The 54,864-nt window shown below is 72.5% G+C and carries 44 protein-coding genes; 15 read left to right on the top strand and 29 right to left on the bottom strand.

Going from position 1 to position 54,864, the window contains the following annotated elements; genetic code table 11:
- Positions 1–316 precede the first annotated feature (316 nt).
- The 3 genes from ACN6LM_RS20505 to thyX all read right to left on the bottom strand — a co-directional run bounded on the left by ACN6LM_RS20505 (position 317) and on the right by thyX (position 3,953).
- Positions 317–2,002, bottom strand: a complete 1,686-nt coding sequence (locus ACN6LM_RS20505; RefSeq protein ID WP_445066832.1) for a ribonuclease J — start codon at positions 2,000–2,002, stop codon at positions 317–319.
- 157 nt (positions 2,003–2,159) lie between these two features.
- Positions 2,160–3,059 carry a 4-hydroxy-tetrahydrodipicolinate synthase gene (gene dapA, locus ACN6LM_RS20500; protein ID WP_445066831.1) on the bottom strand — a complete coding sequence of 300 codons (900 nt, stop codon included), beginning with the start codon at positions 3,057–3,059 and terminating at the stop codon, positions 2,160–2,162.
- 153 nt (positions 3,060–3,212) lie between these two features.
- The gene (gene thyX / locus ACN6LM_RS20495) at positions 3,213–3,953 is read right to left on the bottom strand and encodes an FAD-dependent thymidylate synthase (protein ID WP_445066830.1); all 741 of its coding nucleotides are present in this window, start codon (positions 3,951–3,953) and stop codon (positions 3,213–3,215) included.
- Between the two features lie 196 nt (positions 3,954–4,149).
- Here thyX and ACN6LM_RS20490 point away from each other — a divergent pair, with 196 nt between their 5' ends.
- On the top strand, positions 4,150–4,389 hold the full coding sequence (locus ACN6LM_RS20490; protein ID WP_445066829.1) for a hypothetical protein: 240 nt from the start codon (positions 4,150–4,152) through the stop codon (positions 4,387–4,389).
- Positions 4,390–4,483: 94 nt separating this feature from the next.
- Positions 4,484–5,035 (top strand): hypothetical protein, encoded by a 552-nt coding sequence (locus ACN6LM_RS20485; RefSeq protein ID WP_445066828.1) that lies wholly within the window; start codon positions 4,484–4,486, stop codon positions 5,033–5,035.
- A gap of 70 nt (positions 5,036–5,105) precedes the next feature.
- Here the strand turns inward: ACN6LM_RS20485 and ACN6LM_RS20480 are convergent, their stop codons facing one another.
- The 6 genes from ACN6LM_RS20480 to eccD form a co-directional block, all read right to left on the bottom strand.
- Positions 5,106–5,630, bottom strand: a complete 525-nt coding sequence (locus tag ACN6LM_RS20480; protein ID WP_445066827.1) for a hypothetical protein — start codon at positions 5,628–5,630, stop codon at positions 5,106–5,108.
- An 11-nt stretch (positions 5,631–5,641) separates the two neighbouring features.
- Positions 5,642–6,394, bottom strand: coding sequence for a 4-hydroxy-tetrahydrodipicolinate reductase (gene dapB / locus ACN6LM_RS20475; protein WP_445066826.1), 753 nt, complete (start codon positions 6,392–6,394; stop codon positions 5,642–5,644).
- Positions 6,395–6,433: 39 nt separating this feature from the next.
- Positions 6,434–7,813, bottom strand: coding sequence for a M16 family metallopeptidase (locus ACN6LM_RS20470; RefSeq protein ID WP_445066825.1), 1,380 nt, complete (start codon positions 7,811–7,813; stop codon positions 6,434–6,436).
- Positions 7,810–10,023: a polyribonucleotide nucleotidyltransferase gene (locus ACN6LM_RS20465; protein WP_445066833.1), complete on the bottom strand. Its 2,214-nt coding sequence runs from the start codon at positions 10,021–10,023 to the stop codon at positions 7,810–7,812. The genes ACN6LM_RS20470 and ACN6LM_RS20465 overlap by 4 nt, the downstream gene beginning before the upstream one ends.
- Before the next feature lie 270 nt (positions 10,024–10,293).
- The gene (rpsO, locus tag ACN6LM_RS20460) at positions 10,294–10,584 is read right to left on the bottom strand and encodes a 30S ribosomal protein S15 (protein ID WP_018102307.1); all 291 of its coding nucleotides are present in this window, start codon (positions 10,582–10,584) and stop codon (positions 10,294–10,296) included.
- Between the two features lie 176 nt (positions 10,585–10,760).
- Positions 10,761–12,203, bottom strand: a complete 1,443-nt coding sequence (gene eccD / locus ACN6LM_RS20455) for a type VII secretion integral membrane protein EccD (protein WP_445066824.1) — start codon at positions 12,201–12,203, stop codon at positions 10,761–10,763.
- Between the two features lie 209 nt (positions 12,204–12,412).
- Here eccD and eccCa point away from each other — a divergent pair, with 209 nt between their 5' ends.
- Both eccCa and ACN6LM_RS20445 read left to right on the top strand, forming a co-directional pair.
- Positions 12,413–16,357: a type VII secretion protein EccCa gene (gene eccCa / locus ACN6LM_RS20450; protein WP_445066823.1), complete on the top strand. Its 3,945-nt coding sequence runs from the start codon at positions 12,413–12,415 to the stop codon at positions 16,355–16,357.
- A 99-nt stretch (positions 16,358–16,456) separates the two neighbouring features.
- Positions 16,457–16,690, top strand: a complete 234-nt coding sequence (locus ACN6LM_RS20445) for a DUF397 domain-containing protein (RefSeq protein WP_361029265.1) — start codon at positions 16,457–16,459, stop codon at positions 16,688–16,690.
- Between the two features lie 91 nt (positions 16,691–16,781).
- Here ACN6LM_RS20445 and ACN6LM_RS20440 read toward each other — a convergent pair whose 3' ends face one another.
- The 4 genes from ACN6LM_RS20440 to eccB form a co-directional block, all read right to left on the bottom strand.
- Positions 16,782–17,087: a WXG100 family type VII secretion target gene (locus ACN6LM_RS20440; RefSeq protein ID WP_445066822.1), complete on the bottom strand. Its 306-nt coding sequence runs from the start codon at positions 17,085–17,087 to the stop codon at positions 16,782–16,784.
- Positions 17,088–17,125: 38 nt separating this feature from the next.
- Positions 17,126–17,476 carry a hypothetical protein gene (locus ACN6LM_RS20435; RefSeq protein WP_445066821.1) on the bottom strand — a complete coding sequence of 117 codons (351 nt, stop codon included), beginning with the start codon at positions 17,474–17,476 and terminating at the stop codon, positions 17,126–17,128.
- Positions 17,477–17,594: 118 nt separating this feature from the next.
- Positions 17,595–18,779, bottom strand: coding sequence for a type VII secretion-associated serine protease mycosin (mycP, locus tag ACN6LM_RS20430; protein ID WP_445066820.1), 1,185 nt, complete (start codon positions 18,777–18,779; stop codon positions 17,595–17,597).
- Position 18,780: 1 nt separating this feature from the next.
- Positions 18,781–20,307 carry a type VII secretion protein EccB gene (eccB, locus tag ACN6LM_RS20425; protein ID WP_445066819.1) on the bottom strand — a complete coding sequence of 509 codons (1,527 nt, stop codon included), beginning with the start codon at positions 20,305–20,307 and terminating at the stop codon, positions 18,781–18,783.
- Positions 20,308–20,574: 267 nt separating this feature from the next.
- Here eccB and eccE point away from each other — a divergent pair, with 267 nt between their 5' ends.
- The 8 genes from eccE to ACN6LM_RS20385 all read left to right on the top strand — a co-directional run bounded on the left by eccE (position 20,575) and on the right by ACN6LM_RS20385 (position 31,898).
- On the top strand, positions 20,575–21,744 hold the full coding sequence (gene eccE / locus ACN6LM_RS20420; RefSeq protein ID WP_445066818.1) for a type VII secretion protein EccE: 1,170 nt from the start codon (positions 20,575–20,577) through the stop codon (positions 21,742–21,744).
- Positions 21,744–22,466, top strand: coding sequence for a hypothetical protein (locus tag ACN6LM_RS20415; RefSeq protein WP_445066817.1), 723 nt, complete (start codon positions 21,744–21,746; stop codon positions 22,464–22,466). Before eccE ends, ACN6LM_RS20415 begins: the two co-directional genes overlap by 1 nt.
- A 325-nt stretch (positions 22,467–22,791) precedes the next feature.
- Positions 22,792–25,680: an SCO5717 family growth-regulating ATPase gene (locus ACN6LM_RS20410; RefSeq protein WP_445066816.1), complete on the top strand. Its 2,889-nt coding sequence runs from the start codon at positions 22,792–22,794 to the stop codon at positions 25,678–25,680.
- A gap of 196 nt (positions 25,681–25,876) precedes the next feature.
- A complete protein-coding gene (locus ACN6LM_RS20405; RefSeq protein ID WP_445066815.1) occupies positions 25,877–27,751 on the top strand; it encodes an ABC transporter substrate-binding protein in 1,875 nt (624 codons plus the stop codon).
- Positions 27,752–27,848: 97 nt separating this feature from the next.
- The gene (locus ACN6LM_RS20400) at positions 27,849–28,928 is read left to right on the top strand and encodes an ABC transporter permease (protein ID WP_365685690.1); all 1,080 of its coding nucleotides are present in this window, start codon (positions 27,849–27,851) and stop codon (positions 28,926–28,928) included.
- Positions 28,925–29,875, top strand: a complete 951-nt coding sequence (locus ACN6LM_RS20395) for an ABC transporter permease (RefSeq protein ID WP_445066814.1) — start codon at positions 28,925–28,927, stop codon at positions 29,873–29,875. Before ACN6LM_RS20400 ends, ACN6LM_RS20395 begins: the two co-directional genes overlap by 4 nt.
- Positions 29,872–30,900 carry an ABC transporter ATP-binding protein gene (locus ACN6LM_RS20390; protein WP_445066813.1) on the top strand — a complete coding sequence of 343 codons (1,029 nt, stop codon included), beginning with the start codon at positions 29,872–29,874 and terminating at the stop codon, positions 30,898–30,900. Before ACN6LM_RS20395 ends, ACN6LM_RS20390 begins: the two co-directional genes overlap by 4 nt.
- Complete coding sequence (locus ACN6LM_RS20385) at positions 30,897–31,898, top strand: oligopeptide/dipeptide ABC transporter ATP-binding protein (protein WP_445066812.1); 1,002 nt, start codon at positions 30,897–30,899, stop codon at positions 31,896–31,898. The genes ACN6LM_RS20390 and ACN6LM_RS20385 overlap by 4 nt, the downstream gene beginning before the upstream one ends.
- Positions 31,899–31,946: 48 nt before the next feature.
- Here the strand turns inward: ACN6LM_RS20385 and ACN6LM_RS20380 are convergent, their stop codons facing one another.
- The 9 genes from ACN6LM_RS20380 to rimP form a co-directional block, all read right to left on the bottom strand.
- Positions 31,947–32,900, bottom strand: a complete 954-nt coding sequence (locus ACN6LM_RS20380; RefSeq protein ID WP_445066811.1) for a bifunctional riboflavin kinase/FAD synthetase — start codon at positions 32,898–32,900, stop codon at positions 31,947–31,949.
- A 43-nt stretch (positions 32,901–32,943) separates the two neighbouring features.
- Positions 32,944–36,606, bottom strand: a complete 3,663-nt coding sequence (locus ACN6LM_RS20375) for a trypsin-like peptidase domain-containing protein (protein WP_445066810.1) — start codon at positions 36,604–36,606, stop codon at positions 32,944–32,946.
- A 206-nt stretch (positions 36,607–36,812) separates the two neighbouring features.
- Positions 36,813–37,715, bottom strand: a complete 903-nt coding sequence (gene truB, locus ACN6LM_RS20370) for a tRNA pseudouridine(55) synthase TruB (protein ID WP_445066809.1) — start codon at positions 37,713–37,715, stop codon at positions 36,813–36,815.
- Entirely contained in the window at positions 37,712–38,155 is a 444-nt protein-coding gene (rbfA, locus tag ACN6LM_RS20365; RefSeq protein WP_445066808.1) for a 30S ribosome-binding factor RbfA, read from the bottom strand. The genes truB and rbfA overlap by 4 nt, the downstream gene beginning before the upstream one ends.
- Positions 38,156–38,179: 24 nt before the next feature.
- Positions 38,180–38,476 (bottom strand): DUF503 domain-containing protein, encoded by a 297-nt coding sequence (locus tag ACN6LM_RS20360; protein WP_018521454.1) that lies wholly within the window; start codon positions 38,474–38,476, stop codon positions 38,180–38,182.
- Positions 38,477–38,613: 137 nt separating this feature from the next.
- Complete coding sequence (gene infB / locus ACN6LM_RS20355) at positions 38,614–41,697, bottom strand: translation initiation factor IF-2 (protein ID WP_445066807.1); 3,084 nt, start codon at positions 41,695–41,697, stop codon at positions 38,614–38,616.
- Positions 41,698–41,844: 147 nt separating this feature from the next.
- Complete coding sequence (locus ACN6LM_RS20350) at positions 41,845–42,123, bottom strand: YlxR family protein (RefSeq protein ID WP_328902681.1); 279 nt, start codon at positions 42,121–42,123, stop codon at positions 41,845–41,847.
- Between the two features lie 119 nt (positions 42,124–42,242).
- The gene (gene nusA, locus ACN6LM_RS20345) at positions 42,243–43,283 is read right to left on the bottom strand and encodes a transcription termination factor NusA (RefSeq protein WP_018102330.1); all 1,041 of its coding nucleotides are present in this window, start codon (positions 43,281–43,283) and stop codon (positions 42,243–42,245) included.
- Between the two features lie 2 nt (positions 43,284–43,285).
- Entirely contained in the window at positions 43,286–43,783 is a 498-nt protein-coding gene (gene rimP / locus ACN6LM_RS20340; protein ID WP_445066806.1) for a ribosome maturation factor RimP, read from the bottom strand.
- A gap of 175 nt (positions 43,784–43,958) precedes the next feature.
- Between rimP and ACN6LM_RS20335 the strand changes: the two genes are divergently transcribed.
- Genes ACN6LM_RS20335 through ACN6LM_RS20325 form a run of 3 tightly spaced genes read left to right on the top strand, consistent with a single transcriptional unit; the run spans position 43,959 to position 45,940 of the window.
- Positions 43,959–44,495, top strand: coding sequence for a hypothetical protein (locus ACN6LM_RS20335; RefSeq protein ID WP_445066805.1), 537 nt, complete (start codon positions 43,959–43,961; stop codon positions 44,493–44,495).
- The gene (locus ACN6LM_RS20330) at positions 44,492–44,974 is read left to right on the top strand and encodes a ferritin-like domain-containing protein (protein WP_445066804.1); all 483 of its coding nucleotides are present in this window, start codon (positions 44,492–44,494) and stop codon (positions 44,972–44,974) included. Before ACN6LM_RS20335 ends, ACN6LM_RS20330 begins: the two co-directional genes overlap by 4 nt.
- A gap of 42 nt (positions 44,975–45,016) precedes the next feature.
- Positions 45,017–45,940: an aminoglycoside phosphotransferase family protein gene (locus ACN6LM_RS20325; RefSeq protein ID WP_445066803.1), complete on the top strand. Its 924-nt coding sequence runs from the start codon at positions 45,017–45,019 to the stop codon at positions 45,938–45,940.
- 57 nt (positions 45,941–45,997) lie between these two features.
- Here ACN6LM_RS20325 and ACN6LM_RS20320 read toward each other — a convergent pair whose 3' ends face one another.
- The 7 genes from ACN6LM_RS20320 to aroA all read right to left on the bottom strand — a co-directional run bounded on the left by ACN6LM_RS20320 (position 45,998) and on the right by aroA (position 54,794).
- Positions 45,998–47,701, bottom strand: coding sequence for a proline--tRNA ligase (locus ACN6LM_RS20320; RefSeq protein ID WP_445066802.1), 1,704 nt, complete (start codon positions 47,699–47,701; stop codon positions 45,998–46,000).
- 69 nt (positions 47,702–47,770) lie between these two features.
- The gene (locus tag ACN6LM_RS20315) at positions 47,771–48,340 is read right to left on the bottom strand and encodes a GNAT family N-acetyltransferase (protein ID WP_445066801.1); all 570 of its coding nucleotides are present in this window, start codon (positions 48,338–48,340) and stop codon (positions 47,771–47,773) included.
- A gap of 217 nt (positions 48,341–48,557) precedes the next feature.
- Positions 48,558–49,403, bottom strand: coding sequence for a GNAT family N-acetyltransferase (locus tag ACN6LM_RS20310; protein ID WP_445066800.1), 846 nt, complete (start codon positions 49,401–49,403; stop codon positions 48,558–48,560).
- A 167-nt stretch (positions 49,404–49,570) separates the two neighbouring features.
- Positions 49,571–50,725, bottom strand: a complete 1,155-nt coding sequence (gene ispG, locus ACN6LM_RS20305; protein ID WP_164399522.1) for a flavodoxin-dependent (E)-4-hydroxy-3-methylbut-2-enyl-diphosphate synthase — start codon at positions 50,723–50,725, stop codon at positions 49,571–49,573.
- A gap of 186 nt (positions 50,726–50,911) precedes the next feature.
- Positions 50,912–52,222, bottom strand: a complete 1,311-nt coding sequence (locus ACN6LM_RS20300) for a M50 family metallopeptidase (protein WP_445066799.1) — start codon at positions 52,220–52,222, stop codon at positions 50,912–50,914.
- On the bottom strand, positions 52,219–53,481 hold the full coding sequence (gene dxr, locus ACN6LM_RS20295; protein WP_445066798.1) for a 1-deoxy-D-xylulose-5-phosphate reductoisomerase: 1,263 nt from the start codon (positions 53,479–53,481) through the stop codon (positions 52,219–52,221). Before dxr ends, ACN6LM_RS20300 begins: the two co-directional genes overlap by 4 nt.
- Before the next feature lie 77 nt (positions 53,482–53,558).
- Positions 53,559–54,794 (bottom strand): 3-phosphoshikimate 1-carboxyvinyltransferase, encoded by a 1,236-nt coding sequence (gene aroA / locus ACN6LM_RS20290; RefSeq protein ID WP_445066797.1) that lies wholly within the window; start codon positions 54,792–54,794, stop codon positions 53,559–53,561.
- Positions 54,795–54,864 lie beyond the last annotated feature (70 nt).

Genomic DNA, 54,864 nt, shown 5'->3' with positions numbered 1-54,864 from the left:
CACCCTCGCGGGCTTTCCTCCGGGCGCTTCCCTTCGGTCTTGCGTTTCCGACTCTATCAGACTCTTTCGTGTCCGATTCCCGGTCGAAGCGGGTCAAGCGGTTTTCGCTTTCCAGTTCTTCGCTTTCGCGTTTCCCTTTCCGGCGGCTCCGACTTTATCAGAAGTTCTGAGTCGGAATTTCCGCCCCCTCTCGGAAGCTTCGGGGCGCACACGTGCGCTCGCTGCTTCCCGGTGAGGTGGAGACGTAAACGTACTGGAGCGGGGCGCCCCGATGCAAATCGGGGGCCCCGCTCCGGAGTTCGCGCCTGTCGGAGGGTCAGACCTCGACGACGACGGGGAGGATCATCGGGCGCCGGCGGTAGGTGTCCGAGACCCACTTGCCCACCGTGCGACGGATCAGCTGCTGGAGCTGGTGGGGCTCCATGACGCCGTCCTGGGCCGACTTGTTGAGCGCGTCCTCGATCTTCGGAACGACCGCGGTGAACGCGGCGTCGTCGATACCGGAGCCGCGGGCCTGGATGTGCGGGCCGCCCACGATCTTGCCCGACGAGCTGTCGACCACCAGGAACACCGAGATGATGCCCTCGTCGCCGAGGATGCGGCGGTCCTTGAGCGAGGTCTCCGTGACATCGCCGACGGAAAGGCCGTCGACGTACACGTAACCGGCCTGGACCTTGCCGACGATCTTCGCCTTGCCGTCGATGAGGTCCACGACCACGCCGTCCTCGGCGATGACGATGTGGTCCTTCGGCACGCCGGTCAGGGCGCCCAGCTCGGCGTTGGCCCGCAGATGGCGCCATTCACCATGGACCGGCATCAGGTTCTTCGGGCGGCAGATGTTGTAGAAGTACAGCAGCTCGCCGGCCGACGCGTGGCCCGAGACGTGGACCTTCGCGTTGCCCTTGTGGACGACGTTGGCACCCCAGCGCGAGAGGCCGTTGATCACTCGGTAGACCGCGTTCTCGTTCCCCGGGATCAGGGAAGAGGCCAGGATGACCGTGTCGCCCTGGACGATGCGGATCTGGTGGTCGCGGTTGGCCATCCGGGAGAGGGCCGCCATCGGCTCGCCCTGCGAACCGGTGCAGACGAGCACGACCTCGTCGTCAGGCAGGTCGTCCAGGGTCTTGACGTCCACGACGAGCCCGGCGGGGACCTTCAGATAGCCCAGGTCACGGGCGATGCCCATGTTGCGGACCATCGAACGCCCGACGAAGGCGACCCGGCGGCCGTACTCGTGCGCAGTGTCCAGGATCTGCTGGATGCGGTGCACATGGCTGGCGAAGCTGGCCACGATGATGCGCTTCTGCGCATTGGCGAAGACGTTGCGCAGAACGTTCTGGATGTCCCGCTCGGGCGGTACGAAGCCCGGGACCTCGGCGTTCGTGGAGTCGGAGAGCAGAAGGTCGATGCCCTCCTCGCTCAGCCGGGCGAAGGCGTGCAGGTCGGTGAGGCGGCCGTCCAGCGGGAGCTGGTCCATCTTGAAGTCACCGGTGGCCACGGCCATGCCCGCGGGGGTCCGGATCGCGACCGCGAGGGCGTCCGGGATGGAGTGGTTGACGGCGACGAACTCGCAGTCGAAGACTCCGATGCGCTCGCGCTGCCCCTCCACCACCTCCAGGGTGTACGGACGGATGCGGTGCTCCTGGAGCTTGGCCTCGATCAGCGCGAGGGTCAGCTTGGAGCCGATGAGCGGGATGTCCGGCTTCAGGCGGAGGAGGTACGGGACACCGCCGATGTGGTCCTCGTGGCCGTGCGTGAGGACGATGCCCTCGACGTCGTCCAGGCGGTCCCGGATGGTGGTGAAGTCCGGCAGGATCAGGTCGATGCCGGGCTGCTCCTCCTCGGGGAAGAGAACACCGCAGTCGACGATGAGCAGGCGGCCGCCGTACTCGAAGACTGTCATGTTCCGGCCGATCTCACCGAGGCCGCCGAGCGGGGTGACCCGGAGGGCGCCCTTCGCGAGCTTCGGCGGGGTGCCGAGTTCAGGATGCGGATGACTCAAAAGACTCTCCTTACCACGCGCGCCACGTACCGCTTGGGCACGTGGCGCGCATGTCATTCGTGCACTTGCTGTTGTCTTGGATGGTGCTGTGGTGCTGTGGTGCGGGTTTTCCCACGTGTGCAGCTGTGTTTCGCGTATTCAGTTGTGAAGTCCGTTGTCAGAGCTCTACCCCGCCGGCGGCGAGATCGATCTTGAGCTGGGCCGTCTCCTGCGCGGTCAGTTCGACCATGGGCAGCCGGAGCGGGCCCGCCGGCAGGCCCTGGAGCGTCAGCGCGGCCTTGGTGGTGATCACACCCTGGGTGCGGAACATGCCGGTGAAGACCGGCAGCAGCTTCTGGTGGATCTCGGTGGCCTTCTGCACGTCTCCGCCGAGGTGGGCCTCGATGAGCGCCCGCAGGTCCGGGGTGACGACATGGCCGACGACGGAGACCACCCCGACCGCGCCGACGGACAGCAGGGGGAGGTTCAGCATGTCGTCGCCGGAGTACCAGGCGAGGCCCGAGCGGGCGATGGCCCAGCTCGCGCGGCCCAGGTCGCCCTTGGCGTCCTTGTTGGCGACGATCCGGGGGTGCTCGGAGAGCCGTACGAGCGTCTCCGTGTCGATCGGCACACCGCTGCGGCCCGGAATGTCGTAGAGCATCACCGGCAGGCCGGTGGCGTCCGCGATGGCGGTGAAGTGCCGCAGCAAACCCTCCTGCGGCGGCTTGTTGTAGTACGGGGTCACGGCGAGGAGGCCGTGGACGCCGCTGCGCTCGGCGGCTCGGGCCAGCTCGACGCTGTGCCGGGTGTCGTTGGTCCCGATGCCGGCGACGATGTGTGCCCGGTCGCCCACCGCTTCGAGAACGGCCCTGACGAGCTGGTCTTTCTCCGCGTCGCTGGTGGTCGGGGACTCGCCGGTGGTGCCGTTGATGATCAGGCCGTCGTTGCCTGCGTCCACCAGGTGGGTGGCGAGCCGCTGCGCGCCCTCGATGTCGAGAGCGCCGTCCGCCGTGAACGGCGTGACCATAGCGGTGAGGACCCGCCCGAAGGGGGTCTGCGGAGTGGAGATCGGAGCCATGGGTAACACGCTACTCGCTGCTCGACGCACGGTGCCCCCTCGGGGGGACAAGCAAGAGGAGCCCGGCACTGCCTGCTCGGGGGTTCAAGCAGTGCCGGGTCCGTTTGATCAGCCTAGATGAACTTCTCGAAACGCCGCAATACGGACACCGCCCTATGGGGCGACGCGTCCATTTTTGTTGAAGGCTGCATGGGTGAGCGGCATGAGCCGGGCCCAGTGGGCCTCCATCTGCTCGCCCACCATCTCGATCTCCCGCTGCGGGAACGAGGGCACCTTCGCCATCTCGTGCTGCGTGCGCAGGCCGAGGAAGTGCATCAGGGAGCGCGCGTTGCACGTGGCGTACATCGTGGAGAACAGGCCGACCGGGAGGACCGCGCGGGCGACCTCGCGGGCCACGCCGGCTGCCAGCATCTCCTGGTACGCCTCGTACGACTGCCGGTACGAGTCCTCCATGGCCCGGCTGGTGACCGCGTGCTGCTCCGGCGTCCCCTCGACGAACTCGTACTTGCCGGGGCGTCCCTGCTGGATGAGCTTGCGGGACGTGTCGGGAACGTAGAAGACCGGCTGCAGCTCCCTGTAGCGGCCCGACTCCTCGTTGTACGACCAGCCGACGCGGTGCCGCATGAACTCGCGGAACACGAAGATCGGGGCGCTGATGAAGAAGGTCATCGAGTTGTGCTCGAACGGGCTGCCGTGCCGGTCCCGCATCAGGTAGTTGATGAGGCCCTTCGAGCGCTCGGGGTCCTTGGCGATCTCCTCCAGGGACTGCTCACCGGCCGTGGAGACACGGGCGGCGAACAGCACGTCGGCGTCGCCCGCAGCGGATTTCACCAGGTCGACGGTGACATCGCTGCGGAAATGGGCCTTCGTGGGCTCGGGGGTGTCGTCGGTCACCGGCAGGGTCCTTTCAACGGCGTCGCTCGGGCGGCGACAACTCTACGGGCTGGGGAGGGACGTGCTCACCAGCGGCTCCGCGCCGGAAATTTTCATGATTTCGTCGGGTGAATCGGCGATTCGGGGCACCGAATGGGGTAGGCGCGCGTCTGACTCTGTAGCACCACCCGAAAGAGACTCCAAGGAGAGCCACCCCATGTTCCGCCGGCGTGAATCCGTCCCGTTCTCGTTCGTAGCCGAGTCCGAGCGGTTCCGCAGTAACGTCACACCGCCTCCGCGCCCCCGCAGTACGGTCTCCGAGCGGGCGGGAAGCGTCCTCATCGGCCTCGTCGTCGTCGGCGGCATCGCAGGGTCGCTGCTCCTCGGTCTGCCGGCGCTGGGGCCCGGGCAGGCACCGGCGCACACGCAGCAGACCGAGGCCGCGCACGGACGCTGACCCGGACGGACCCCCTGGGGTGGTCGGCCCGGGCATGTCCTCGGTAGCCTCACCGGGCACAGCAATCGAGCGTGCTTGTGAGTGAGGATCAGTCGTGCCCCTGCCCTTCCTGACGGCCGACCGCGCGTTTGACACGAACGCGGAGGACGTGGCGCTGCCGTTCGACGACCACGACAGCTGGCGGCGGCCCTACCGTCCCGGTCCGTGGCGGGTCGCCGCCGCGGCCGGTCTGCTGCTGCTCGCCTCGTTCATCCTGTTCGCGGGGATGATCATCGCGTTCGCCGGAGCGCTGCCGGGGGCGGGGGCGTGTCTCGCGCTCGCCCTCGCGCTCATCCTGTGCGCCCTGCGGATGCTGCGCATCGGTGCCTGGGTGAGCCGGCACGGTGTGCGCCGGGTGGGCTTCTTCCGTACGACGACCGTTCCGTGGAGCCGGGCCACTGCCGTACGGACGGTGCAGCAGCCGGTGAAGTGGCTCGGGTTGCCCCGTACCGTGCAGGGCCAGGCGCTGATCGTCGTCCGTAAGGGCGGGGACGCGGTGCCGCCGTTGCTCACCGACTCCAACGCGGATTTCCTTGCACGGGGGGAGGCGTTCGATCGGGCGGCGGACACGATTGAGGCGTGGGGGGACGAGTATCGGCCGCGGTAGCGGTTTCGCGGCGCGGAGCCGTCCGGTGACTGAGGTGTCCTCAATCGCCGGACGGCTCTTTATTTTGTCCTCAAGCGCCGGACGGGCTGGATTGTCCGCCCGACGGGCTGGATTGTCCGCCGGCCGGGCTGGTTTGTTCGCCGGCCGGGTCGGGAACGCCGGAGCGGTGCAAGGCGATCGCTCGTTGCATGGCCTTGCGGGCCCGGGGGGTGTCCCGGGCGTCCTGGTAGGCGACTGCCAGGCGGAACCAGCAGCGCCAGTCGTCCGGGGTGTCCTCCGTCTCCTCGCGGCGGCGTTCGAACACCGCGTCGGCGGAGGCCCGGTCGATGCGGCCGCTGGGGGTGCGCAGCAGTTCGTCGACGGGAAGGCCGCCCTCCGCGTCCAGTTCGGCGGCCAGGGCGTTGGCCCTGCGGACGAACTGGGTGTTCTTCCACAGGAACCACACGCCGATCGCCGGCAGGACCAGCACGGCGATCCCGAAGGTCACCGTGATGAGGGTGCCGTGCTTGATGAGCAGGACGCCACGGCTGCCGACCAGGACGAAGTAGAAGACCAGGACGGCAGCGGTGACGACGTAAGTGATCTTTGCGCGCATGGCGGGGCCAGTCAGTTCAGGTCGAGGAAGTGTTCCAGGCCGAACGTGAGGCCGGGAGTGGTCACCACGCGGCGGGCACCGAGCAGGATGCCGGGCATGAAGCTGCTGTGGTGCAGCGAGTCGTGCCGGATGGTGAGGGTCTCGCCCTCGCCGCCGAGCAGCACCTCCTGGTGGGCCAGGAGGCCGCGGAGACGGACCGAGTGGACCGGGATGCCGTCGACGTCGGCGCCGCGCGCCCCGTCCAGCGCGGTGCTGGTGGCGTCCGGCTGCGGGGCGCGGTCCGCCTCGCGGCGGGCGGCGGCGATGAGCTGGGCGGTGCGGGCGGCGGTGCCCGAGGGGGCGTCGGCCTTGTTGGGATGGTGGAGCTCGATGACCTCGACGGACTCGAAGTAGCGGGCCGCCTGCTGGGCGAACTTCATGGTGAGGACCGCGCCGATGGAGAAGTTCGGTGCGATGAGCACACCGGTCTCCGGGGAGGCGGAGAGCCAGGTGTCGAGCTGCGCGAGGCGTTCGTCGGACCAGCCGGTGGTGCCTACCACCGCGTGGATGCCGTGGCCGACGCAGTACTCGAGGTTCTCCATCACCGAAGCGGGGGTGGTCAGCTCGACGGCGACCTGGGCGCCCGTCTCGGCGAGGGTCTCCAGCCTGTCGCCCCGGCCGAGTGCGGCCACGAGCTCCAGGTCGTCGGCGGCCTCGACGGCTCGTACCGCCTCGGAGCCGATGCGGCCCTTGGCGCCGAGAACGGCCACGCGCAGCTTGCTCATTGCTCTGCTTCCTTACGGGAGGATCGGGGCACGGAGGTTTTAGGCGACCGCTTCGTGGAGACGGGCGGCCTGCTTGTCCTTGAGCGGTCCGATGACGGACAGCGAGGGGCGGTGTCCGAGGAGTTCCCCCGCGACGGAGCGGATGTCGTCCGGTGTCACCTCGCTGATGCGGGACAGCATCTCGTCCACCGACATCTGCTCGCCCCAGCACAGCTCGCTCTTGCCGATGCGGTTCATCAGCGCGCCGGTGTCCTCCAGGCCGAGGACGGTGGATCCGGAGAGCTGGCCGATCGCGCGGCTGATCTCCTCGTCGCTCAGCCCGTCCGAGGCGACCCGGTCGAGCTCGTCGCGGCAGATCTTGAGGACGTCGTGCACCTGGCTGGGGCGGCAGCCCGCGTACACGCCGAACAGGCCGCAGTCCGCGAAGCCCGAGGTGTACGAGTAGACGCTGTAGGCGAGGCCGCGCTTCTCCCGTACCTCCTGGAAGAGGCGGGAGCTCATACCGCCGCCGAGGGCGGTGTTGAGGACGCCCAGGGCCCAGCGGCGTTCGTCGGTGCGGGCCAGGCCGGGCATGCCGAGGACCACATGCGCCTGCTCGGTCTTGCGGCCCAGGACCTCGACCCGGCCGGCGGTGCGCAGCGCGCGGGAGCCCTCGCGGGGCGCGCTGGGGACCGCGTCCGTACGGGAGAGGGCGCCGGCCCTGTCGAACGCCTTGCGGACCTGGCGTACGACGGTGGCGTGGTCGACGTTGCCCGCGGCGGCGACGACGAGGCGGGTCGGGTCGTAGTGCTTCTTGTAGAAGCGGGCGATCTGGCCGCGGTTCAGGGCGTTGATCGTGTCGACGGTGCCGAGGACGGGACGGCCGAGCGGGGTGTCGCCGAGCATGGTGTGCGCGAACAGGTCGTGCACGCAGTCGCCCGGGTCGTCCTCCGTCATCGCGATCTCTTCGAGGATGACCCCGCGCTCGGCGTCGACGTCCTCGGAGGCGATCAGCGAGCCGGTCAGCATGTCGCAGACGACGTCGATGGCGAGCGGCAGGTCCGTGTCGAGGACCCGCGCGTAGTAGCAGGTGTACTCCTTCGCCGTGAAGGCGTTCATCTCGCCGCCGACCGCGTCGATGGCGGAGGAGATGTCGAGGGCGCTGCGCTTGGCGGTGCCCTTGAAGAGGAGGTGTTCGAGGTAGTGCGTCGCGCCGTTCAGGGCGGGCGTCTCGTCGCGTGAGCCGACGTTCGCCCAGATACCGAAGGTGGCGGAGCGTACGGAGGGCAGGGTCTCGGTGACGACGCGGAGGCCGCCGGGGAGGACCGTACGGCGGACCGTGCCGATGCCGTTGCTGCCCTTGAGAAGCGTTTGGGTACGGGCGACGGCCCGCCCCTCCGAGGAGGGGCGGGCCGTCGTCGCGGAACTACGGGACGTCACTTGTCGGCGTCGTCCTTCTTCTCGTCCTCTTCGCCCTCGATGACGGGGATGAGGGAGAGCTTGCCGCGGGAGTCGATCTCGGCGATCTCGACCTGGACCTTGGCGCCGACGCCGAGCACGTCCTCGACGTTCTCCACGCGCTTGCCACCGGCCAGCTTGCGGATCTGCGAGATGTGCAGCAGGCCGTCCTTGCCCGGCATGAGCGACACGAACGCACCGAAGGTGGTGGTCTTGACGACCGTACCCAGGTAGCGCTCGCCGACCTCCGGCATGGTCGGGTTGGCGATCGCGTTGATCGTGGCGCGGGCGGCCTCGGCCTGCGAGCCCTGCTGGGCACCGATGTAGATGGTGCCGTCGTCCTCGATCGTGATGTCGGCGCCGGTGTCCTCCTGGATCTGGTTGATCATCTTGCCCTTGGGGCCGATGACCTCACCGATCTTGTCCACCGGGATCTTGACGGTGATGATCCGCGGGGCGTTCGGGGACATCTCGTCCGGGACGTCGATGGCCTCGTTCATCACGTCGAGGATGTGGAGGCGGGCGTCGCGGGCCTGCTTCAGCGCGGCGGCCAGGACCGAGGCGGGGATGCCGTCGAGCTTGGTGTCGAGCTGGAGCGCGGTGACGAACTGCTTCGTACCGGCGACCTTGAAGTCCATGTCACCGAACGCGTCCTCGGCACCGAGGATGTCGGTGAGGGCGACGTAGTGGGTCTTGCCGTCGATCTCCTGGGAGATCAGGCCCATGGCGATGCCGGCGACGGCGGCCTTGAGGGGCACACCCGCGTTCAGCAGGGACATGGTGGAGGCGCAGACCGAACCCATGGACGTCGAGCCGTTGGAGCCCAGGGCCTCGGAGACCTGGCGGATCGCGTAGGGGAACTCCTCGCGGGACGGGAGGACCGGCACGATCGCGCGCTCGGCGAGCGCGCCGTGGCCGATCTCGCGGCGCTTGGGCGAGCCCACGCGGCCGGTCTCGCCGACGGAGTACGGCGGGAAGTTGTAGTTGTGCATGTAGCGCTTGCGGGTCACCGGGGAGAGGGTGTCCAGCTGCTGCTCCATGCGGAGCATGTTGAGGGTGGTGACGCCCAGGATCTGGGTCTCGCCACGCTCGAAGAGGGCCGAGCCGTGCACGCGCGGGATGGCCTCGACCTCGGCGGCGAGCGTACGGATGTCCGTGACGCCGCGGCCGTCGATGCGGACCTTGTCCTTGATGACGCGCTCGCGGACCAGCTTCTTGGTCAGCGCGCGGTAGGCGCCGGAGATCTCCTTCTCGCGGCCCTCGAACTCGGGGAGGAGCTTCTCGCCCGCGATCTCCTTGATGCGGTCGAGCTCCGCCTCGCGCTCCTGCTTGCCGGCGATGGTGAGCGCCTTGGCGAGCTCGGTGCGGACGGCCTTGGTGAGGGCCTCCAGGACGTCGTCCTGGTAGTCGAGGAAGACCGGGAACTCGCCGGTGGGCTTGGCGGCCTTGGCGGCGAGGTCGGACTGCGCCTTGCAGAGCACCTTGATGAAGGGCTTGGCGGCTTCCAGACCGGCGGCGACGACCTCTTCGGTCGGGGCCTCGGCGCCGTCCTTGACGAGCTGGATGGTCTTCTCGGTGGCCTCGGCCTCGACCATCATGATCGCGACGTCGCCGTCCTCCAGGACGCGACCCGCGACGACCATGTCGAAGACGGCGTCCTCGAGCTCGGTGTGCGTCGGGAAGGCGACCCACTGGCCCTTGATCAGGGCGACGCGGGTGGCGCCGATCGGACCGGAGAAGGGCAGGCCCGCCAGGATCGTGGAGGCGGACGCCGCGTTGATCGCGACCACGTCGTACAGGTGGTCGGGGTTGAGCGCCATGATCGTCTCGACGATCTGGATCTCGTTGCGCAGGCCCTTCTTGAAGGACGGGCGCAGCGGGCGGTCGATCAGGCGGCAGGTGAGGATCGCGTCCTCGGAGGGGCGGCCCTCGCGGCGGAAGAACGAACCGGGGATCTTGCCCGCGGCGTACTGCCGCTCCTCGACGTCCACCGTGAGGGGGAAGAAGTCGAGGTTGTCCTTGGGCCGCTTGGAAGCGGTGGTGGCCGACAGCACCATGGTGTCGTCGTCCAGGTACGCGACGGCGGAGCCGGCGGCCTGCTTGGCCAGGCGGCCCGTCTCGAAGCGGATGGTGCGGGTGCCGAAGGTGCCGTTGTCGATGACGGCCTCGGCGTAGTGGGTCTCGTTCTCCACTAGTGAATTCTCCATACTCGTCGTCTTTCGTCCGGGCGCCCGTGTGGCGCCGGACGGAGCGGAGAGGCGTGCCGTCTGTGCGGGGCCGGTCTTCGATCGAAGCTCCCGGGCGTTGTCCCGGGGGCCACTACCGAGGACCGGCGGCGGCCGTGCGGCGCCTCTCCTCGTCTGTTGTTGTACGTCCAGGTTACTGAGGTTGCCCCCGGTCCCGCACGTACGGCAAAGGGAGCGGCTCCCAGAGTGAGGGAACCGCTCCCTTGCGCAGCGGTCTTACTTGGCGCCGCCGGCCGCACCGCGGCGGATGCCGAGGCGGTCGACGAGCGCACGGAAGCGCTGGATGTCCTTCTTGGCCAGGTACTGCAGGAGGCGGCGACGCTGGCCGACCAGGATCAGCAGACCACGACGGGAGTGGTGGTCGTGCTTGTGCGTCTTGAGGTGCTCCGTCAGGTCCGAGATGCGGCGCGAGAGCATGGCGACCTGGACCTCGGGGGAACCGGTGTCGCCCTCCTTCGTCGCGAACTCGGTCATGATCTGCTTCTTCGTAGCGGCGTCGAGCGGCACGCGGTACTCCTCTTGGTGTTCGATGCGCCCACGAGTGCCCCTGGTCTGGTTCTCAGGGGAGCTTGGGTGACTCGGGAGCGAGGGTCCGATGAGCGCAGCTCCCAGAGCGAACCGGGAACGCGTACACAAACGGCCACAGCCAGACTACCAGCCGCCCGGACCGGCCCCTCCGGTCGTCAGCCGGTGAGCGCCCTCGCGCGCGTGTAGAGGTCCAGGACCCCGAGGCAGAGGGGGACGAGGGAGAGCAGGAGCGCGCTCTCGGCCAGGTCCAGGAATCGGCCCCAGAACGGGGAGAGGCCCTTGCGCGGGACGGTCGCCCCGGCGGCGGCGAGCAGTACGGCGCCGACGACGAGCGCCGCGCACAGTCCGGTCGTACGGGGATACAGGGCCGGGTCGTCTCCCCGGGCGGTGAGGGCGAGGCCGGTGACCGGGGCGGCGAGCGCGCCGATGCCCGCGGCCAGCAGGCAGGCGACCTGGGCGGTGTAGCGGAAGAGGCGGGCGCGGAGCAGCAGCGCGAGCGCGGCCGCGAGTGCGAGGAGCCGGGCCCAGGTGTTGGCCGAGGCGCCGAGGACGACTGCCGCGGAGGCGGCCAGGCCCGCGCAGCCCCCGGCCAGGCCGAGCAGCAGTTCGTGGCCGCGCCGGGCCCGGTCCGCGACGAGGCGGGTGTCGACGGGGGCGACGCGAGGGGGCTCCTCCGGGTCCTCGTCCTCGTCGCCGAAGGGGCCCGTCGGCGACGGCGCGGCGTACCCCATCGGGAGCCGGGCGAAACGGGCCGAGAGGCCGGGCAGGAACGCGATGAGTCCGAGGGCGGCGGGGACGCAGACGGCGGCCGTGGCGGTCGCGGACGCCTCGGTGAGGATCGCGGCGAACGCGGCCAGCGCACCGGCGCCGGCGAGGAAGGCGGCGCCGGCGAAGGGGGCGTCGCCGCACGGGGCGAGCGCGGTGAGGGCGGCCGAGACGACGAGGACGGCGGCGCAGCCGAGCAGGAACTGCAGCCGTCCGGCTCCCGTGCCCGGATGCGGGGCGATGAGGCCGGATCCGGCGAGGAGGACGAGCGGCAGGGCGCCCAGGCCGAGCGCGGCGGCGGTCACGCGGTCGGAGTGGACCCGGGCGCGTACGGCGGCGACGGTGGCCGACAGGAGTCCGGCGACGCCCGCGACGGCTCCGGGCGGTCCGTGCATGTCGTGGCGCACCGGGTCGGCCCGCCACAGGACGAGGGCCGCCAGGAGGAGGAGCAGCGCGCCCGCGGCCGGGGCCGCGCCGCGCAGCAGCTCGTCGCTCCACAGGTGGCGGTCGCGGCCGGTGGCCGACGCGATGGCATCGGCGACGTCGTCGAAGACGGGCGGGGGGAGCGAGGCGGCGAAGGGGCGCAGGGTGAGGATGTCGCCGTCGAGGACGCGTTGCGCGGCGAGGGTGCGGGCGCCGTCCAGGACCGTTCCGTCGAGCCGCACGAGGTGGTGGCCGGGGGGTGCGGTGGCGGGCCCTGCCGGTCCGGTGAGGCGCAGGATCTCGGGCCAGATGTCGGCGGCGGCGATGTCCTCGGGCAGGGCGACGTCGATGCGGCTGTCGGGCGTGACGACGGTGACGCGGCGGAAGCCGGTCGTTGCGGTCGGACTCACGTGTCGGGGGCCCCTGTTCGTCGCTGGTCGGCGGTGTCCGCACGATGGGCGGGCCACCCTATCGGGCGGATCGGGGCGAAGGCTGACAGTGCGTAGGATCACGGGCGCTTCGGGGCAGGGGATGTCCCTCCGGCGCGCGCACGCGCCGGTCGGCTCTTCCCCTTTCCGTCCCGTCCCACACGCCTCCGCACCCAAGGATCGATGCACCGGTGAGTCAGATCGTCGTGAAGCGTCCGCCCCGCCTGCTGCCGCCGGAAGTTCCCACGAACGAGGTGTTGTTGGAGCCCCCTCCGGTGCTGCCGCGCGGGCAGCGCGAGGGGGTGCTGATGCAGCTTCTTCCGGTGCTGGGCATGGCGTCGTCGGTGGTGTTCTTCTTCTCGCCGCAGGCGCCGCCGTTCATGCGGATCATGGGTGTGCTGATGCTGGTGTCGACGCTGGCGATGGTGGTGGCCCAGGTGGTGCGGTACCGGCGCGGTACGCAGGGGCGGACGGCGGACGCGCGGGGCGACCACCTCGCCCGGCTGGCGCGGGTCCGCCGTGCGGTGCGGCGGACGGCGCGGCTCCAGCGCGACGGTCTGCTGTTCACCCATCCCGCCCCCGACCAGCTGTGGGCGGTGGTCGCGGGCGGCAGCCGGGTGTGGGAACGGCGGCCCGGCGACGCGGACTTCGGGGTGGTTCGGATCGGGCTCGGCAGGCAGCGGCTCGCGACCCCGTTGGCCGTGCCGGAGCACGCTCCGGGTGAGCCGGAGCCGGTGTGCGCGGACGCGGTGCGGCGGTTCGTGGCGGTGCACGGCTCCCTGGACGGCCTGCCGTTGTGCGTTCCGCTGCGGGAGGCGTACCGGGTGCGGCTGAGTGGGCCGGCGGAGCCGGTCAGGGCGGTGGCGCGGGCGCTGGTGGCGCAGTTGGCGGTGTTGCACTCGCCCCGGGACCTGGTGGTGGCGGTGGTGGTCGCGCGGGACGCTGCGGTGTGCTGGGAGTGGGTGAAGTGGCTGCCGCATGTCCAGGTGCCCGGTGAGGTGGACGGTGCCGGTGCGAAGCGGCTGTTCGCCCGGGAGCCGGGCGGGCTGGAACCGCTGCTCGGCCCTCTGCTGGAGGGGCGCGGGCGCTTCGCGCCGGAGGGGATGCCGCTGCCGGACCGGCCGCACGTCGTCGTGGTGCTGGACGGGGCGGGGGTGGCCCGGGGTTCGGTGCTGGGTGCGGCGGGGGGCGTGGAGGGGGTGACGCTGGTCGAGGTGGTTCCGGGTGACGCGGAGGGACCGCGCGGTGCTCTGTGTGTTCGGGTGCGTCCGGGTGTGCTGGAGGCGGAGTGCGGGGTGGGTGTGCCGGACGGGCTGTCGCTGCCGGCGGCGGAGGCGCTGGCCCGGCGGCTCGCTCCGTTACGGGCCGGTGGGCGGGACGGGGACGAGCCGCTGCTGGCCGCGCTGGACTTCACGGATCTGCTGGACCTGGGCGACGCGGGGGCGGTGGAGGTGGAGCGGACCTGGCGGCCCCGGCCGGTGGCGGAGCGGCTGCGGGTGCCGATCGGGGTGGGCGAGGACGGTGTCCCGGTGGTGCTCGACCTGAAGGAGTCGGCGCTCGACGGGATGGGGCCGCACGGGCTGTGTGTGGGCGCGACCGGTTCGGGGAAGTCCGAGCTGCTGCGGACGCTGGTGCTCGGTCTTGCCGTCACTCATTCCTCCGAAACGCTGAACTTCGTACTCGCCGACTTCAAGGGCGGGGCGACGTTCGCGGGGATGGCTGGGATGCCGCATGTGGCCGCCGTCATCACGAATCTGGCCGACGACCTGGCGCTGGTCGACCGGATGGGCGACGCGCTGCGCGGGGAGCTCCAGCGTCGTCAGGAACTGCTGCGGGCGGCGGGCAACTTCGCCGGCATCCATGACTACGAGCGGGCCCGGGCGGCGGGCGCCGCGCTGGAACCGCTGGCGACGCTGGTGCTGGTCATCGACGAGTTCTCCGAACTTCTGACCGCCCAACCCGACTTCATCGAGACGTTCATCCGGATCGGGCGCATCGGCCGTTCGCTGGGTGTGCATCTGCTGCTGGCGTCCCAGCGCCTTGAGGAGGGGAGGCTGCGGGGTCTGGAGACCTATCTCTCGTACCGGATCGGGTTGCGCACGTTCTCGGCGGAGGAGTCGCGGGCCGCGCTGGGTGTACCGGACGCGTACGACCTGCCGCCGGTGCCCGGTTCGGGGTTTCTGAAGACCGGTACGCGGGAGCTGACCCGCTTCAGAGCGGCGTACGTCTCGGGGCCGTACCGGCAGGGTGGGCCCGGGCGGGCTGCCGGGGAGGGGCCCGGCGGCCTCGCGCCGGCGCTGTTCAGCGCGCTGCCGGTGCCCGTGCCGGTGTCTGCTTCTGCTTCTGCTTCTGCTTCTGCTTCTGTGCCAGAGGTGCGCGGGGACGACGCGGTCCCGGAGTCAGTGCTCGACGTGGTGGTGCGGCGGCTTGAGGGGCAGGGTGTGCCCGCCCATCAGGTGTGGCTGCCTCCGCTGGACCGGGCGCCGGGGCTGGACGCGCTGCTGCCGGACCTCGGTACGGACCCCGAGCGCGGGTTCACCGTCGCGGGGGACGGCGGACGTGGCGGGCTGGTCATTCCGCTCGGGCTCGTGGACAAGCCGTTCGAGCAGCGGCGCGAGGTGCTGTTCCAGGACTTCTCCGGGGCGGCGGGGCACATGCTGGTGGTCGGCGGGCCGCGGTCCGGCAAGTCCACGGTACTGCGCACGCTGGTCATGTCCTTCGCGCTCACCCACACCCCGCGTGACGTCCAGTTCTACGGGCTCGACTTCGGCGGTGGCGCGCTCGCGTCGCTGTCGGACCTGCCGCACGTCGGCTCGGTCGCCTCACGGCTGGATCCCGAACGCGTGCGGCGTACGGTCGCGGAGGTGGCCGGGGTGCTGCGGGCCCGTGAGGAGGCGTTCCGGGCGCGGGGCATCGGTTCCATGGCCGCGTACCGGCGCGAGCGGGCCCGGGGCGGTCTGCCCGGTGAGGCGTGGGGCGACGTCTTCCTCGTCGTGGACGGCTGGGGCGGTTTCCGTACGGAGTACGAGGAGTTGGAGCCCGTCATCACCGACATCGCGGCCCGGGGTCTCGGTTACGGGGTCCATGTGGTGCTCACCGCCGCTCGTTACCTGGAGGTGCGGGCCGCGCTGAAGGACCACCTGGCCGGGCGGCTCGAACTGCGGCTCGGTGACGTGTCGGACTCCGAGTTCGACCGGAGGGTCGCCGCCCGGGTGCCCGCCGGTGTTCCGGGCCGGGGCCAGGTGGCGGAGGGGCTGCATTTCCTGGCCGCGGCGCCGTGCCTGGGCCCGGTGGAGGACGCGGCCGGTCTCCCGGACCGTACGGCGGAGCTGGCCGGGCGGATCCGGGCGGACTGGGCGGGTCCACCGGCCCCGCCCGTGCGGCTGCTGCCCGCAGTCGTCCCCGCCGAGCGGCTGCCCAAGGGGGACGAGTTCCCGGAGCGGGGGGTCGCGATCGGCGTCGCCGAGTCCGATCTGGAGCCGGTGTTCGTGGACTTCGACGCCGATCCCTTCCTTCTGGTGTTCGGGGAGAGTGAATCGGGGAAGACGGCTCTGCTCCGGCTGCTCGCCCGGCAGATCGCCCGCCGCTACTCCCCCGACGAGGCGAAGCTCGTCGTCGGGGACTACCGGCGGGGGCTGCTGGGCGCCCTGCCGGAGAGCCATCTGCTGGAGTACGCGCCGACGCCGGACGCGCTCGCGACGCATATGGAGGCGCTGGCCGGGGTGTTCGCGCGACGCCGGCCTCCGGCCGATGTCACGCCCCGGCAGTTGCGGGAGCGCAGTTGGTGGACGGGCCCGCGGATCTTCGTCGTCGTGGACGACTACGACCTCGTCGCGACGGGCACGGGCAGCCCTCTCGCTCCTCTCGCGGACTGTCTGCCGTTCGCGCGGGACACCGGGGTGCGCTTCGTCGTCGCGCGCAACTGTGCCGGCGCGTCCCGCGCGATGTACGAGCCGTTTCTCCAGCGGATCAGAGAGCTGGGCGCGCAGGGGGTCGTGCTGTCGGGCGACCCCGGGGAGGGCGATCTGGTCGGCTCGGTGCGTGCCCGCCCGATGCCGCCGGGACGCGCGTGCATGGCGACCCGGCGCGGCGGGAAGAGCCTCGTGCAGACCGGCTGGCTGCCGGAGCGGGGTTGAGCGTCGGGGCGGCCGCGGGGGTTCGGCGGAGCGGGTCCCCGGCCGCCGTGTTGCCTGTACGGTGCCGTGCAGAGGCAGGTACGGAAAGGAGCCCTCACGATGGGCACGCAGGCGGAGAAGGACGAGCTGTACGCACTCGACATCTCGGGGGTGGAATGGCTGTGTGCTCCCGGGACGGAGCAGGAGGAGGAGCGCGTCGAGATCGCGCACCTTCCCGGCGGCGCGGTGGCCATGCGGTCCTCTCTGGACCCGGACACGGTGCTCAGGTACACGGAGGCCGAGTGGCGCGCGTTCGTTCTCGGTGCGAGGGACGGCGAGTTCGACCTTCCGTAGGCGTCGCCGGGTGGGTGCGGGGCACGTTCGGGTGAACGTGCCCCTCCGTACGTCCGGGCCCGGGGGCCCGGCATGCCGGCCCCGGCCCCTGTCAGTAGGCCTCGGTGAAAAGGCGCGAGGACCGGAGGTCCGTGGCCCGGTAGTGGTCCTTGCCGCTCTCGATGAGCCTCGCGACCTCGTCGAGCCGGCCCCTCATGTGGTCGGCCTTGTTCCGGTACTTGTGCTGGAGGGTCACGTACTCGGCGTGCGCCTGGCCGTCCCAGGTGTCGGTGACGACCTTGAGCGCGGCGTCCATCTCCTCCAGGTCCCGGCAGATGTTCCGTGAGACCGCGCGGATGCGGTTGGCGACCTCCTGGACGCTCTCGTACCTGACCTTGGTGTGCGGGTCGTGCCCCATCGGTTTCCTCTGGTCGTGTCGGGCGAACGGTGCCGGGTTCAGACGCCGTTCAGTGCGGAGGTGCCACTCGCGGAAGCCGGTTCCCGCACCGCCCTGAAGGCGGCGCGGACCTCCTCGTCGTTCGCGTTGCTGAGGTTCCTGGTGCCGTCGACGGCGTTGAGCAGTACGCCGAGGAGGCGCCGGATCTCGTCGTGGTCCTCGTTGACCACGAGCTGGGCGGAGGTGAACCCCGAGGCGCCCGCGCCGGTCCAGCCGGCCCCCACCGTCGCGAGGACGTCGGCCAGCTCGCGGGCCTGCCGGGACACCGCCTCGGCCGTGTGGACGATCTTGTTCCTGGCCTGGACGACCGGGTCGTCGGCGAGCGCGAATCCACCCGTGGGGCTGGTCATACGAGGTCCTCTCTCTGGGCCGTTCAGGCGGCTCAGGCTAGCTATTCCGGCGTCCTTCCCCGGCCGCGGTGGAGGCCCCTCGGGGGTGTGCGAGGAGGGTTTCCGGGGGCTCTCGGGCTCATCCCGTACGCCGTCGGCGCAGCTCCCGTGCGACGGCCGCCGTGCCCGCCACCGCGCCGGTCAGCAGGACCGTGAGGGCCATGGCCCAGGCGGCGTAGCGGCGGTCGCGCCGTTGCGGGGTGTCCGCGGCGGACAGCGGTGCCGGGTCGGGTGCGCCGGCCCCGGAGGGCGGGCCGTCGGGGTGCGGCGCGTCCTGCGGGGTGTCGTCGCCGGACAGCGCGCGGACCGGGTCGACTACACCCCATCCGACGAAATCGTCACGGCCGTTGACGGAGCGTTCCGCGGTCTGTTCGATGCGGGCGGCGATCTGCGCGGCCGTCCAGCGCGGGTACTTGGCGCGCATCAGTGCGGCGACCGCGCTCACGTAGGGGGCGGCGTAGCTGGTCCCGCTGTCCGCGCAGTGGCCTCGGCCGGGGGCGGTGGAGACGATGTCGACGCCCGGCGCGGCGACGTCCACGAAGCTCCCGGGCCGGGAGAAGGGGGCTCGTTCGTTGTCGCGGCCGGACGCGGCGACGGCGAGGACCCCGTCGAACGCGGCCGGGTAGGCGGGCGTTCGGGTCGGGCGGGCGCCGTTGTTGCCGGCGGAGGCGACGACCACGACGTCCCGGCGGACGGCATCGGCCACCGCGCGGCCCAGGGCGGAGCCGGGAGTCTGCGGGCGGACGGTCTCCTGCGAGATGTTGACCACGTGGGCGTGCCGGGCGACGGCGTGGCGGATCGCGGCGGCCAGTGACGCGTCGGTGCCGTGGCCGCGCGCGTCGTTCTGGCGGACCGGGATGACGGTCGCTCCGGGGGCGAGCCCGACGAAGCCGGTCCCTGCGCGGGGGCGGGCCGCGATGATGCCGGCGACGCGGGTGCCGTGGCCCACCGTGTCGCCGGTGCCGTCGCCGCCGGGTCGCAGCGTGTCGGCGCCGGCGGTGACCGCGCCGGCGAGCTGGGGGTGGGTGTCGTCCACCCCGGTGTCGATCACGGCGACGCGGATGCCCTCGCCCCGGGTGTCGTGCCAGAGCTCGTCCAGGAGCACCCGCTGCAACGGCCAGGGGCGGCCCTCGAACCGCCGGTTCGCCGGGAGGACGCACGCACCGCCGTCCGGACCGGTGACCGCGTGCGAGGGCTGGGCCGCGGCGAGGACGGCCAGTGCGGCGAGGGCCGCCGCCGGCCGGGTGGCCGTCCGGTGCGCCACGTCAGGAACCCTGCGGGCGGCGCGCGCCGGTGGTGTCGAGCCGTGGGCCGCGGGGAAGGAACTCCGACCATTCGGCGGGTACGAGGGCGGGCTTCACGTCCTCGTACCCGAGCCGGGTCTGCGCCTCTCCGGCCCGCCCCGGAGTTTGAGGGGCGCCTCCGGTGGAGAGCGGGGAGTGCCCGGGGTCGCCGTCGCCGTTCCCCCGAACCGCGTACCGCAACCCCGTGTCCGTCACCAGGAAGAGTGATCCCTGGGGCCTGGTCTGGCGCCCCCGGACCTGGGTGTAGAGGAGCCCGCTGCCCGGGGTGACGTAGGTGCTGGTGCCGCCCTCGCCGACGGCGGCGGGGTACGTGGTCCCCGCCCAGGTGCTCAGGGTGGTGCGGCCCCTGCCGTCCGTCGCGCGCAGTACGGAGCAGACGGTGCTCCGGTGCGCGGTGTCGACGCGGACGGCCTTGCGGGCGGGCCAGTGCGCGGCCTGGCCGGCGAAGGGTGCCGGGTCGGACACGAAGTCCTGGAGCCCCGCCGGGTAGGCGCTGCCGGCCTGGTCGAGGGCGGCGGTCTGCGGAGAGTTGACGATCAGCCAGGCGGTGAACTCGGAGACGCGCTGCGCCCGGCCGTCGAGCACCACGTGGTACGCGGTGCCCGCGCCGTCCCTGGACCGCAGCACCGCGCCGACACGGTTCTCGCGGGCCGACAGGTGGCCCGCGATACGGGCGGGGGCGCCGATCTCGCCCGGGACGACGGGGAAGGCGACGGGGCTGCCGGTGTGCAGGGTGGCGAGCCAGTCGCCGGTGACGGCTCGCGGCCGGGCGCGCCCGACCAGGGCGTCGGTGAGGTGCCCGAGGTCGCCGGGCCGCTCGTCCACGCGGTATTTGGTGCCACGGGCGTCCACGAGGTACCGGGTGCCGTGCGGGTCCTGTACATAGAGGACCTGGCCGCCGGTGAGCCGGTTCGGGCCCTCCGTCAGCCGGTGGTCGCGGGCGGCGAGGACGAAGCCGGCCTTCCGCACACCGGTGCCTCCGCCTCCCGGCCGTACGCAGACGGCCCACCGCTTGGCGGTGCCCGCGTCCCGCTTGCCGGGTAGCCGGTCGGGGGCGTACGGGATCCCGATGACCGGTCCGCGTGGGGGCTTGCCCGCGTCGAGGATGTCGTCGGCGACCTGGACGACGCCGTAGTCGCCGGGGTCGAGCAGCAGCCGGGCGGACGCGAGGTTCAGAACGGGGTGCAGCCGGGTACGGCGATGGGCGCCCCGGCCCGTGGTGAGCACCACGTAGCGGGTGGTCGACGTCCTGCCGACGACGACCTTGGCGCCGGGGCGGTCCCAGCCCTTGGGCGCGACCGGGCGGAACATGCCGTACGCGCCGAACCCGGCGAGGAGCAGGGCGCCGGTGAGCACACCGGGGAGGACGGCGCGCAGTGGGCGCGGGGCTCCCTCGTCGGAGCCGTCCGGTGAGGGCTGCAGGAAGGCGGCCAGGGCTCGTCTCTTCGCAAATGTGTACGTGTTCAGCTCGTCCCGTCGGGTCACCATGGCCCGGCCCGCCTTCCCTCTCCGCCCGCGCCGCACACCTGCGGGCGCTCACCGCACACGCTTCGGCGGGGCTCCCCGCTGTCGGCGACCACTATGCCGCCCGTAACCGGGTGTTGGCCGAATACCGGTACGCTGTGCGCTTCCGCCGGAGGTTCGGCCGGACGGGTGCGGCGCGGGTCGGAACGGCGCGGACGGGGGCAGGGGACGATGGCGAACAGGGGTGGCGCGCGGCTGAACCGGCGGGCCGGGCCGATCGGCACTTTTCGATTGCAACAGCTGGTTCTGTTCGAAGTGGCGGTGGCGGTCCTGCTGTGTGCGTGGGTCGCCGGACCCGCGCTCCTGGGCCCTGCGGGGATGGCGGCCGCGCTGCTCGTGGTCCTCGCCGTCGTGCGCAGACGACGCCGCTCCCTTCCGGCCTGGCTGGGCACGGTCGTCGCGTTCCGGGCGCGGAACCGGAGGGCAGCCTCACGGATGGCGGCGGCCGGACCGGGCCCCTGGTCCCCGGTGGCGCCGCTGAGCGAGTGCGTACCGGCCCTGCGCACCTGTTCGTTCACGCACCGGGACCGGCGGCCGGTGGGCATGGTCGGCGACGACACGCACCTCACCGTGGTGGTGCGGGTGGACGCGGAGGACACGGTGGTGCGGGCGGACCGGACCGTGCGTCCGCTGCCGCCGGGGCTCGTCCGGGACGTGATGGACGTCGACGGCATCCGCCTGGAATCGGCGCGGATCGTGCAGCACACCCGGCCCGCCCCCGCCCCGCACCTCCCCCGCGACGCGGTAGCCGCGCTCAACTACGCCCCGCTCCAGGCCCGTACGGGGTCACCGGCGGTGCGGATCACCTGGGTCACGCTGACGCTCGACCCGGAACTCTGCCCGGAGGCCGTACGCATGCGGGGCGGCGGCCTGACCGGGGCGCAGCGGTGCCTGTCGCGGGCCGCCGACCAGTTGTCCGGCCGGCTGGCCGGGGCGGGGTTCGGCGCGACGGTGCTGACGGAGCAGGAGCTCGGTGCCGCGCTCGCCACCGCCGCCTGCGCGGACGCCACGACGGCCCCCCGTGCCGACGGGCCCCCGAGGCCCGTCCGCCGCACTCGGGAGACCTCGCGGACGTGGAGCTGCGACGGGCGCCGGCACACCGCGTACTGGGTGCGCCGGTGGCCGCGCTCCGGTGATGTGCCGATGCCCCGGCTGGTCGCGCTGCTCACCTCGGTACCGGCGCTGGCCACGACGTTCAGCCTGACGCTGGCGCGGGGCGACCGGCAGGAGGTCGCCGCCGCGGGGTACCTGCGGATCAGCGCGCGCACCGGCGACGAACTCCGGTCGGCGCGAGGAGAACTGGAGCGTCTGGCACGCGGGGTGCGGGTCTCGCTCGTACGGCTGGACCGCGAGCAGCTGCCCGGGGTGCTCGCCACGCTCCCGCTCGGCGGGGCCCGCTGATGGCGGCGGCGCCCGGGCGGGTGCGGGGCCGGCTGGGGTTCGGTCCGGTCGGTCCGCGTCGGCGGCGGTACACCGTCGGCCCCGAGCAACTGGCCTCGCTGGGGTTGCCGGTGGGCGACGACGGGGTGGTGATCGGCGAGGACGAGGAGGGCTTGCCCGCCGTCCTCGGCCTCAACCGCCCTTCCTCGTACGACGTCACGCTCGTCGGCGGGCTGTGGACGGTGCAGGTGCTCGCGCTGCGGGCAGCGGCGACAGGGGCGCGGATCGCGGTGGAGACGGGGCGGGCGCACGCCTGGGCGAGCCTGGTCCGCGCCGCCGCCGGCAACGGGTGCGTCGCGCTGCACGAGGTCGGCCGGGTGCCGCCGCTGGGCCCCTCGGCGGCCTCGCCGGTCGTCGTCGTACGGGACTGCGGCATGCGCCCGCCGCCCGGACGGGCCGTGTCCGGGCCGTGGCAGTCGGTCCTGACCCTGTTGCCGTATCTCGGCCCGGCCGCGCCCGCGCTGACGGAGAAGGCGTCGCTGGTGGGCGTGCAGCGGGTGTCACCCGGGGAGGCGGAGACGGCCGGGCGCCTCCTGCGGCTGCCGGCCGGCACGGTCAGCGCGCTGCCCGCCCTGGCGGACGGGGTCACACTCTGGTGCACGCGGCGGGAGAGTCGGCTGGTGACGACCCGGGCGACCGACGCGGAGACGGGGCTCCTGGGCGCCGCGCGCCGGGTGGACTGACGGGCGTACCCCCGGGGGATCACAAGGGTGCGCTCCGGGTGCGACGGACGGGATTCCCGATGCAGTTGTGCCTGTTTGACCGCTTTGGGTTTCACTCCCTGTCGCACTCAGTCCACTTGGGTGCACTACGTGACGTACGGGACAGCGTTCGCGGCGCTGTACGGCCTGCCGTGGCGGGGCCCATGGCGATTAGGCTGGGTCCGGACGCGGCGGAGAACCTGTGGGCAGGCCTTGTGCGTCCCAGGGGGAGAGCCGGGCGGTTCGCGTTACGGGAACGCCCCCACCCACCACGGCACAAGGGTGCTCGACCACACCAGGAGGCAAAGTGAACGGCGATCGGGACGAGATGCGCGGGGGCTGGGACAAGCCCGTCGACGAGTCGTCCGACGCGGAGCCCGCCGAGACGACGGGTGAGTTCACCATCGACTACACCCCGCCCGCCTGGTACACGCAGAACGCGCCGGGCGACTCCTCGGGCGGCACCGGTACGCCGCCGGCATCGCCCCCGCCGCCGAGCGGGGACCCGGTGCCGCTGCCGCCGCCCCCGGCGCAGCGCGGCTTCGACCCCGAGTGGACCCCCGCCCCGCCGGACACCGGCGACCTCGACAGCGGCGCCACCATGCGCTTCTCGGCCTCCGCGCTGAAGCGGGAGATCGAGGAGCGGGAACGCGCGGAGCGCGAGGCGGAGACGGACGCCGGGGCGGTGGACGGCGACGCGCCGTCCGCTGCCGACGGCGTCGACGACGCGTCCGAGGCCGCCGACGCCGTTCCGGACGACGCGGCGGCGGGTACGCCCGGCGCGGATCAGGAGGAATCCTGGGACGACGTCCTGGGAAGGGTCTTCGACTTCGAACCCGAGGCGGCGGAGGACAGCCCGACGCCCGCGGACGCGACCGGAAGCACCTCCGCGGCCGAGGACGGCGAGGAGAGCGGCAAGGCCGACCTCGCCCCGGCCGCCGGCGCGCCCTCGGAGCCGTACAGCCCGAAGCCGCACGACGCGGAGCCGGCCGACGCGGAGCCGGCCGACGTCGTGCTCTCGGATGACGCGCCCTCGGACATCGAGCCCTCCGACTCCGAGGCCGTGCTCTCGGATGACGCGCCCTCCGACGCCGTGACCTCCGGCGCCGTGACCTCCGGCGAGGCCCCCGCGGTCTCCGGCGAGGCGGACTCCCCCGAGCCGGACGACGAAGCTCCGGTGACCGGCGCCACCTCCTCGGACGCGGCGCCCCGCGACGTACCGGCGGACAGCGCGCCCCAGGACGCCTCGCCGTCCCCCTGGGCACCGGCCGCCCCCTCGCAGGGCGGTCTCCCGCCGCTGCCGCCCGCCTTCCAGCCGGCCGCCCAGCAGCAACCGCAGGCACCGCAGCCGCAGGCACCGCAGCCCGAGCCCGCCCAGCCGCAGGTTTCCCAGGCCCAGGCCCCCGCCCCGCAGTCCGGCTACGGCTTCCCCCGGCAGGCACCGCAGCCGCACCAGCCGGAACTTCAGCCCCAGCAGCCCCTCCCGGCCGCCAACCTCCCGGCACAGCGCCCGCAACCGCCCGCACCCCAGGCCCCGCAGGCACCCCAGCCGCAGGCTCCCTGGTCCGCGCAGCAGCCGCCCCAGTCGGCCCAGCAGCCCCAGCCCCAGCCCCAGCCCCAGCCCCAAGGCGGCTACGGCTTCCCGCAGGGCGCCCAGCCCACGGCCCAAGGCACCCCCGCCCAAGGCACCCCGGCCCCCGACGCCGGCACCCCGAACCTCCCGGCGCAGGTCCAGCCGGAGCCGCAGCCGCAGCAGCCCGTCGACCCCCGGGCCGGCACCTCCTGGCCCACCCCCGCCCCTCGCGATCCGCGTGCCGCGGGCGGCGCCCCGCTCGGGTACACCGCGGCCGTGGAGCTCACCTCCGATCGGCTCATCCGGGGCAAGCAGAAGACCCGCAGCAGCCGCAACCCCACGGGCGCCTCGCGCTTCAAGCTCGGAGGGAAGAAGGAGGAGCAGGAGAGGCAGCGCAAGCTGGAGCTCATCCGTACGCCGGTGCTCTCCTGCTACCGGATCGCGGTGATCAGTCTCAAGGGCGGCGTCGGCAAGACCACCACGACCACCGCACTCGGCGCGACCATGGCCAGCGAGCGGCAGGACAAGATCCTCGCGATCGACGCCAACCCGGACGCCGGCACGCTGGGCCGGCGGGTGCGCCGCGAGACCGGCGCGACCATCCGCGACCTCGTGCACGCGATCCCGCACCTCAACTCGTACATGGACATCCGGCGGTTCACCTCGCAGGCGCCCTCCGGGCTGGAGATCATCGCCAACGACGTGGACCCGGCGGTCTCCACGGCCTTCAACGACGAGGACTACCGGCGCGCGATCGGCGTGCTCGGCAAGCAGTACCCGATCATCCTCACGGACTCGGGAACCGGTCTGCTGTACAGCGCGATGCGCGGTGTGCTGGACCTGGCCGATCAGCTGATCATCGTCTCGACGCCCTCGGTCGACGGCGCGTCCAGTGCGTCCACGACCCTGGACTGGTTGTCGGCACACGGGTACGGGGAGCTGGTCCAGCGGTCCATCACCGTGATCTCCGGCGTCCGCGAGACCGGCAAGATGATCAAGGTCGACGACATCGTGCAGCACTTCCGGACGCGCTGCCGCGGGGTCGTCGCCGTGCCGTTCGACGAGCACCTCTCGGCCGGTGCGGAGGTCGACCTCGACATGATGCGGCCGAAGACCCGGGAGGCGTACTTCAACCTCTCCGCCCTGGTCGCCGAGGACTTCGCGCGCGCCCAGCAGCAGCAGGGGCTGTGGACGTCGGACGGCAGCGGCCCGCCGCCGCAGTACGCCCCGCCGCTCCCGGGCCGGCAGATCCCCGGACAGCAGGCCCCGGGCCAGCAGCCGTACGCCCTCCAGCAGCCGCAGCAACCCCAGCAGCCCGGCCACCCCCAGTACCCCGGACAGCCGTACGCGCCGCAGCAACCCGGTCAGCCCTATCCGCAGCCCCAACAGCCGCACCCGCAGCAGCCGTACGGCGGCCAGCAGCCCTATCCGCAGCCGGGCCCCGGCGCCGGGCAGCAGTGGCAGCAGCAGCCGGCCCAGGACCAGCAGCCGTACCAGCAGCCCCCGGCCCAGGCCCAGGCCCAACCGCAACCCCAGCACGACCAGCCAGGACACCCCGAACTGCACGGTCCCGTACCGCCCGCCGGATGGCAGCAGCAGCCGCCGCCAGCGCCTCAACAGTAGGGCGTCAGAGGTCTGAACCAATGAGGGTCCGCATCGCCTCCGCGATGCGGACCCTCTTGGCATATCCGCAGACCACACGCCGTTTCTGGGACCGTTGACGCGGCTCGACCGCCGCTGATAAACCTTCGCAACACCAGCCGGCGAACCGAAGTTCAACACGCCTTCCCGTGCGAGTCATGACACGAGGTCCCAGACCATGGTCGTAAGAGTTCCGTCCTCCTCCGCCCCGCCACGCTCACGTCTGCGGGTGCTCCTGGCCTCCGGTGCCGCCGCCCTCGCTCTCGCGGCCGGGTCCGTCGTACCTGGAATGCCCCTCGGGGCCGCGCCCCAGCAGGCGCAGGCCGCCGACAGCGGAAACAAGACACTGACCGTCGCGGTCGCTCAGAGCGTCGACTCCCTGAGCCCGTTCCTCGCCCAGAAGCTGCTGAGCACCAGCGTCTCGCGGCTCATGTACGACTTCCTGACGAACTACGACGCCAAGGACAACCACGCCATCCCCGGCCTGGCGACCAAGTGGGAGCCCTCCGCCGACAAGCTGACGTGGACGTACACCATTCGGAGCGATTCGAAGTGGTCCGACGGGCAGCAGGCGACCGCCGAGGACGCCGCCTGGACCTTCAACAAGATCATGGACGACGAGGCCGCGGCCCAGGCCAACGGCAGCTTCGTCACCAACTTCAAGAAGGTCACGGCCCCCAGCCCCACCAAGCTCGTCATCGAGCTCAAGGAGCCGCAGGCCACCATGGCCGCGCTCGACGTGCCGATCGTGCCGAAGCACGTGTGGGAGAAGGTCGGCGACTTCTCGAAGTTCAACAACGACACGAAGTTCCCCGTCGTCGGCAACGGCCCGTTCATCCTGACGGACTACAAGGTCGACCAGTACGTGAAGCTCAAGGCCAACAAGAACTTCTGGCGCGGGGCGCCCAAGTTCGACGAGCTGGTCTTCAAGACGTACAAGGACCAGGACGCCGCCGTCGCCGCCCTCCGCAAGGGTGAGGTCTCCTTCGTCGCCGGTTCGCCCGCGCTGACGCCCGCTCAGGCGAACTCGCTCAAGGGCGACAAGAACATCAAGGTCAACGAGGGCCCCGGCCGCCGTTTCTACGCGCTGGCCACCAACCCCGGCGCGCGGACCAAGGACGGCAAGAAGTTCGGCAACGGCAACAAGGCACTGCTCGACCAGAAGGTGCGCCAGGCGCTGTTCCTGTCGATCGACCGCGAGACGATCATCGACAGGGTGTTCCAGGGGCACGCAGTCGAGGGCAAGGGCTACATTCCGCCGCGCTTCTCGGCGTACGCCTGGGAGCCCTCCGCCGACCAGGCGCTGAGCTACGACCCCGACAAGGCGGCGAAGCTGCTGGACGAGGCGGGCTACAAGCTCAAGGGCGACCAGCGCGTCGGCAAGGACGGCAAGCCGCTCGACCTGCGCATCCTGTGCCACGCCACCGACCCGAACGACAAGGCGGTCGGCAAGTACCTGAAGGAGTGGTGGGGCAAGCTCGGCATCGGGCTGAAGGTCGACTGCCTGGACGACGTCTCCGTGCCCTGGTACGCCGGTGAGTACGACCTCGCCTTCGACGGCTGGTCGGTCAACCCGGACCCGGACTTCGTCCTCGGCATCCACACCTGCGCCGCCCTGCCCACCAAGGCCAAGGCGAGCGCCGCCACCGACAACTTCATCTGCGACAAGTCGTACGACGAGCTGTACAAGAAGCAGCTCGCCGAGTACGACCCCGCCAAGCGGGCCGAGATCGTCGGGCAGATGCAGTCCTGGCTGTACGACTCCGGGTACATGAACGTCATGGCCTACCCGAACGCGGTCGAGGCGTACCGCACCGACCAGATCAAGTCGATCACGACCATGCCCGAGGCGGCCGGCAACATCTACGGCCAGGACGGTTACTGGAGCTGGTGGTCGGCCGTGCCCGCGAGCGGCGACGGCGGCTCGGAGGGCAGCAGCTCCGGCTCCTCCACCGGTGTGATCATCGGAATCGTGGTGGCGGTCGTGGTCCTCGCAGGTGGCGGGTTCCTGATCTCGCGGCGCCGCCGCACCAGCGCGGACGATCGCGAGTAGGTTCTCGAACGGGATGCGAGGAACCGGCCGGCGCGGGTGCGGTAGGCCCGTGCCGGCCGGTTCTTTCCAGGAACGACACGAGTAACGAGAGTTCCCCATGACAGCTGACAGCACTCCGGCGCTCGTGCAACAGGCGGACGCGGCCACGGACGGCCCTCCGGCCGGCCCCTCGGCCGCACGCGGTCCACGGGCGCGCAACACCACGGCCTATCTGAAGTATGTGGCCGCCAAGATCGCGGGCGCCGTCGTCTCGCTGTTCGCGGTTCTGGTCACCAGCTTCTTCCTCTTCCGGCTCATTCCGAGCGACCCGGTCAAACAGATGACGGGCGGCCGACGCGTCTCGGCCGAACAGCTGGAGTCGATGCGCCACCAGTTCGGGCTCGACCAGCCGATGTGGCAGCAGTTCACCAGCTACATCGGGGACGCGCTCACCGGCGACTTCGGTGACTCGTACGCGTACCACGCACCGGTCATCGACAAGATCGTGGAGAAACTGCCGGCGACGCTGCTCCTCACCGGCACCGCCTACGTCCTCTACAGCCTCATCGGCCTCTGGCTCGGCACCCGCACCGCCTGGCGCAACGGCTCGGCCGGCGACCGGTTCAACACGGCGCTCGCGCTCACGCTGTACTCGGTGCCGTCGTTCTGGCTCGGGCTGCTCCTGATCATCGTCTTCTCGGTGGGCGTCGGTCCGATCCCGGGCATGTTCCCGACGGGCGGGATGTCGTCGGGCGACACGAGCGGCCTGGATTACGTCATCGACGTGGCGCATCACATGGTGCTTCCGGTCATCACCCTGGTGGCGGTCGGATACGCGCAGACGCTGCTGGTGATGCGGTCCTCGCTGCTGGACGAGATGGGCAGCGACTATCTGACGACGGCCCGTGCCAAGGGGCTGCGGGACGACGTCGTGCGCCGCAAGCACGCCGTGCCCAACGCGATGCTGCCCACCTTCACGCTGATGTTCGTCAACCTGGGGCATGTGGTCGCCGGGCAGATCCTGGTGGAGACCGTGTTCTCCTGGCCGGGCCTCGGCTCCCTCTTCTACCAGGGCCTCAGCACCCCCGACCTGCCACTCGTCCAGGGCCTGTTCTTCGTCTTCGCCACCGCGGTGATCCTGGCGAACACCCTTGCCGATGTGCTGTATCCGCTGCTCGATCCCCGGGTGGGCCGATGACCACGACCGATTCCATGCCCACGCCGACCCCGGCGTCGGCCCCGCCCGAGCCCGTCCGGAGCGCCCGCGCCCTGGCCCGGGCCCGCAAACGCCAGTCCGCGGCCCGCTTCTGGCGGGAGTACCGCACCCACAAGGGCGGCCTGTGGGGCCTCGGCGGCCTGGTGCTCATCGCCCTGGTGGCCCTGGCCGCGCCCCAGCTCGTCGGCGCCGACTCGGAGAGCGTCACCGAGGCGTCGGGCGGCGCGCTCGAATCGCCGAGCGGTGAGTTCCCGCTCGGCACCGACCAGTTCGGGCGCAGCGTGCTCGCGCTGCTCGTGTGGGGTGCGCGCGTCTCCCTGACGGTGGGGCTGCTCGCGGCGTTCCTGTGCGTCGCCATCGGCACGATCGTCGGGATCGTCGCGGGCCACTTCCGCGGCTGGTACTCGACGGTGCTGATGCGGGTGACCGACTGGTTCCTGGTGATGCCGACGCTGGTTCTCGCGGTCGCCCTCGCCTCGGTGATGGACCGCTCCCTGTGGACCATCGTCATCGCGATCGGCGTGACGACCTGGCCGACCACCGCCCGCCTGGTGCGGGCGCAGACCCTCGCCGTGGAGTCCCGCCCGTACATCGAGCGCGCCCGCGCGCTGGGTGGCGGCCACGGCCACGTCATGCTCCGGCACGTCCTGCCGAACGTGATGCCGCTGGTGCTCGCCCAGACCACGCTGGCCATCTCCAGCGCGATCCTGAGCGAGGCCACGCTGGCCTTCCTCGGCCTCGGTGACCCGACCATCACCTCGTGGGGCAGCATGCTCCAGGACGCGCGCGCCGCGGGGGCCGTGAGCGCCGGCGACTGGTGGTACCTGGCACCGCCCGGCATCGCCATCGCCCTGGTGGCCCTGGCGTTCACCCTGTGCGGCCGCGCGATCGAGTCCGTCCTCAATCCCAAGCTGGGGGTGGCCCGTTGAGTACGACGAGCATCCGCAAGACGCCTCTTCTGGAGGTACGCGACCTGACCGTGACGTACGCCGGCGGGGCGCAGGCCGTCCGCGGCGTGAACCTCCGGGTCGAGGCCGGGCGCAAGCTGGGCATCGCCGGGGAGTCCGGCTGCGGCAAGTCCACGCTGGCGCTGGCCCTGCTGCGGCTGCTGCCCGCGGGGACGAAGGTGACCGGCGAGATCCTGCTGAACGGCGAGGACGTCCTCGCCATGAAGTGGGGCCAGGTCAGGGCCGTGCGCTGGGCGGGCGCGTCGATCGTCTTCCAGGGCGCGATGCACTCGCTGAACGCGGTGCACCGCATCGGGGACCAGATCGCCGAGCCGATCCTGCTGCACAAGAGGACGACACCGGCGGCGGCCCGGAAGCGCGCCGGCGAGCTGCTGGAGCAGGTAGGGCTGCCCGCGGCCCGGACGGACGCCTATCCGCACGAGCTGTCCGGCGGGCAGCGGCAGCGCGTGATGATCGCGATGGCGCTGGCCTGCGATCCGGGCCTGATCATCGCCGACGAGCCGACGACGGCCCTTGACGTGATGATCCAGGCCCAGATCCTGCGCCTCATCGAGGAGCTGGTCTCCGAGCAGGACCTCGGCCTGGTCATGATCAGCCACGACCTGGCGGTGCTGTCCGACACCTGCGACCGGCTCGCCGTGATGTACGCGGGCCGGGTCGTCGAGGAGGGCCCCGCCTCCGAGGTCTACGAGGGCGCGCACCACCCGTACAGCAGGGCCCTGTCGGGCGCCTTCCCGCGCATCGGGGACCCGGCGTCCCGGTTCGCGCCGCAGGGCCTGCCCGGCGACCCGCCCGACCCGTCGGCGCTGCCGGCCGGCTGCACCTTCCACCCGCGCTGCGCCCTGGCCCTGGACTCCTGCGCCACGCAGGACCAGGAGCTGCGGGAAGCGGGCCCGGGGCGGCAGGCCGCGTGCGTGCTGGTGGGCCCGGAGGGGGCGGCGGCGCCGGTCCTTCCGGGCGCCGAGGAAGCGAGGAGCACATCATGACGACGACCCCCGTGGACCTGCTCAGCGCGCAGGGGCTCCGGATCACCTTCCCCGGCCGGCACGGAGCCGCACCGGCACGCGCGGTGGACGGGGTGGATCTGGACATCAGGCCCGGCGAGATCGTGGCCCTGGTCGGCGAGTCGGGGTGCGGCAAGACGACGCTGGCCCGCTCCCTGCTGGGCCTGGTCCCGCCCACGGCCGGGCAGATCACGTTCGACGGGAAGCCGCTGGACTACGGGAGCCGGGCGCTCAAGGCGTACCGCAAGCGCGCCCAGCTGGTCCTCCAGGACCCCAGCGGCTCGCTGAACCCGCGCCACACGGTGTACGACGCGGTGGCCGAGGGCCTGCGCATCCACGGCTACGCGGGCGACGAGCGGCAGGCGGTGCACGACGCGCTGTCGCGGGCCGGGCTGCGTCCGCCGGAGCGGTTCTTCCTGCGCTACCCGCACGAGTTGTCGGGCGGTCAGCGCCAGCGCGTCGTGATCGCGGGGGCGCTGGTCCTGGAGCCGGAGCTGATCGTGGCGGACGAGCCGGTGGCCTCGCTGGACGCGTCGGTGCGGGGCGAGATCCTGGCACTGCTGCTGCGGCTGCGCGAGGAGCTGGGGCTCTCCGCGCTGGTCGTGACGCATGACCTCGGTCTGGCGTGGAACATCGCGGACCGGGTCGCGGTGATGTATCTGGGCCGCATCGTGGAGACGGGAGACGTCGAGCAGATCCTGACGGCCCCGCGCCATCCGTACACCCAGGCGCTGCTGTCGGTGCTGCCGGAGGCGCCGGGCGACCCGGTCGTGCTGACGGGTGAGCCGCCGGACCCGTCGCGGGTGCCGTCCGGCTGCCGCTTCCACGCCCGCTGCCAGGTGCTGGCCTCGGGCGAGGCGGAGCGGGCGGGCGTCGCGGACGCGTGCCGTACGCAGGACCTGCCGGTCCTGTCGGGCGGCGGGGAGACGCAGGTGGCGTGTCACTGGGCCACGGCGAAGGTCACCGCGCCGACTGCCTGACGGGCGGTACGGGTTTCCCGGCCGGGCCGGCCGGGAAACCCGTCGCGGTCAGTCCTGCTCGGCGGCGGCGACCAATTCGCCGCAGCGCTTCACGTCGGCGGCCATCGCCACCAGTAGGTCGTCGATCGTGTCGAACTTCAGCATCCCGCGTACGTACGCCAGGAAGTCCACGGCCACGTGCAGGCCGTACAGGTCGAGGCCGACGCGGTCGATGGCGTACGCCTCCACCGTGCGCTCGGTGCCGTCGAACTGCGGGTTGGTGCCGACCGAGATCGCGGCGGGCATCGCCTCGCCGTTCGCGTGCAGCCAGCCCGCGTAGACGCCGTCGGCGGGGATCGCGGTGTGCGGGAGGGTTTCGACGTTCGCGGTGGGGAAACCCAGCTCACGGCCGCGCTGCGCGCCCCGGACGACGACGCCCTCGACACGGTGCGGGCGGCCCAGGATCTCGGCGGCCCCGGCCACGTCCCCCTCGGCCACCAGGCGCCGGGTGAGCGTGGAGGAGAACGGCTCGCCGCCGCCCGCCTCGCCGCTCACCCGCAGGTCGATGACCTCGACGCGGTAGTCGTGCTCCGCGCCCAGCTCGGCCAGCAGCTCGACGTTCCCCGCGGCCCTGTGGCCGAAACGGAAGTTGGGGCCCTCGATGACCAGCTGGGCGTGCAACTTGTCGACCAGCACCTTCGCGATGAAGTCGGCCGGGGCGAGCCGCGAGAACTCCGTGGTGAACGGCAGGATCAGCATCGCGTCCACGCCCAGCTCCGCCATCAGCTCGGCGCGCCGGTGGTGCGGGGCGAGCAGCGGCGGGTGGCTGCCGGGCCGGACGACCTCGCTGGGGTGCGGGTCGAAGGTCACGACGACCGACGGCACGCCCAGCGCGCGCGCCCGCTCGACGGCGCGGCCGATGATCAGCTGGTGTCCCCGGTGCACCCCGTCGTACGAGCCGATGGTGACGACGCTGCGCCCCCAGTCCTGGGGGATGTCCTCCAAGCCTCGCCAGCGCTGCACTCTGACCGCTCCTCGCCCGAACCTGTGTACGTGGATATCTCGCTTACGCAGGTCTAAGACTGCCATGCTCACGCCCTGCGGCCTGCATCGGCATGGGCGTCGGAGCCCTCAGCGCCTCAACCGTGCGGCGTGCGCTGGGCCCGACGACGGCCGCCCACTCCTGTGGTGCCCCGGCCAGCCAGCCCGCGACCAGCGCACCGAACCCGGGCACCTCGCGGACCAGTGCGACGAGCCGCCGGTCGAACAGGGCGGCCCCTTCCGGGGTACGCACGAGGAGCATCCCGGTCCGGTGCACCAGCGTCCTGGTGCGCACCGGCGACCGCGTCGCGCATCCGGCCGCGGCGGCCCGCAGCAGGGCCTCCAGGACCACCGGGTCCGGAGTCCCCCCGCGCTGCTCGGCGTCCAGCAGCACCTCCAGGAGCTCGTCGCGGGTGGCCTGCGACGCGGGGCTGCCGGGCGAGGCGAGCACCGCGGCCAGCGATCCCCGGACCGGCGCCGCCGCCGGACGGTCCCGGAGCAGCCCGGTGAGCAGCGGCAGCAGCAGGGCGCGGGCGGCGGGCCCGTGCTCCAGGCGGCGGTCGAGGTACGCGGCGGTGTGCGCCGTGTCCTCCGGGTGGCCCTCGGCGTAGGCGCGTACGAGTCCGGCGGCGTGCAGCGCCAGCTCCGGGGCGTCGATCCCGGCCAGGGCCCGCAGCACCTCGCCCGCGCCCTGGTCCGGCCGCGCGAGCCGGTCGCGGTAGGCGGTCACCACGATGTCCGCGTGCGTGGGCAGGGCGGCGGCGAGCGCGGCGGCGGGCACGCGCACGTCCTGCGGGCCCTCGGCGACGAAGGCCCGGACGGCCTGCGGGAGGTAGCGGGCCCGGGTGCGGGGGTCCGCGACGAGCAGGGAGAGGACCGGCCCGTGCAGCTCGCTGTCGGCCGGGCGGGCCAGCACCGCGAGCACGGCCCGGCGCACCCGGTCGCGGTCCGCGTCCAGGGTCAGGCGGGGGGCGGCGAGCGTCGCGTACGAGACGGCGGCGACCCGGCGCGCGCGCCGGTCCTCGTCCCCGGCCCACCGCTCGACGGCCCGGCACAGCGCGGCGGGCTCGTCCTCGGCGAGCGCGGCGAGCAGCTCCTCGGCCCGGGGGTGCCCGGCGTCGACGAGCGCGTCGGTCAGCTCATCGGCGGCGAGGTCCCGGCGGGCGTACAGGAGGGCCTGCGCGGCGGCGGCGACGGTGGGGCGGCCGGGGACGGCGTCCGCGGGCCGCTCCTCCGCTCCGGCCTCGGCGTCCACGGGCGGTTCCGCCCCGGCGGACGGCAACGGGCGGTCGTCCGTGAACCAGGCGCACAGGAGGGGCTGCACCGTACGCGGATGGGCGGCGAGCCGCCGGGCGACGGCGTCGAGGAACCGCGCTTCGCCGCCCCCCTCCCCCGGCGGCCCGTCCGCCGGGACCAGACGGCGGAAGAGGTCCATCCGGTCCGCCTCGGGCAGCCGCAGCTCCCGCCAGAACCAGGGCCCGAAATCCGCGTACGCCCCGCACGCGCCGCCCCCGCCCGCCTCGGCGGAACTCCGCACGACGCGCCCGGCGAGCAGCCGGAGCACACCGAGGTACGGGCGGGCGTCGGGCACCCTCAGCAGCGTCTCGGCGAGCAGGCGCGCGGCCCACCAACGCGGGTCGGAGAGAGGCAGGGCCCGATCGCCGTCGGCCGCCTCCGGCAGCCGGTCCAGCGCCTCGATGAGGTCCGCCAGCCGGTGGGCCAGGGCGGCCGTGCCCTGGCGGCGGGACAGCAGGAGCAGCGCCTGGATCACCGGGCCGATCCGGTGCCGGGGCACGGGCAGGCTGCGCGGTCCGGCCGGAAGCGGGTCCTCGGCCGGTTCGCCCCGGCGGGGTCGCGGCACCCGGGCGTCGTCCTCCGCCGGCTCCGCGTGCCACCGGTGCACCAGCGCCCGCAGGGCCGCGTCCAGATCGAGGTGCGTGCTCTGGATCCAGTCCCCCACCTCCTCGTGGGCGAAGCGGTAGCCGGCACCGGCCGGGACGAGGAGCCCTTCGGTGAGGACCGCCGGGGCCCACCCCGTACGCCAGGGGAACAGCTCCTCGAAGGCGGCCCGGTCCAGCTCGCCCTGTCCGGGTCCGAGGCAGCGGCGGGCCGCCTCGTGGACCTGTCCGGCCACCCGGGCCGCCAGGCGCCGCACCGCGGCCGGCCCGGGGCGGCTCCCGGCGGCGACGCGGACGGCGACGCGCAGGCACATCAGGTCGAGGTGGGCGGCGAAGACCTCTTCCGTGCCCGGGCGCCCGGGCGTGCCCGGCGGCAGGGCCTCGCGTACCTCCGCGAGCAGGCGGAGGGTCAGCGGGTGGCGGTCGTGGCCGGCGGCGAGGGCGTCGGGCGGGAGGCCGAGCCCTTCCCGGGCCCGTTCGGCCTGGCCGGCGGTGAAGTCGGTGACGCGGACCGCCGGAGGAAGCCGCCGGGCGGGCCTGGAAGGGCGGTGCAGCGCACCGGGCGGGTAGAGCGCGCCGGCCGTCTCCCAGTGCTCGGGGCGGCAGCCGACGACGAGCCGGACGCCGTTCTCGCGGAGCCAGCGGGCCGTGCCGGTGGTCCAGGCGGCGAGCCGGTGGGCCAGGACGGGCGGCATCTCCTCCGGGGCGTCCAGCAGGACCAGCAGCGGGACGCCGGAGCCCGCGGCCAGCCGGGCCACCCGCTCGGGCGTGGCGCTCGCCATGTCGCCCGGGGCCCCGGCGGCGCCGACGATCCGTCCGGCCTGCTGGAGCGTGCGCGCGACGGCGTCGGCGACGGAGGTGTCGTCCGCGAGGAGGTCGGCGCCGCGCAGCCACAGCGTGGGCGCGGGCACCGGGCCCGTCGCCCGGCGCGCGGCGATCGCGGCGAGCTCGGTGGTGCGGCCGGTGCCCGGCTCGCCGACGAGACCGAGGACCGCGGGCGATTCCCCGGGGCCGGCCGCCGCGAAGGGTCCGGCCGCCGCGAACGCCTCGGACTCGGCGCGGACGTCGGGCCGTTCCACCGGCTCGTGGCGCTCGCCCGGGCCGCCCGCCGAGCCGACGGACATGGCGGTGAGCTGGAGGGCGCCGGCGAGGTTGAGATCGGGGCCGTAGCCGGGGACGGTCGCCGCGTTGCGCCGCAGCAGCTCGCCCAGCGGCCCGTCGGCGGGTGCCCCGGCCAGCGGCGCCGCGCAGCCGGCGGTGGCGTGGGAGGCGCGCAGGGCGAGCCCGAGGACGGCGATGACGGCCCCGCTGTCCGGGTCGAGCACGGGCCCGCCCACCGCCGCGCCGCCCAGCCGGAGCGCGTCGCTGCCGTCCGTGCCGAGGGCCAGTTCCAGGGCGCGGTCGATGCGGTGGGTGCGGCCGCGACTGGTGTACGTGACCGGCGTGCGGCCCAGGACGCGCGCCTCGCGCAGACCGTGCGCGGCGACCGTCACATACGTGCCGGGGTCGATGCGCTCGCGCAGGCGGATGGGCAGCGGCCGTACGCCCAGGGTGCCGGGGCCGCCCGTGGGCAGGAGGGCGATGTCCCATTCGGGCACGGCGGTGATGTCGGCTGCGTCGACGCGGTGGCTGCGGCCGTCCGTGCCGTGCAGCAGGAGATGCGGAAGGCCGTCGACCGCCTCGTGACTGGTGACGACCGCGCCCCGGTCGTCGGCGACGAAGCCGGTTCCCCGCGGCCGGCCGGCCGGATCGCACAGTCGTACCAGCGTCGCCCGGTCCCCGCATCCCATGATCCGACGGTAGGCCGCCGAAGATCCCCGCGCGGACCACACCGGGCGAAAGCGCCCCCGTCACCCCCCTGATTCACTCCGAGCGCCTGCCCGTTGGGGTGAATCAGGGGCGTTCGGTGGACAGAAAGGGGTGGGGGACCGTGGAGCGGGCACAGGGGGCTCTGCCCGCTCCACGATGGAGGGCCCGTACGCGGGCCGACACCCGGTCAGGCGAAGACGGCGAGGCTCTTGGCCTTGCCCTTCTGCTCCTCGACGAGGACCAGGAACCGCCCGTCCGGCCCGAAGACGGCGACCGGCCCCGGCGGGTACGCGGGCATGTCCAGCCGTACGCCGTTGAGCAGCAGCTTCGCCCGCTTCTCGTCCACGTCCCAGCGGGAGAACGCCGACGCGGCGGCCTCGGCCACCGGCATCACGGTCAGCTCCTCCTGGTGCTGGTCCAGCGTGCGCGCGGCGTCCAGCCCGTACGGGCCGACGCGGGTGCGCCGCAGGGCGGTCAGATGGCCGCCCACGCCGAGCCCGGCGCCCAGGTCCCGGGCGATGGCCCGGATGTACGTCCCCGAGGAGCAGACCACCGAGACGACCAGGTCGAGGACCTGCGTTCCGTCCTCGGCGACCGCCTCGCGGACGTCGTACACGCGGAAGGACGAGACGGTCACCGGCCGCGCCGGGATCTCGAACTCCTCGCCGCCGCGCACCCGCGCGTAGGAGCGCTTGCCGTCGATCTTGATGGCGCTGACCTTGGACGGCACCTGCATGATGGCGCCGGTCAGGGCGGCGACCCCGGCGTCGATCGCCTCGCGGGTGACCCCGGAGGCGTCGGCGGACGAGATGATCTCGCCCTCCGCGTCGTCCGTGACCGTGTCCTGGCCGAGCCGGATCGTGCCCAGGTACTCCTTCTCGGTCAGTGCGAGGTGGCCGAGGAGCTTGGTGGCCTTCTCGACGCCGAGCACGAGCACACCGGTCGCCATCGGGTCCAGGGTGCCGGCGTGGCCGACGCGGCGGGTGCGGGCGATGCCGCGCATCTTGGCGACGACGTCGTGCGAAGTGAAGCCGGACGGCTTGTCGACGATGACAAGGCCGTCCGGCGTCCTGTTGTTCTGCGTTGTCATTCGGAGGCGGTGTCCTCGTCCTCCGGCTTGCGGTACGGGTCCGCGTCGCCGGCGTACGCGGCGCCCGAGGACGCCTCGCGCACCTTGGCGTCCGAGGCGCGCGCCCGGTCGAGCAGGTCCTCGATGGCCCGGGCGTTCTCCGGGAGGGCGTCCGCCACGAAGGTGAGCGTCGGGGTGAACTTCGTCCCCGCCGCCGAGCCGACCGCCGAGCGCAGGATGCCCTTGGCGCTCTGCAGACCGGCCGCGGCGCTGGCCCGCTCCTCGTCGTCCCCGTAGACCGTGTAGAAGACCGTGGCCTCCCGCAGGTCACCGGTGACCCGGACGTCCGTGATCGTCACGTGGGTCCCCAGGCGCGGGTCCTTGATGCCGCGCTGCAGTTTCCCGGCGACCACCTCCTGGATGAGGTCCGCCAGCTTCTTAGCCCGCGCGTTGTCGGCCACTGGTCCGTCTCCTTCTTGACTTGCTCAATCGTCTTCGTCGCTGTGCAGCCGCCGTCGTACGGACAGCAGTTCCACTTCCGGCCGGGCGGCGACGAGGCGCTCGCACCGGTCGAGTACGTCTGTGAGGTGCCGGGTGTCCCCGGAAACCACGGCGAGGCCGATCTCGGCCCTGCGATGGAGATCCTGCCCGCCCGTCTCCGCCGCGCTCACCGCGTACTTGCGCTGGAGTTCGGCGACGATCGGACGGACCACGGAACGCTTTTCCTTCAGCGACCGTACGTCGCCGAGAAGCAGGTCGAAGGACAGTGTCCCCACATACATGTATGCCCGGATGTCCCGCCGGTTCGGGTTCGCGCCCCGCCGATGATCGGAAGGGACACAAGAACCGTACACGGAACGGCCGGGGCCGATCGACGGAAATAGGTCCCGTCGACCGGCCCCGACTGTTGAGGTACGGGTCAGCCTCGCGGCTTCTCGCGCATCTCGTACGTCGCGATGACGTCGTCGATCTTGATGTCGTTGAAGTTTCCGAGGTTGATACCGCCCTCGAAGCCTTCGCGGATCTCGGTGACGTCGTCCTTGAAGCGGCGCAGACCGGAGATGGTGAGGTTCTCCGCGACGACCTTGCCGTCGCGCAGCAGGCGCGCCTTGGTGTTGCGCTTGACCTCGCCGGACCGGACGAGCACACCGGCGATGTTGCCCAGCTTGGACGAGCGGAAGATCTCGCGGATCTCCGCCGTACCCAGCTCGACCTCTTCGTACTCCGGCTTGAGCATGCCCTTGAGGGCCGCCTCGATCTCCTCGATCGCCTGGTAGATGACCGAGTAGTAGCGGACGTCCACACCCTCGCGGTCGGCCATCTGCTGCGCACGCCCGGCGGCGCGCACGTTGAAGCCGATCACGATGGCGTCGGAGCCGGTCGCCAGGTCGATGTCCGACTCGGTGACCGCACCCACACCGCGGTGCAGGACCCGGATGTCGACCTCTTCACCGACGTCGAGCTGGAGCAGCGAGGACTCGAGAGCCTCCACCGAACCGGACGCGTCGCCCTTGATGATGAGGTTGAGCTCCTGGACCAGACCGGCCTTGAGCGCCTCGTCCAGGTTCTCCAGGGAGAACCGGACACCCTTGCGGGCGAAGTTGGCGTTGCGCTCGCGGGCGGCACGCTTCTCGGCGATCTGGCGGGCCGTACGGTCCTCGTCCACGACGAGGAAGTTGTCGCCGGCGCCCGGGACGTTGGTGAGACCCAGCACGAGGACGGGGGTCGACGGACCCGCTTCCTCGACGTTCTCGCCCTTGTCGTCGAGCATCGCGCGGACACGTCCGTAGGCGTCGCCGACCACCATCGTGTCGCCGACCCGCAGGGTGCCTCGCTGGACCAGGACGGTCGCGACGGCGCCGCGGCCGCGGTCGAGGTGGGACTCGATCGCGATGCCCTGCGCGTCCTGCTCCGGGTTGGCCCGCAGGTCGAGCGAGGCGTCGGCGGTGAGGACGACGGCCTCCAGCAGCTGGTCGATGTGCAGACCCTGCTTGGCGGAGATGTCGACGAACATCGTGTCGCCGCCGTACTCCTCGGCCACCAGACCGAACTCGGTGAGCTGACCGCGCACCTTGGTCGGGTCGGCGCCCTCGACGTCGATCTTGTTGACCGCGACCACGATCGGCACGTCGGCCGCCTTGGCGTGGTTCAGCGCCTCGATCGTCTGGGGCATCACACCGTCGTTCGCCGCCACCACGAGGATCGCGATGTCGGTCGACTTCGCACCACGGGCACGCATGGCGGTGAACGCCTCGTGACCCGGGGTGTCGATGAAGGTGATCCGACGGTCCTCGCCGTTGACGTCCGCGGAGACCTGGTAGGCACCGATGTGCTGGGTGATGCCGCCGGCCTCGCCCGCGATGACGTTCGTCTTGCGGATCGCGTCCAGGAGTCGCGTCTTACCGTGGTCGACGTGACCCATGACGGTCACGACCGGCGGACGCGGCACCAGGGCCTCGTCGCCGCCCTCGTCCTCGCCGAACTCGATGTCGAAGGACTCGAGCAGCTCGCGGTCCTCCTCCTCCGGGCTGACGATCTCCAGGACGAAGTTCATCTCGTCCGCGAGGAGCTTCAGCGTCTCGTCGGAGACGGACTGCGTGGCGGTGACCATCTCGCCGAGGTTCATCATGACGCCGACCAGCGAAGCCGGGTTGGCGTTGATCTTCTCGGCGAAGTCGGTGAGCGAGGCACCGCGCGACAGCCGGACGGCCTGTCCGTTGCCGCGAGGCAGCATCACGCCGCCGACCGACGGGGCCTGCATGGCCTCGTACTCCTGGCGCCTCTGCCGCTTCGACTTGCGGCCACGACGCGCGGGACCGCCGGGACGGCCGAAGGCGCCCTGCGTTCCACCACGGCCACCGGGGCCGCCGGGACGTCCACCGAAGCCGGGACGGCCGCCGAAGCCGCCGCCACCGCCGGGACGGCCCGCGCCGCCACCGCCGCCACCGGGACGGCCGGCGAAGCCGCCGCCACCGCCGCCGGGACCGGCCGGACGACCCGCGAAGCCGCCGCCACCGGGACGGCCCGCGCCGCCCGGACGACCGCCACCGCCGCCGCCGGGACCGCGGCCACCGCCGGGGCCACCACCGGGACGCGGGCCGGCAGCGGGACGCTGCGGCATCATGCCCGGGTTGGGTCGGTTACCACCGGGGCCGCCGCCCGGACGGGGCGCCTGCGGCCGGGGCATGCCGCCCGGGGTCGGACGCGGCGCGCCACCCTGGCCCTGCGGGCGCGGGGCGCCACCGGGGCCACCCTGCGGACGCGGGGCGCCGGGGCGCTCCTGGCCGCCACCGGGACGCGGGGCGCCGCCGGGACGGGGTGCCTGCGGACGGGACATGCCCGTCGAGCCACCGGAGGTGAAGGGGTTGTTGCCCGGACGGGGACCGGCCGGACGGGCGCCGGGGCGCGGGGCGCCCTGGCCGGCGGGACGCGCGGGGCGCTCGCCGCCACGGCTGCCGTCACGGCCGCCGTCGCGCTGGCCGCCACCCTGCTGACCGGCCGGGGCCGGACGCGCGGGACGGGGGCCGGGGGTCGCGCCTGCGGGGCGCGGTGCCTGCGGCGCGGCCGGCTGGGCCGACGCCGGGGCCGAGAACTCCGCGGCGGGCACCGGCGTGACCGGGGCCTTCGGCGCGGGCTTCGGGCCCGGACGCGGGCCGGAGGCCGGCGCCGCCGGGGCGGAGGGGGTGCTGCTCGGGGCCTCGGCGGCGGCCGGCTTGGGGGCCGGGGCGCCGGGCTTCGGGGCAGCGGGACGTGCCGCGGGGGCCGGAGACGGCGCCGCGGGCTTGGCGGGGGCGGCCTTGCGAGGCGCGCCCGGCTTGGCAGCGGGCTTGCCGGCGTTGCCGCCGGGCCCCTGCAGTGCGTCAGTCAACTTGCGCACGACCGGCGCCTCGATCGTCGAGGACGCCGAACGGACGAATTCACCGAGTTCTTGGAGCTTGGCCATGACGACCTTGCTCTCCACGCCGAACTCCTTGGCGAGTTCGTATACCCGGACCTTAGCCACTTCGCTCCTTTTAGGTCCGGGTTACCGCCGGACCGTCGCTACTTCATGGGCGTACTCATCGCGTACTCATCGAGTGCTCATCGCAATCTCGACCTACTTCCAACTCGCGAGGTACCTGACCGCACGGGGACCCGTGCCGTTCATTTCTTACGGTGTCACCCGCTCGACGAACCGCTGTACCGCGGTCGGGTCGAACGGCCCCTTGGCCTTGAAGGCCCGGGGGAATGCCCGGCGGCGAACCGCCAGGTCCAGACAGTCGGGGACGGGATGCACGTACGCACCCCGGCCGGGCAGCGTACCGCGAGGATCGGGGACGCAGGCGTCCCCGTCCGCGACGATGCGCAGCAACTCGTTCTTGGCCGCCCGCTCCCGGCATCCCACACAGGTTCGCTCAGGGCAAGCGCGGGCGTGCGTCCGGCCAGACACGGTTAAGTCTACCTCCCCGCACCGACCTCACCCCTTTGGGGCAAAAATCGAACGTACGTTGTCGTGATCTCAGCGACGTGCCGAGGGGATCTATTCCCCCCGGCGCCGCTCAGGGCCCGTCAGCGCCGGTCCGAGCGCTCCCGGGCCCGCTCGGCCCGCTCGCGGTCGGCGACGTCGCGCTCGGCGTCCGTCTCGGTGTCCGGGCGGATGTCGATGCGCCAGCCGGTGAGCCGGGCGGCCAGGCGGGCGTTCTGCCCCTCCTTGCCGATCGCCAGGGAGAGCTGGTAGTCCGGCACGGTCACCCGGGCGGAGCGGGCACCAAGGTCAACGACCTCGACCTCGCTCACCCGTGCGGGTGAGAGCGCGTTGGCGACCATCTCCGCCGGGTCGTCCGACCAGTCCACGATGTCGATCTTCTCGCCGTGCAGCTCGGCCATGACATTGCGCACACGTCCGCCCATCGGGCCGATGCAGGCGCCCTTGGCGTTGAGCCCCGAACGGGTCGAGCGGACCGCGATCTTGGTGCGGTGACCGGCCTCGCGGGCGATCGCGCAGATCTCGACGGAACCGTCCGCGATCTCCGGGACCTCCAGCGCGAAGAGCTTCTTCACCAGGTTGGGGTGGGTCCGCGACAGCGTGACCGAGGGGCCACGCACACCCTTGGCGACGCGCACCACGTACGTACGCAGTCGCAGGCCGTGGGTGTACTCCTCGCCGGGCACCTGCTCCTGCACCGGCAGGATGGCCTCCAGCTTGCCGATGTCGACCAGGACGTTCTTCGGGTCCTTGCCCTGCTGGACGACGCCGGTGACGACATCGCCCTCGTGGCCCGCGTACTCGCCGAACGTGCGGTCGTCCTCGGCGTCGCGCAGACGCTGGAGGATGACCTGCTTGGCGGTGGTGGCGGCGATCCGGCCGAAGCCCGACGGGGTGTCGTCGAACTCCTTGGGCTCCTGCCCCTCCTCCAGGTCGGCCGGGTCCTCCTTGGCCCACACCGTCACATGGCCGCGCTCGTCCAGCTCGACACGCGCCCGGCGGTGGCTGCCGTCGGTGCGGTGGTACGCGATGAGGAGGGCCGACTCGATCGCCTCGACGAGGACGTCGAACGGGATCTCCTTGTCCTGCGCCAAGCCCTTCAGCAGCTTCACGTCGATGTCCACGGCTACGCCTCCTCTTCCTTCTTGTCCTTGCGGTTGAATTCCAGCTCCACGCGGGCCTTGGCGATCTCGTCGAAGGCGATCCGGCGGGCGGTGGGCTTGCGGCCCTTGACGCCCGGCACCTCCAGGTCGAGACCGTCCTCGTCCACCGCGAGGATGCGGGCCACCAGTTCGCCGCCCTCGCGCAGGGTCAGCCCGGCGAGGCGCCCGGTGGCGCGTACGTAGTGGCGGTGCTCCGAGAGCGGGCGGTCGGCGCCGGGTGAACTGACCTCCAGGACGTATTCGTCCTCGCCCATCACATCGGTCTCGTCCAGCTTCGCGGAGATCGCGCGGCTCAGCTCAGCGCAGGTGTCCAGCTCGACACCCTCATCGGAATCCACGACGATCCGCAGCACTCTGCGGCGGCCTGCCCGGGAGACTTCGATCTCTTCCAGCTCCAGCTGCTCGGCGCTGACGAGCGGTTCGACCAGCCCGCGCAGCCTCTCGCTCTGGGTGGTGCTCATCCGGGTGACTCCTCGGCCGCGTGTGCTGTTGTGGGGATCTCGCGTGTCTGGTCAAAGGGTATCCGGTCGCAAGGGGTGTTGCTGTCCGCCGGTCCCCCGAGCGCGGGTACGCTCACAGGCGGTGATCACTTCCGGACAGATCCAGTCAAGACAGGTCCAGCCCGAAGGAGAGCAAGTGCGGCGTACGGGGACGACGCGCAGGGGCGCGCTCGCGGCGACGGGCGCGCTGGCCGCCGGGGCGGTGCTGTCCGGCTGCGGAAGCGACGACGACACGGGCGCGGGCACCAAGGGCTCCGCGCACGGCGGCACGCGGACCGCCGCCGACGGGACGTCCTCGGTGCGCGCGGAGAAGGCGCTGCGCACCAGCGCCACCCGCACCACGGCGGCCCTGCTCGCCGGTTACGAGCACACGCTGCGGGCCCACCCGACGACCGCCACGGCCCTCACCCCCCTGCGCGACGCGGTCCGCGCCCATCTCACGGCGCTCTCCCCGGAGAAGACCCCGGCGCTCGGCACGGCCCGTTCCCGCGCCACCGGCCCCGCCGCCGCGGTCAGGGAACTGGCGGCGGCCGAGCGCTCCGCCGCGGACGCCTGCACCGCGCTGCTCATGGAGGCGCCCGGGGAGCTGGCCCGGCTGCTGGCCTCGGTCGCCGCCGCCTGCGCGGCGCACGCCTACCTGCTGACCGAACTGGCCAAGGAGACCCCGGCATGAGCGACGGCAAGAGCGACGGCCCGCTGGAAGCGGCCCAGGCGGCACTGGCCGCCGAGCACGCCGCCGTCTACGGCTACGGGGTCGCGGGCGGCCGGGTCGCGGCGGATCGCCGGGCGGAGGCCACCGCCGCGTTCCACGCCCACCGCGCCCGCCGCGACGCCCTGGTGCGCACGGTCCGGGACCTGGGCGGTGAGCCGGTGGCCTCGGACGCCGCGTACGCTCTGCCGTTCGCGGTGCCGGACGCGGCGGCGGCGGTCCGGCTCGCCGCGGTGATCGAGGACCGCGTCGGGTACGTCTACTCCGACCTGGTCCGGGCCGCCGACGGATCGCTGCGGCGCAGCGCGGCGGACGCGTTGCGGGAGGCCGCGGTACGCGCGGCGCGCTGGCGCGGCGGCGGCGTACCCTTTCCCGGGCTCGCGGAGCGGGCCGGGGCGAAGGCCGGGACGGACGCGAAGGCCGGAGCCGGTGCCCGGCGCTGACACGGGCGCACGGGAGAAGGCGTGAAAGGGAACACGGCACGTATGGGTTTTGAACCGCCGCAGCGTCTGGTGCGAGCGCTCGGGGAGTCGTACGGGGATACGGCCGCCGGGGACTGGCTCGCGGGGCTTCCCGCACTGACCGAGCAGGCGCTGGCCGCGACCGGCCGCGCCCCGGTCGTGGAACGGGTGGCGGCCCCCGGCGGGCGCAGCAGCCTGGTTCTGCTGGTCCGGGGGGCCGACTCCACCCCGGCCGCCCTGAAGCTGGCCCCGTCCGGTGCCGCGCCGGAGCTCGAACAGGCGGCGCTGGCGCACTGGAACGGCTGGGGCGCGGTGCGGCTGCTCGACCCCGCGGACGGCGGACGGCCCGTGGCGGGCGCGCTGCTCCTGGAGCGGCTGCACCCCGAGATGTCGCTGCGCTCGCTGCCGGAGGCGAAGGCGCTCCTGGAGGCGGCCGGGACGGTGCGCCGGCTGTGGGTCGACCCGCCGGCCGGGCACGGCTTCGAGACGGTGACCGAGCGGACCGGGCGGCGGGTGGAGGCCATGCGTGCCGCCGCCGCGTCCGATCCCGCGCTCGAACCGCTGGTCACCGCCGCGCTGGCGACCCGCGACGAGCTGGTCGCCGGCTCCCCCGAGACGCTGCTGCTGCACGGCAACTTCCGGCAGAGCAAGGTGCTCGCGGGTGAACGGGCGCCCTGGCTGACCGTCGGCCCCGAGCCGCTGGTAGGTGAGCGGGCCTATGACCTGGCGCGGCTGGTCCGGGACCGGGTGGAGGACCTGATCGCGTCGCCCGCGGGGGCGACGACGGCCCGGCGCAGGGTCAAGAAGCTCGCGGACTCGCTGGACGTGGACCAGGAGCGGCTGCACGGCTGGACGCTGTTCCGTGCCGTGGAGTCGGGCACCCGGGCACTGGCGGCCGGGCGCCGCCAGGAGGGCGAAGTGACCCTCGAGTTCGCCGGCTGGCTGTAGACGAACGTCGGGGCCCCGCACGGAAGTTACCGTGCGGGCCCCCTACGTGTGCGGAGGTCAGTCCTGCTGCTCGGAGAGGCGGGCGATGGCCTCCTCGACCGTCAGCTCCTCGCGCTCGCCGGTGCGGCGGTCCTTCAGCTCCAGGACGCCTTCGGCCGAGCGGCGGCCGGCGACCAGGATCTTCGGGACGCCGATCAGCTCGGAGTCGGTGAACTTGACGCCGGGCGAGACGCCGGCGCGGTCGTCCACCAGGACGCGCAGTCCGGCGGCGGCCAGCTTGTCGGAGACCTCCAGGGCCAGTTCGGTCTGGAGCGCCTTGCCGGCGGCGACGACGTGGACGTCGGCCGGGGCGACCTCGCGGGGCCAGCACAGGCCCTTGTCGTCGGCGGTCTGCTCGGCGAGGGCGGCCACGGCGCGGGAGACGCCGATGCCGTACGAGCCCATCGTGACGCGGACGGGCTTGCCCTGCTGGCCGAGCACGTCGAGCGCGAAGATGTCGGCGTACTTGCGGCCGAGCTGGAAGATGTGGCCGATCTCGATGGCGCGGTCGACCTGGAGGCCGGTGCCGCACTTGGGGCAGGGGTCGCCCGCCTCGACCACGACGACGTCGAGGTAGTCGTCCACCTCGAAGTCGCGGCCCGCGACGACGTTCTTCGCGTGCTTGCCGTCCTTGTTGGCGCCGGTGATCCAGGCGGTGCCGGCGGCGACGCGGGGGTCGGCGATGTAGCGGACCTTCTCCAGGCCCTGGGGGCCGACGTAGCCGCGTACGAGGTCGGGGCGGCCCACGAAGTCCTCGGCGGTGACCAGCTCGACCACGGCCGGGGCCAGGTGCTCGCCCAGCTTGCCGAGGTCCACCTCGCGGTCGCCGGGGACGCCCACGGCGACGATCTCACCGTCGACCTTGACCAGCAGGTTCTTCAGCGTGGCGGAGGCCGGGACGCCGAGGTGGGCGGCCAGGGTCTCGATGGTCGGGGTGTCGGGGGTGTCCAGCTCCTCGACGGGGCCGGTGCCCGAGGCGTCGCCGGGGGTGGCGTTGAAGGTGACGGCCTCGGTGTTGGCCGCGTAGTCGCAGTTCGGGCAGTCCACGAAGGTGTCCTCGCCGGCGGGTGCCGGGGCCAGGAACTCCTCGGAGGCGGAGCCGCCCATGGCGCCGGACACGGCGGAGACGATGCGGTGGTCCAGGCCGAGCCGCTCGAAGATGCGGATGTAGGCGCCGCGGTGCAGCTGGTACGCCTCGACCAGGCCCTCGTCGGTGGTGTCGAAGGAGTACGAGTCCTTCATCTGGAACTCGCGGCCGCGCAGCACTCCGGCCCGGGGGCGGGCCTCGTCGCGGTACTTGGTCTGGATCTGGTACAGGATGACCGGCAGGTCCTTGTAGGACGAGCACATGTCCTTGACGACCTGGGTGAAGATCTCCTCGTGCGTGGGGCCGAGGAGGTAGTCGGAGCCCTTGCGGTCCTGGAGCCGGAACAGCAGGTCGCCGTACTCGTCGTACCGGCCGCTCGCCTCGTAGGGCTCCTTGGGCAGCAGCGCGGGGAGCAGGACCTCCTGGCCGCCGATGGCGTCCATCTCCTCGCGGACGACGCGGGTGATGTTCTCCAAGACCTTCTTGCCGAGCGGCAGCCAGGACCAGATTCCGGCGGCGGTGCGTCGTACGTAGCCGGCTCGGACGAGGAGCTTGTGGTTGAGCGTCTCGGCGTCCGCCGGGTCGTCGCGCAGTGTCTTGATCATCAATCGGGACATGCGCTGGACCTGGGCCATGGTGAACTCCTGCTCGGAAGGGTGATGGGCCCGAGGTTAGCGGGGCGGCCCGTGCGGGCGGAAATCCATTCAGCGCGCGCGGCGCAGGGGCAGGGGCGCTCCCATGACCGCGTACGGCCTGGGAGCGCTGGGGAAGACCACCTGGCGGGCCAGGTCCTGGTAGCCGAGGGAGCGGTAGAGGCCGCGGGCCGGGCTGTCGGTGTCGATCGCGGAGAGGATCGAGCGGGGCTGGGCGACGGCGTCGGTGATGGTGGTGATCAGGGTGCGGCCGACGCCGCGGTTCTGGAAGTCCGGGTGGACGTGGAGCTCGGTGATCACGAAGGCGTCGTCCAGCCAGTGGGCGCTGCCGGTGGCACGGAGGTAGGGCTCGACCACGGTGGACCACCAGTGGCCGCGGTCGTTGGGCATGCCGTAGACGAAGCCGACGAGCCGGCCCCCGGGTGTCAGGGCGCCGAGCGCGCGGGCGTGCGGGTGGTCGAGGTGCCGGAGCACGATGTGCCGGCGGACCTCGACCTCGCCGGCGCTCAGGCCGAAGGCGACGGCCTGGACGGCCAGTGCCTCGTCGACACGGGCCGCGAGGTCGATCGGCCCGACCCGGACGCCGGTGGTGCGGGGGCCGCCCCCGGAATCTGCTGCCATGGGCCGACCCTACTGGCCGGGCCGCCCGGGGTCTTTCGTTTGGATCAGGCCGGATCAGGCAGGGGGCGTGGTGCGCGTGGCTGCGAGGCGGAGGCCGGCGGCGACGCCGGAGGGGGCACCTCCCTGCTCGGGCGAAGCCGGGAGCTCGGGGGGAACGCGTGCCACGCCCCGCGAGCCCGGCGTGATCCGGACGAAAGGCCCCCTGGGCGGGGGCCGGTCAGAAGAGCACGCTCATGAAGGCGCCGGTCTCCCGGAAGCCGATGCGGCGGTACGCCTTGCGCGCGGGGGTGTTGTAGTCGTTCACGTACAGGCTGACGACCGGGGCGACGTCGGCCAGCGCGTACCGCAGCACGGCGGCCATGCCGGTCTCGGAGAGGCCGCGGCCGCGGTATTCGGGGGCGACCCACACGCCCTGGATCTGGCACGCCTGGGGGGTGGTGGCGCCGATCTCCGCCTTGAAGACGACCTTGCCGTCGTCGATCCGGGCGAAGGAGCGGCCGGCGCCGATGAGTTCGGCGACGCGGGCCTGGTAGAGGAGTCCGCCGTCGCCGGCGAGCGGGGAGACGCCGACCTCCTCGGTGAACATGTCCACGCAGGCGGGCATGAGGATGTCCATCTCGTCCTTGCGGACGCGGCGGACCAGGGGGTCGGGTTCCACGTCGGCGGACGGGCTCTCGGTGACCATGAGGGGCTGGTTGGCCCGGACGTCGCGGGCGGGGCCCCAGCCCGGTTCGAGGAGGCGCCACAGCTCGGCGGTGGGCTCGGCCGGGCCGACGATCGAGGAGCAGCGCCGGCCGGCCCTGCGGGCGCGGTCGGCGAAGGCGCGGACGGCTTCGGGGCCGGCGCAGATGGGGACGAGGTTGGCGCCCGAGTAGCACAGGGAGCGGAGCCGGCCGTCGGCGTACCAGCCCCACATCTCGCCGCCGAGGCGCCAGGGGTCGAGTCCGGCGATCTGGACGCGGGACGTCACGAAGGCGTTGGCCACGGGCTCGCTCTCCAGGATGGCGAGCGCGGCACCGAGGTCGCTGGGTTCGAGGACCCGGGTAGTGGTGTGCGTCAACACGAGGGGGCCTCACCATGCGGTCTGCTGATTTCCGCACTGTAACCGAAGAGCCTGAGCGACGCCGCACGTGCCCGGGATCGGCTGTGCGCACCCGTCGTGGGGCCACGCGCGGCAGCGCCCCGCCGAGGGTTCCTCGTGGGGCGCTGCCGGGGGTTCCAGGGGGGGGGTCAGCTGATGGAGACCTCGGGCTCGCCGGAGGCGATGCCGTCCTTCTCCATCTGCTCGGCGATCTTCATGGCTTCCTCGATGAGGGTCTCCACGATCTTCGACTCGGGCACGGTCTTGATGACCTCGCCCTTGACGAAGATCTGGCCCTTGCCGTTGCCGGAGGCGACGCCGAGGTCGGCCTCGCGGGCCTCGCCGGGGCCGTTGACGACGCAGCCCATGACGGCGACGCGCAGCGGGACCTCCATGCCCTCCAGACCGGCGCTGACCTGGTCGGCGAGCTTGTAGACGTCGACCTGGGCGCGGCCGCAGGAGGGGCAGGAGACGATCTCCAGGCGGCGCTGGCGCAGGTTCAGCGACTCCAGGATCTGGATGCCGACCTTGACCTCCTCGGCGGGCGGCGCGGAGAGCGAGACGCGGATGGTGTCGCCGATGCCCTCGCTGAGCAGGGCGCCGAAGGCGACGGCCGACTTGATGGTGCCCTGGAAGGCGGGGCCGGCCTCGGTGACGCCGAGGTGCAGCGGGTAGTCGCACTGGGCGGCGAGCTGGCGGTAGGCGTTCACCATCACGACCGGGTCGTTGTGCTTGACCGAGATCTTGATGTCGCGGAAGTCGTGCTCCTCGAAGAGGGACGCCTCCCAGAGCGCGGACTCGACCAGCGCCTCGGGGGTGGCCTTGCCGTACTTCTTCAGCAGCCGGGCGTCCAGCGAGCCCGCGTTGACGCCGATCCGGATCGGCGTGCCGGCGTCCTTCGCGGCGCGCGCGATCTCCTTGACCTTGTCGTCGAACTGCTTGATGTTGCCCGGGTTCACGCGCACCGCCGCGCAGCCGGCGTCGATCGCGGCGAAGACGTACTTCGGCTGGAAGTGGATGTCCGCGATCACCGGGATCTGCGACTTGGACGCGATGGTCTTCAGGGCGTCCGCGTCGTCCTGCGTGGGGCAGGCCACACGCACGATCTGGCAGCCGGAGGCGGTGAGTTCGGCGATCTGCTGAAGCGTCGCGCCGATGTCCGACGTACGGGTCGTCGTCATCGACTGCACCGAGACGGGGGCGTCCCCGCCGACCGCAACCGATCCGACCTGGATCTTCCGGCTGGCCCGCCGTTCGGCGAGCTTGGTCGGAACGGCGGGCATTCCGAGAGAAATCGCAGTCATGCGCTGAGCATCCCCAAGGTGTGGATCGAGGTCCCGGTATCGGCGGGCTCCGGCCTTCGAGGTTACGTCACCGGGGGCGGCCGGGAGCACACCGCGTCCGGCCCCGTACGGAATGTCGGCCCGCCGGACGCACCCCGCACACCGCCGGCCACTCGCGGTGCACCGGGCGCGTCCGGCGTGCCCGGGTCAGGTGATCTTGACCGGGTTGACCACGTCGGCGACGAGGACGAGCAGGGTGAAGCAGATGAAGACCCCGGCGACCACGTAGGCGACGGGCATCAGCTTGGCGACGTCGAACGGGCCGGGGTCGGGGCGCTTGAAGATCCGGGCCGTGTTCCGGCGCAGCGCCTCCCACAGGGCCCCCGCGATGTGGCCGCCGTCGAGCGGGAGCAGCGGCAGCATGTTGAAGAGGAACAGCGAGAGGTTGAAGCCGGCCAGCAGGAACAGCATCATCGCGATCTGGTTCTCCGCCGGGACGTCCAGCGTCATCACCTCGCCGCCGATGCGCGCCGCGCCGACGACGCCGACCGGGGAGTCCGCCGCTCGCTCGCCGTCGCCGAAGGCGGCGTCCCACAGGGCGGGGATCTTGGAGGGAAGGGCGATGATCGACTCGACGCCGTTCTCCACCATGTCGCCCATGCGGACGACCGAGTCACCGAAGGAGAGCGGGAGGATCTTCGTCTGGGCGGCGAAGCCGAGGTAGCCGGCCGTGACGAATTCGCCGGCGACCGCCTCGCCGTGCGAGTCCTTCTTGGCGACGGCGTTCTTCAGGAGGACCGCGTGCAGGTCCTTCTCCTGTCCGTCGCGTTCCACCGTGATGGTGGCGGGGCCGATGGTGTCGCGGATGCGGTCGGAGAGGGCATCCCAGGAGTCCATCCGCTCGCCGTCGAAGGCGACGATCCGGTCGCCCTTCTTCAGCCCGGCGGCCTGCGCGGGCGAGACGGCGTCGGACTTCTCGCAGGTCTCGCGCTTCGCGCTCTGCGGAATGACGCACTTCTGGACGCCCGCGACCTCGGTGGTGTTGGTCTGGAAGCCGAAGGACATGGCGACGCCGAGGAAGATCGCGACGGCCAGCACGAGGTTCATGAAGGGGCCGGCGAACATCACGATGACGCGCTTCCACGGCTTGCGGGTGTAGAAGAGGCGGTCCTCGTCGCCCGGCTGCAGCTCCTCGAAGGAGGCGGATCTGGCGTCCTCGATCATGCCGCGCCAGGGCGAGGTGGAGCGGGCCTCCAGCTTCCCGTCGGGGCCGGGCGGGAACATCCCGATCATCCGGATGTAGCCGCCGGCCGGGATGGCCTTGATGCCGTACTCCGTGTCGCCCTTCTTGCGGGACCAGATGGTGGGCCCGAAGCCGACCATGTACTGGGGGACGCGGATGCCGAAGAGCTTGGCGGTGGAGAGGTGTCCCAGTTCGTGCCAGGCGATGGAGAAGAGCAGACCGAACGCGAAGACGGCGATGCCGAGAATCGTCAGCAGGATCGTCGTCATGCTCATGCGCGTGCCTCCGCAATGGCCTTGGCCGAGAGTTCCCGGGCCCGGGTCCGCGCCCAGGTCTCCGCTTCCAGTACGTCCGCGACGGTGAGAGAAGTTCCCGAGGCGGGCGTTCCGTGTTCGCCCACCACCGCGGTGACCGTGTCCATGATGCCGTTGAAGGGCAGCTTCCCGGACAGGAACGCGTCGACGCACTCCTCGTTGGCCGCGTTGAAGACGGCGGGCGCGGTGCCGCCCAGCCCGCCGACGTGCCGGGCGAGGCCGACGGAGGGGAAGGCTTCGGTGTCCAGCGGGAAGAACTCCCAGGTGGACGCCTTCGTCCAGTCGAAGGCGGGCGCCGCGTCGGGGACGCGCAGCGGCCAGCCGAGGCCGATGGCGATCGGGCCGCACATGTCGGGCGGGGTGGCCTGGGCGAGCGTGGATCCGTCGGTGAACTCGACCATGGAGTGCACGTACGACTGCGGGTGGACGACGACCTCGATGCGGTCGAAGGGGATGTCGTAGAGCAGGTGCGCCTCGATGACTTCGAGGCCCTTGTTGACGAGGGTGGCCGAGTTCACGGTGATGACCGGACCCATCGCCCAGGTCGGGTGCGCCAGGGCCTGCTCCGGGGTGACCTCGGCCAGCTCGCTCCTGGTCCGGCCGCGGAAGGGGCCGCCGGACGCGGTGACGACGAGCCTGCGCACATCGGCGCGGGTGCCGCCGGCGAGCGCCTGGAAGAGCGCGGCGTGCTCCGAGTCGACGGGGATGATCTGCCCCGGGGCGGCCAGCGCCTTGACCAGGGGGCCGCCGACGATCAGGGACTCCTTGTTGGCGAGCGCCAAGGTGCGGCCCGCCTTCAGGGCGGCCAGGGTGGGGGCGAGGCCGATGGAGCCGGTGATCCCGTTGAGCACGGTGTGGCAGTCGCTCGCGGCCAGCTCCGTCGCCGCGTCGGGTCCGGCGAGGATCTCGGGGAGCGGCTCGCCTGCCCCGTACTCCTGGCGCAGCGCCTCGCGCAGGGCGGGTACGGCCTCGGGCGAGGCGACGCCGACCGTGCGCACCTTCAGCAGGCGGGCCTGCTCGGCGAGGAGGGCGACCCGGCCGCCGGCCGCGGACAGCGCGGTGACGCGGAAGAGGTCGGGGTTGCGCAGCACCAGGTCGATGGCCTGGGTGCCGATGGACCCGGTGGAGCCGAGGATGACGAGATCCCGGCGTCCTTCCACGGCGTCGAAGACGAGGTGCGGGTCGGCGAGAGGGGCAGGGCTGTCGGTCATGCGCCCCATTGTCGCCGCTCCCTCTGTGTGCGGGGACAGGGTGTCCCGGGTTGCCCCGTCCGTGTCCTCCGTCCCCGCGTCGCCCCTCAGCGGGTGGCGGCGGCGAACGCCTCGTGGAAGCCGGGGAACGTCTTGCGCACGCAGCCGGGGTCGTCGTAGGTGATGCCGGGGGTGCGCAGGCCGGCGACGGCGAACGACATGACGATGCGGTGGTCGCCGTGGGTCTCGATCTCGACGGGCCTGGGCGTGCCCGGCCGGATCTCGATCCAGTCGGGGCCCGTGGTGACCGTGATGCCCATGCGCCGCAGGTTGTCCGCGCACGCCTCCAGCCGGTCGCACTCCTTCACGCGGGTGTTGCCCACGTCCTCGATGCGTACCGGCCCCGAGGCGAAGGGGGCGATCGCGGCGAGCGTGGGCATGGTGTCGGAGATGTCGCGCATGTTGACGGTGAGGCCGCTCAGGGTGCCGGTCGAGCGGACCGTGGTGGCGCCGTCCTTCGTGGTCACGTCGGCGCCCATGCGGCGCAGGACGTCGGTGAACCGCAGGTCTCCCTGGAGGGCGCCCTCGCCGAGTCCGGGGACGGTGATCTCGCGGCCGGTGAGGGCGGCGGCGGCGAAGAAGTAGCTCGCGGTGGAGGCGTCGGGTTCGACGGCGTAGGTGGTGGCGCGGTAGCCGCCGGGCTCCACGGTGAAGACGGCGCCGTCGGGGCCGCTCCGGGTGACCCGGGCGCCGAAGGAGCGCATCATCGCGAGGGTGATCTCGATGTAGGGAGCCGAGACGAGGTCGGTGACGGTGATCCGCAGCCCGGTCGCGGTGAGCGGGCCGAGCATCAGCAGGGCGGTGAGGTACTGGCTGGACTGCCCGGCGTCCAGGGTGACTTCGCCGCCCTCGATGCCCGCGGCCTCGATGCGCAGCGGGTGGTGGCCCTCGGCCTCCTCGTGGCGCAGGTCGACGCCGAGGGTGCGCAGGGCCTCGGTGAGCGGGGCCAGGGGGCGGCGGCGCATCTGCGCGGAGGCGTCGAACCGGTAGCTGCCGCGGGCGCCGGCCGCCGCGAGGGTGGGCAGGAAGCGGGCGGTGGTGGCCCCGTCACGGCAGTAGACGTCGGCCTCGGTGGCGGCGGGCCCGGCGGGGCGGCCGGTGATGTGCCAGGCGTCCGCCTCCTGCTCGACCTCGTAGCCGAGCGCGGTCAGCCCGGCCGCGAACCCCTCGGTGTCGTCGGAGCTCAGCGGGCGTACGAGCGTGCTGCGGCCGTTCGCGGCGGCGGCCAGGAAGAGGGCGCGCGCGGTGACGGACTTGGAACCGGGGACATGGATGACGGTCACGGGCGTCCATCCTGCCGTGGACCGGGACGTGCGGCGGGGGGGGGGGGGGGGGGGGGGGGGGGGGGGGGGG

It is taken from the genome of Streptomyces sp. SAS_281 (assembly GCF_052542855.1).
The sequence above is the reverse complement of the archived record's forward strand: the minus strand, read 5'-3'. Positions and strand labels throughout refer to the sequence as shown.

Bases quoted from the DNA above. Each gene is read 5' to 3' on its own strand.
- ACN6LM_RS20385 (WP_445066812.1), top strand. From the start codon at position 30,897: ATGACGACGACCCCCGTGGACCTGCTCAGCGCGCAGGGGCTCCGGATC.
- ACN6LM_RS20445 (WP_361029265.1), top strand. From the start codon at position 16,457: ATGGGCACGCAGGCGGAGAAGGACGAGCTGTACGCACTCGACATCTCG.
- truB (WP_445066809.1), bottom strand. From the start codon at position 37,715: ATGACAACGCAGAACAACAGGACGCCGGACGGCCTTGTCATCGTCGAC.
- ACN6LM_RS20405 (WP_445066815.1), top strand. From the start codon at position 25,877: ATGGTCGTAAGAGTTCCGTCCTCCTCCGCCCCGCCACGCTCACGTCTG.
- ACN6LM_RS20325 (WP_445066803.1), top strand. From the start codon at position 45,017: ATGGGTTTTGAACCGCCGCAGCGTCTGGTGCGAGCGCTCGGGGAGTCG.
- ACN6LM_RS20315 (WP_445066801.1), bottom strand. From the start codon at position 48,340: ATGGCAGCAGATTCCGGGGGCGGCCCCCGCACCACCGGCGTCCGGGTC.
- ACN6LM_RS20490 (WP_445066829.1), top strand. From the start codon at position 4,150: ATGTTCCGCCGGCGTGAATCCGTCCCGTTCTCGTTCGTAGCCGAGTCC.
- ACN6LM_RS20400 (WP_365685690.1), top strand. From the start codon at position 27,849: ATGACAGCTGACAGCACTCCGGCGCTCGTGCAACAGGCGGACGCGGCC.
- eccB (WP_445066819.1), bottom strand. From the start codon at position 20,307: ATGGTGACCCGACGGGACGAGCTGAACACGTACACATTTGCGAAGAGA.
- ACN6LM_RS20300 (WP_445066799.1), bottom strand. From the start codon at position 52,222: ATGAGCATGACGACGATCCTGCTGACGATTCTCGGCATCGCCGTCTTC.
- ACN6LM_RS20375 (WP_445066810.1), bottom strand. From the start codon at position 36,606: ATGGGATGCGGGGACCGGGCGACGCTGGTACGACTGTGCGATCCGGCC.
- ACN6LM_RS20395 (WP_445066814.1), top strand. From the start codon at position 28,925: ATGACCACGACCGATTCCATGCCCACGCCGACCCCGGCGTCGGCCCCG.
- rimP (WP_445066806.1), bottom strand. From the start codon at position 43,783: ATGAGCACCACCCAGAGCGAGAGGCTGCGCGGGCTGGTCGAACCGCTC.
- ACN6LM_RS20320 (WP_445066802.1), bottom strand. From the start codon at position 47,701: ATGGCCCAGGTCCAGCGCATGTCCCGATTGATGATCAAGACACTGCGC.
- ACN6LM_RS20435 (WP_445066821.1), bottom strand. From the start codon at position 17,476: ATGACCAGCCCCACGGGTGGATTCGCGCTCGCCGACGACCCGGTCGTC.
- ACN6LM_RS20440 (WP_445066822.1), bottom strand. From the start codon at position 17,087: ATGGGGCACGACCCGCACACCAAGGTCAGGTACGAGAGCGTCCAGGAG.
- dxr (WP_445066798.1), bottom strand. From the start codon at position 53,481: ATGGGGCGCATGACCGACAGCCCTGCCCCTCTCGCCGACCCGCACCTC.
- ispG (WP_164399522.1), bottom strand. From the start codon at position 50,725: ATGACTGCGATTTCTCTCGGAATGCCCGCCGTTCCGACCAAGCTCGCC.
- dapA (WP_445066831.1), bottom strand. From the start codon at position 3,059: ATGGCTCCGATCTCCACTCCGCAGACCCCCTTCGGGCGGGTCCTCACC.
- ACN6LM_RS20480 (WP_445066827.1), bottom strand. From the start codon at position 5,630: ATGCGCGCAAAGATCACTTACGTCGTCACCGCTGCCGTCCTGGTCTTC.
- ACN6LM_RS20360 (WP_018521454.1), bottom strand. From the start codon at position 38,476: ATGTATGTGGGGACACTGTCCTTCGACCTGCTTCTCGGCGACGTACGG.
- ACN6LM_RS20415 (WP_445066817.1), top strand. From the start codon at position 21,744: ATGGCGGCGGCGCCCGGGCGGGTGCGGGGCCGGCTGGGGTTCGGTCCG.
- dapB (WP_445066826.1), bottom strand. From the start codon at position 6,394: ATGAGCAAGCTGCGCGTGGCCGTTCTCGGCGCCAAGGGCCGCATCGGC.
- ACN6LM_RS20330 (WP_445066804.1), top strand. From the start codon at position 44,492: ATGAGCGACGGCAAGAGCGACGGCCCGCTGGAAGCGGCCCAGGCGGCA.